This is a genomic window from Dryocola baronae, assembly GCF_051297175.1.
Lineage (GTDB): Bacteria > Pseudomonadota > Gammaproteobacteria > Enterobacterales > Enterobacteriaceae > Dryocola.
Window position 1 is genome coordinate 2,178,660 of sequence record NZ_JBINNY010000001.1, and the last position, 56,428, is coordinate 2,235,087.

Genomic DNA, 56,428 nt, shown 5'->3' on the forward strand with positions numbered 1-56,428 from the left:
CACAAACTTGCTACAGGAGTATTTTGATGAAGGTAGAACTTAAGAACGTTAATGGAGAAAACCAGCCTATGGAAGTGGCATCTCTAATTATCACGCTGAGTAATGGTGAAACAATAGAAATTAGTGAAGAGAAACAAGGCCGCCCCGCACACCTGTCTGAAGGCATTACCATATGGGGGGGCCGTATGCCCCTGGAGAACGCTAGCCTTGAGGAACTGAAGGAATCAACCCGAATGCTGGGGATATACCCGCTGGCTGCTAATACCCTGCATCTTTTTCCTTTGAAGAAATAATCTGGTGATGGCAAAAGAACCTGTGATGCTGTTTCCAAAAGGATAATTAGCACTGCAAGGTCTGCTTCTGGCACGAAGCAGGTCAGGACCTGGCGGATTATCCCTGCCCGGAAAAAGGTGCTGCCGATGCCCGGTTAATCCCTGCAGTGTTCTGAGCATTTTGACAGCCTGGAAGGGTAGGGGAATAACGTGTTCTCTGCGGGCTTTCATTCGCGCTGCCGGAATGGTCCACTGAGCGCTATCAAGATCGAATTCTGTCCATTTTGCTCCGTTAGCTTCAGAGGTGCGAGCAAGCGTCCAGCATATTGCCACATGCAATAGCTAACCTGGTATGAGCCGCGACTATTGTCGAAATGGCGACTAGCTCAAGGGTGTTGGATGCGTTATTGACCTTGCGGATCTTATTTAACTGACGAGAATGAAAAATCCACGCAACTGCGTGGATTTTATAGAGTTTTTCCATTGTTTTGAGATTCAGCGAAACCTCATGAGGCAACAAATTTTATTAGACGTTGAACAGGAAGTTCATCACGTCGCCATCTTTAACGATGTAGTCTTTGCCTTCTGCACGCATTTTGCCCGCTTCTTTCGCGCCTTGCTCACCTTTATAGGTGATGAAGTCTTCATAGGCGATGGTTTGCGCGCGGATGAAGCCTTTTTCGAAGTCGGTATGGATTTTACCCGCCGCCTGAGGTGCGGTTGCGCCAACAGGGATGGTCCATGCGCGCACTTCTTTCACACCGGCGGTGAAGTAGGTTTGCAGGTTAAGCAGCTCGTAACCTGCGCGGATCACGCGGTTAAGGCCTGGTTCTTCGAGGCCCAACTCGGCCATAAACTCTTCACGGTCAGCATCGTCCAGCTCGGCGATGTCGGATTCAACCGCTGCACAGACGGCAACAACCACTGAGCCTTCGGCTGCGGCGATTTCGCGAACTTTGTCCAGGTACGGGTTGTTTTCGAAACCGTCTTCATTGACGTTTGCAATGTACATGGTTGGCTTCAGCGTCAGGAAGCTCAGGTATTTGATCGCCGCTTTATCTTCTTCAGTCAGATCCAGCGCGCGCAGCATGCCCGCGTTTTCGAGCTGAGGCAGGCATTTTTCCAGCGCGGCCAGTTCGGCTTTCGCGTCTTTGTCGCCGCCTTTGGCTTTCTTCTGCACGCGGTGGATGGCGCGTTCACAGGTGTCGAGGTCGGAGAGCGCCAGTTCGGTGTTGATCACCTCGATGTCATCCGCCGGGTCAACCTTGTTGTTCACATGGATGATGTTGTCATTTTCAAAGCAGCGTACAACGTGGCCGATGGCTTCGGTTTCGCGGATGTTGGTCAGGAACTGGTTGCCCAGGCCTTCACCTTTGGACGCACCTTTCACCAGGCCTGCGATATCCACGAATTCCATAGTGGTTGGCAGAATGCGCTGAGGTTTTACGATTTCGGCAAGCTTATCCAGACGAGGGTCCGGCATTGGCACAACGCCGGTGTTCGGCTCGATGGTGCAGAACGGGAAGTTCGCTGCTTCGATTCCCGCTTTGGTGAGCGCGTTGAACAGGGTGGATTTACCAACGTTCGGCAAGCCGACGATACCGCATTTGAATCCCATGTTTTTTACCTTAACTATATAATAATCAAGCAATTATGAGTTTTTGCTTAATGTGATGTCAACAATGAGGGACATTATACATGTAACGCTCACTTTTCTCGAACGCTAAGTCTCGACATGCCTGCCGCTGAGTAAGTCCAAAAACAAAATAGATATCACCGGTAATATTTATTATTCTACCGAATTAAAGGAGTTATATATTCATATAACAAATGGATGAGGGGTAAAATATGCCAATTATTACTGTTGAGCTTATTAACCGAGAGTGCACCAAAGCTGCAAAAGAAAATAATGGAATTTATACATTTTTTAATCAGAGTGCATATATCGCCAGGAACGGCTGGAATCATGAAAATCAGTTCAAACGTAACGGAGCACTAACATCGAATATTCAAGTAAATGGTGCTACCTATTACGGTTTGCAGGGTGTCTGCTATGGGCTGGTGCTCAAATATATTACCCTCAATGCGAATATTAAACGGCTGCTGGCCTCGATTGAAAAACCTGAAACGAAGGCCGAGATACGAGGCGTGATGAATCTGCAGCTGCACCGTCTTAAGCTTGAGAGAACAACGGATCCCATAGGGCCTGCGTTTTTCAGCCGCTATGGCTTACGGGAAATAGGCTACCTTGAGGTCAATGGCCTACCGGCCGCTTTCCCGCAATTTTTGGGGAGAGTATTGAAGGGGGGATATCACGAAATAGGATTATATCCTTTGGGCCACTCCATTGCCGTAGGTGTAGTTAACGGACAGTATTCTATTTTTGATAGTGATTTAGGAGAGGCGACATTCAAAAGCGCGAAAGATTTAGGTGCTTATATCGTCTGGCTGTTTAATACATTTTATTTAAATGCTATCGATCGCGCGGCGATAACCACCTTTTATTATAATCCGAATGCTTTATTTATACCGCCTGAGCGTAGGGGGAGCCGCGCCAGTTGTTTAACTCAATAGCCAAGAAGAGTTAATCATGGCTATTGAAGAATTATAAAGCGGCCTTAAAGGCGTGAAGCCGATTGGTCGCTTTTGTTAAGCCTTCTTTCAGCCAGACCTCGGTGCAGCGCGCCGCTTCGTCTACCGCTTCATCAATCAATTTCTGCTCATTGACCGGCGGCTTGCCCAGCACAAAGCCAACAACTTTGTTTTTATCGCCCGGATGACCAATACCCACGCGTAAGCGGTGAAAGTTGGGGTTATTGCCAAGCTTATTGATAATGTCTTTCAGGCCGTTATGGCCGCCGTGCCCGCCGCCGAGTTTGAATTTCGCAACGCCCGGCGGTAAGTCCAGCTCGTCGTGGGCGACCAGGATCTCATCCGGTGCGATGCGGAAAAAGGTCGCCATCGCGCTGACGGCTTTGCCGCTCAGATTCATAAACGTGGTCGGCACCAGCAGGCGCACGTCTTCTCCCGCTAGATTAATGCGCGCGGTGTAGCCAAAGAATTTGGCTTCTTCTTTGAGCGACTGGTTGTGGCGTTCTGCCAGCAGGTCAACATACCACGCGCCCGCGTTATGGCGCGTTGCCGCGTATTCCGCACCTGGGTTCGCCAGGCCGACTATCAATTTAATGCTCACGTTTCATTTCCTGAGTCTGATTCAAGCCGCGTAGTTTACTGCGCCACCGTCGCGATGACAAAGTGCAAAGCATCGGTAGCCGAACTGTTGAATAGTTCAATCACTGAACCATTAGAATTTCATGCTATTCAGCAGTTTATTTGTAAATTTATGTAGCGCTTTCATTCGTAATTGTGATCGCCCGCTCATAAGATAAGCGGTAGTGGTGTCTATACTTTACACACAAGGAAAGGGGATATTCCCCGCCGACCCAGGAACCTTCCGGAGGTGACAGATGAAACGCAAAAACGCTTCGTTACTCGGTAATTTTCTCATGGGGTTGGGGTTAGTCGTCATGGTGGGTGGCGTTGGTTACTCCATTCTGAACCAGCTGCCTCAGTTTAACCTCCCACAGTATTTTGCCCACGGTGCCATTTTAAGTATTTTCGTTGGGGCCGTGCTTTGGCTTGCAGGTGCGCGCGTCGGTGGACATGAACAGGTCTGCGACCGCTACTGGTGGGTGCGTCATTATGATAAACGCTGCCGCCGCGATGAACGTCATCGCCACAGTTAAGCATCGAGTCGATTTGCAAAAGCTCCGCTAATTAGCGGAGCTTTTTTGTTTACGCTTTTAGCGCGGCATCCACGTCCGCGAAGAATGCTAGCCTGCCAGCAATCGGCTTCACGCCAGCGCGTGCAAGGGTTCGCAGCGGCTGGAATTCCAGATTGGTCACGCGCAGCTCGCAGCCTTCAGGCAGTTTTTCCACAAAACGTTGAAACGCATCCAGACCGCCCGCGTCCAGCACCGGCACGGCATCCCACTGTAGAATAATGATGCGGTTATCCTCAACGCGCTGGCTTAGCTGGGTAAACAGGCCGTCAGCGGCGGCAAAGAACAGCGGGCCGGTAACGCGCAGCGCCAGAACACCTTCAGGCGTGGCGACGTTCAGCGGGGCGAGGCGGGTCATGCGGGCAATGCGGCGCATAAACAACAGCGAGGCCAGCACGATGCCTACGCTGATGGCGATCACCATATCGAACAGCACGGTCAGCGACATGCAAATCAGCATGACGATGATGTCGTCTTTCGGCGCACGGCGCAGAAGGTTGACGACTTTATGCGCCTCGCTCATGTTCCACGCCACCATCAACAGCAGCGCTGCCATAGCCGACAGCGGCAGCCAGGATAGCAGCGGGGCCAGCACCAGCAGTGCCATAATCACCAGCAGCGAGTGAATAATTGCCGCCACGGGCGAGGTTGCGCCAGCGCGTACGTTTGCTGCCGACCGGGCAATTGCCGCCGTTGCGGTAATCCCGCCGAAGAACGGGGCGATGATATTGCCCAACCCCTGGCCAATAAGCTCGCCGTTGGCGTTGTGCTTGGTGCCTGTCATGCCGTCCAGCACCACGGCGCAAAGCAGGGATTCAATCGCGCCAAGCATCGCCATTGAGAATGCGGCGGGCAGCAGGGCGGTGAGTGAATCCCAGCTCAGCGCAAAGTTTGACTCAGGTATGTTCCACGGCAGCATTAGCTGGGGCAGCAGTTGAGGAATGCCGTTACCCTGCGAGCCGTCTGCCAGCACGTAGTGGAAGCGGGAGCCGATGGTGGCAACGTCGCCGCCCATCAGATGAACGATCGCCATTACGCCGCAGCCAGCGAGCAGTGCCGGGAGATGGCCCGGCAGACGGATCCCGAGGCGCGGCCAGAGAATCAAAACTGCAAGGGTGACCACGCCGATGGCGGCATCACCGAAATTCATGGTCGGCATCGCCATGGCCAGCGCGGCGACTTTATTCAGGTAGTGTTCCGGCACGTGCGCAAGCGTCAGGCCGAAGAAGTCTTTAACCTGCATGGTTGCGATGGTAATGCCGATCCCCGAAGTAAAGCCGAGCGTCACGGAAAGCGGGATGTATTCAATTAAACGGCCAAAGCGCGCGAGGCCAAACAGAATGAGAAATACGCCGGACATCAGCGTGGCGATGAGCAGCCCCGCCAGGCCGAACTGCTGCGCGACCGGATAAAGGATCACCACAAAGGCGGCGGTTGGCCCGGAAACGCTAAAACGCGAGCCTCCGCTGAGTGCGATCACAATCCCTGCGACGGCAGCGGTGTAAAGCCCATACTGCGGCGCAACGCCGCTGCCGATGGCCAGCGCCATAGCAAGCGGGATGGCGATGATCCCGACGGTCACCCCGGCTATGGCGTCGCGGGTGAAGCGGGTAAGGGTGTACTTCTCTCGCCAGCAGGCGTCGATAAGGGCGCGGAAAGGCATGACCGAAGAAGAGGATACGATTTTCACTATGATTCCATCCGTGAGCGCATCATCTGTCAAAATGGCAGGTGAAGGTAATATTGATACTATGAATAAATACTAAAAAAGAAAAAACCCGCCGCAGCGGGTTTTTTTAGCAAGTTCGATCAGTGTTCGAACATTGCAGAGATTGATTCTTCGTTACTGATACGGCGAATCGCTTCGGCCAGCATCCCGGACAGGGTCAGGGTGCGGACATTTGGCAACGCTTTAATTTCATCAGACAGCGGGATGGTATCGCAAACAATCACTTCATCAATCACGGAGTTACGCAGGTTGTGAACCGCGTTGCCGGAGAAGATTGGGTGAGTTGCATAAGCGAATACGCGTTTTGCACCGCGTTCTTTCAACGCTTCCGCTGCTTTGCACAGGGTGCCGCCGGTATCGATCATGTCATCAACCAGCACGCAGTCGCGGCCGCTTACGTCACCGATGATGTGCATAACCTGAGAAACGTTAGCGCGCGGGCGGCGTTTGTCGATGATAGCCATGTCGGTGTCGTTCAGCAGCTTGGCGATAGCACGGGCACGTACCACGCCGCCGATGTCCGGGGAAACCACGATTGGGTTTTCCAGGCCAATTTGCAGCATATCTTCCAGCAGGATTGGGCTACCGAAGACGTTGTCTACCGGCACATCGAAGAAGCCCTGAATCTGTTCTGCGTGCAGGTCCACGGTGAGAACACGGTCAACCCCTACGCTTGAGAGGAAGTCAGCAACAACTTTCGCGGTGATCGGCACACGAGCAGAACGCACACGACGGTCCTGACGAGCATATCCAAAGTAAGGGATAACAGCGGTGATACGACCTGCAGAAGCACGGCGCAGGGCGTCAACCATGACAACGAGTTCCATCAGGTTGTCATTGGTGGGAGCACAGGTGGACTGGATGATGAAAATATCACCACCGCGTACATTTTCGTTGATTTGTACGCTTACTTCACCGTCGCTAAAACGACCGACGGCGGCGTCACCAAGAGAGGTGTACAGGCGGTTGGCAATACGTTGTGCTAGTTCCGGGGTGGCGTTACCAGCAAAAAGCTTCATATCAGGCACGAGAAAAACCTCAGGCATGCGTCCATTGGCGGATGGCTGCTACCGCAACTGTGCGGAGGCGGGTGGGGCAACACCCATCCAGGCGGTGTATAAAGAGCTTGATGCAACGTCTGAAACGAGGTGACGTTGTCACCAATACTCAGCTTGCCCGGATATGGCCTGATGCAGCGGGGAGACATTAACGCCACGCGCAACAAACCCGTGCAGCCATTCCGGGGCTTGCTCAAGCACCTGGCGGGCTTCGGACTCGGTGTTGAACTCTGCAAACACGCAAGCGCCGGTGCCAGTCAGGCGCGACGGCGCGTATTCTAACAGCCAGGAAAGCAGCTCATCAACCTTACGAAATCGTTTTCTTGCGATAACCTCACAATCATTACCAAATTCACAATTTAGCAACGTGCTAATGGGTCTTATTGGCGTATTTCTCGGCAGGTCCGGATCCTTGAAGATTGTCGGGGTCGGGATACTCACGCCGGGATGCGCTACCAGATACCATTTTTCCCGAGGTTCGACCGGGGTGAGAATTTCCCCCATACCTTCGGCAAAGGCCGCATGGCCGCGCACAAACACGGGAACGTCCGCGCCAAGAGCTAAGCCTAGCTCAGCAAGGCGATCCTCGCTCAAACCGGTTTTCCACAGGTGGTTTAGCGCGACCAGAACGGTTGCCGCGTTCGACGAGCCGCCGCCAAGGCCGCCGCCCATAGGTAGACGCTTATCTACGCCCAAATCAGCGCCCGCACCCGCAGGCAGGGTACCTGCCTGCTGCGCTTCGGCCATCAGCAAACGAGCTGCTCGGACAATCAGATTTTCTTCGTCCGGCACGCCTTCAACCGGCGTAACGAGCTGAACCACGCCGTCCTGACGCAGTTCAATAGTGATGGTGTCGCCGTAGTTCAGAAACTGAAAAAGAGTCTGAAGATTGTGGTAGCCGTCTGCCCGACGGCCTGTGATATACAAAAAGAGGTTTAGTTTTGCCGGGGACGGCCAGCGGGTCATCATTATTTAACGGTCCAGTTATCCATTTTCAGTTTGATGCGCTGGCTGCCTTCGCGCAGTTCCATGTTGGACGGCAGAGCTGGCTGCACTTTATCGTTGTAATCGCTGTAAACTACTTTCCAGGTTTTACCATTCTGCGTGTAGTTCACTTCGCTCAGGCGATACTGGTTATCAAGTTTGTAGTCGGTCGCTTCACCCGGCAGGCCCAGCATCCACTGGCGCAGGCTGTTGAGCGGAATCGGCATCCCCGTCAAGCGGTTGACCATATCTTCCGCATCCTGGGCTTCATAGCGTTTGCCGTTGCGATCGACCAACTGAACTTTGCCCGGCTGCGCGTTTAGCTCGAGCTCCGTGCTGCCCAGCGGGTTGGTGAGCAGCAGGCGATATCTGTCCGGTGCGGTTTGCTGCCAGTTAAAACGGGCATAAACTTTTTGGCTATCGGAGAGATAAGCAAAAGCACCACGCGTTTGGTATTGGGTGATTTTTTGCACTTGTTGCTGGTGTTGTAACCACTGCGGCGAATCCGGACTTTTGCCAGGACCTTTAGATTGTGGGGTCACACAGCCGGCGAGAACCAGGCTTGCGAGGGGCAGAAGGCGCATCAGACGGGCTTTTGGCATAATCATAGCGACAGCGAATCCTTAGAAATCGTTATTGTGGTTAACCGTTCATGCTAGCGGTGCGCGGGCGGAGCGTCTACGTTCAAGTTGTCTTAATTCGCAAAACATTCAGATACCCACCTTGGGGTGGTTCTCTTTTATTGACCGCGCTCATCCTGTATGATGCCGCCTGAAATCCTTATCAACATCGGTATTACTCAGACCGCTCAATGACCCTGTTAGCGCTAGGCATCAACCACAAAACTGCTCCAGTATCGCTGCGAGAACGCGTGACGTTTTCGCCGGACACGCTCGACCAGGCTTTGGGTAGCCTGCTGCAACAGCCGATGGTGCAGGGCGGCGTGGTACTTTCCACCTGCAACCGCACCGAACTGTATCTGAGCGTTGAAGAGCAGGATAACCTGCACGAACAGCTGGTGCGCTGGCTTTGCGACTACCACAACCTCAACGAAGAGGAAGTGCGCAACAGTCTTTACTGGCACCATGACAACGACGCGGTGAGCCATTTAATGCGCGTTGCAAGCGGTCTGGACTCCTTAGTGCTGGGCGAGCCGCAAATTCTCGGACAGGTGAAAAAAGCGTTTGCCGACTCGCAGAAAGGCCATTCGCTTTCCAGCGAGCTGGAACGCATGTTCCAGAAATCCTTCTCCGTGGCCAAGCGCGTGCGTACCGAAACCGATATCGGCGCAAGCGCGGTGTCGGTCGCCTTCGCCGCCTGTACTCTGGCGCGTCAAATTTTCGAATCCCTCTCAACCGTAACCGTTCTGCTGGTTGGTGCGGGCGAAACCATTGAGCTTGTTGCCCGCCATCTGCGCGAACATAACGTGCAAAAGATGATCATCGCCAACCGTACCCGCGAACGTGCGCAGGTATTGGCGGACGAAGTGGGTGCCGAAGTTATCGGCCTGAGCGATATCGATGAACGTCTAAGAGATGCCGATATTATTATCAGCTCAACCGCAAGCCCGCTGCCGATCATCGGCAAAGGCATGGTCGAGCGGGCGCTTAAAGCCCGCCGTAACCAGCCGATGCTGCTGGTGGACATCGCCGTGCCGCGCGACGTAGAGCCGGAAGTGGGCAAGCTCGCCAACGCCTATCTCTACAGCGTGGACGATCTGCAGGCGATCATTCAGAACAACCTCGCGCAGCGTAAGGCCGCCGCTGTTGAAGCTGAAACCATCGTCGCGCAGGAATGCAGCGAGTTTATGGCCTGGCTGCGCGCTCAAAGCGCCACCGAAACCATCCGCGATTATCGCAGCCAGGCGGAGCAAATCCGCGACGATCTGGCTGGTAAAGCGCTGGCCGCTCTCTCACAGGGTGCCGACGCCGAAACCGTTCTTCAGGATCTGGCGTGGAAGTTAACCAACCGCCTGATTCACACACCAACTAAATCTCTTCAGCAGGCTGCCCGTGACGGGGATGATGAACGCCTGCAGATTCTGCGCAACAGCCTCGGGCTGGATTAGCACAACAACTCTTATTACAAGGTGAAACACCGCCCATGAAGCCTTCTATTGTTGCCAAACTGGAAGCCTTGCAGGAGCGCCATGAAGAAGTTCAGGCCCTGCTTGGCGACGCAGCCACCATCGCCGATCAGGACCGTTTCCGCGCGCTTTCTCGCGAATACGCTCAGCTGAGCGATGTCTCGCGCTGTTTTCTGCAATGGCGTCAGGTTCAGGAAGATATTGAAACCGCAGAGAGCATGCTCAGCGACCCGGAAATGCGCGAAATGGCGCAGGAAGAGCTGAACCAGGCAAAAAGCGACAGCGAACAGCTTGAACAGCAGCTGCAGGTTCTGCTGCTGCCAAAAGATCCGGACGACGAGCGTAATGCCTTTGTGGAAGTCCGCGCGGGTACCGGCGGTGACGAAGCGGCGCTGTTTGCAGGCGATCTGTTCCGCATGTACAGCCGCTACGCGGAATCCCGCCGCTGGAAAGTGGAAATCATGAGCGCCAACGAAGGCGAGCACGGCGGCTATAAAGAAGTCATTGCCAAGATCACCGGCGACGGCGTTTATGGCCGTCTGAAGTTCGAATCCGGCGGCCACCGCGTGCAGCGCGTGCCTGCGACCGAATCTCAGGGCCGTATTCACACCTCGGCCTGTACCGTTGCCGTCATGCCGGAAATCCCGGAGGCAGAACTGCCGGACATCAACCCGGCCGACCTGCGCATCGACACCTTCCGCTCCTCGGGCGCGGGCGGTCAGCACGTTAACACCACCGACTCGGCGATTCGTATTACCCACCTGCCAACCGGCATCGTGGTCGAATGTCAGGACGAGCGTTCGCAGCATAAAAACAAAGCGAAAGCCTTGTCCGTGCTGGGTTCACGTATACGTGCGGCGGAAATGGCCAAGCGTCAGCAGGAAGAAGCGTCGACCCGTCGCAACCTGCTGGGCAGCGGCGACCGTTCGGACCGTAACCGTACCTATAACTTCCCGCAGGGCCGCGTGACGGATCATCGTATCAACATCACGCTCTATCGCCTGGACGAAGTCATGGAAGGCAAAATCGATGGGCTTATCGAGCCAATCGTGCAGGAATACCAGGCCGACCAGCTGGCGGCGCTGTCCGAGCAGGATTAATGGATTTTCAGCACTGGCTAAAGCAGGGGGTTGCCCAACTGCAGGAGAGCGAAAGCCCGCGACGCGACGCGGAAATCCTGCTTGGATTTGTGACCGGTAAAGCGCGAACCTTTATCCTGGCGTTTGGCGAAACCGAACTCACCGCGCAGCAGCAGAGCCAGCTCGATGCGCTGCTTGCGCGGCGGGTTCGCGGCGAGCCCGTAGCCCACCTTGTTGGCGAGCGCGAGTTTTGGTCGCTGCCGCTGCGCGTTTCACCGGCGACGCTCATCCCGCGTCCCGACACTGAATGCCTGGTCGAACAGGCGTTAGCCAGGATGCCTGCATCGCCCTGTTCCGTACTCGATCTCGGTACCGGAACAGGGGCTATCGCGCTGGCTCTTGCCAGCGAGCGGCCCGACTGCCACATCACCGCGCTCGATCTCATCCCCGAAGCCGTCGAACTTGCCCGCAGCAATGCCGATCGGCTTGGCATTACCAATGTTAAGGTCTTGCAAAGTCACTGGTTTGATGTGCTCAATAGCCAGCGATTTACGATGATTGTCAGCAACCCGCCTTATATCGATCGCGACGACCCGCACCTTTTACAGGGCGACGTGCGTTTCGAACCGATGAGCGCGCTGGTGGCAGACGATCACGGCCTGGCCGATTTACACACGCTCATTGAAACGTCGCGGCAGTTTCTTGAACCGGGCGGCTGGCTGCTTTTAGAGCACGGCTGGCAGCAGGCAAACCAGGTGCGGCAGCTGTTTAGCGCCGCGGGTTTTGTCGAGGTTGAAACCTGTCAGGATTACGGCGGCAATGATCGTCTGACCTTAGGACGCTATTTCTAACGATAAGGAATGGAACCGTTGGCAACTTACTTTGCATTCAAACACTTGCATATTTTGACAGTCATCATTTCCGTGAGTCTGTTTATTCTGCGCTACTGGTGGCAGTACCGTGATTCCGCCATGTCACATAAACGCTGGGTGCGCATCGTACCCCACGTGAATGACACGCTGCTGTTGGGCAGCGGCGTTGCGCTGGTGCTGATTACGCATTTCTATCCGTTTACCCCGCAGGGGACATGGCTGACTGAAAAACTGTTTGGCGTTATCATCTACATCGTTTTGGGTTTTATCGTGCTGGGCCGACGCCCGCGCAGCCAGCAGATTCGCCTGTCAGCCTTTCTGTTGGCGCTGGTGGTGCTCTACATCATCGTTAAACTCGCCACCACAAAAATACCGTTATTGGGGTTTGTATGAGGTCGTTAGCCGATTTCGAATTTAATCAGGCACCGCTGTGCGAGGGCATGATTTTAGTCTCGCAACTGATTCGCGAAGATTTTCCGGAAGCGGAAGTGCGCGCGCAACTCGAACGGCTGGTTAGCCAAGCGCGTGAAGATATCTGCGAAGCCGATCATTCTGACCAGCAGTTGGAAAAGCTGCTGGAGCTATTTTACGGCGAATGGGGTTTCAAGGACGCAGGTGGCGTATATCGCCTGTCGGACGCCTTGTGGCTGGACAACGTGCTAAAAAACCGCCAGGGCAGCGCCGTCTCCCTTGGGGCAATTTTGCTGTGGATAGCCGAACGTCTTGATATTCCACTGATGCCGGTAATTTTCCCCACGCAGCTGATTTTGCGCGGCGACTGGCTGGACGGCGAAATGTGGTTAATCAACCCGTTCAACGGCGACACCCTCGACGAACATACGCTGGAAGTGTGGCTCAAGGGCAATATCAACCCTGCGGCCGAGCTTTTTGAAGAAGACCTCGATGAGTCCGATAATGCCGAGGTAATCCGCAAACTGCTCGATACGCTGAAATCCGCATTGATGGAAGAGCGGCAGATGGAGCTGGCCCTGCGCGCCAGCGAAGCTTTGCTACAGTTCAATCCGGAAGACCCGTATGAAATCCGCGATCGCGGTCTGATCTACGTGCAGCTCGACTGCGAACACGTGGCGCTTAACGACCTTAGCTATTTCGTTGAGCAGTGCCCTGAAGACCCGATCAGTGAGATGATCAAAGCGCAAATTAACTCGATTTCGCATAAGCAAGTTACCCTGCATTAATGCATAATTTTGATTTTTAACTGATAAGGCGACACTAAAGATGGAACAAAAAGTGGTTAGCATTGGCGACATCAACGTCGCAAACGACCTGCCATTTGTGCTGTTTGGCGGCATGAACGTGCTGGAATCGCGCGATCTGGCGATGCGTATCTGTGAACACTACGTTACCGTGACTCAGAAACTGGGCATCCCTTACGTGTTCAAAGCATCGTTTGATAAAGCCAACCGTTCCTCCATTCACTCTTACCGTGGCCCAGGTCTGGAAGAAGGGATGAAGATTTTCCAGGAGCTGAAGCAAACCTTCGGCGTGAAAATCATCACTGACGTTCACGAAGCAAGCCAGGCGCAGCCGGTTGCCGATGTGGTCGACGTTATCCAGCTGCCTGCCTTCCTGGCGCGTCAGACCGACCTGGTTGAAGCGATGGCGAAAACCGGCGCGGTCATCAACGTTAAAAAACCGCAGTTTGTTAGCCCTGGTCAGATGGGCAACATCGTGGATAAATTCCACGAAGGCGGAAACGACCAGATCATTCTGTGTGACCGTGGTGCGAACTTCGGCTACGACAACCTGGTCGTCGACATGCTGGGCTTTAGCGTGATGAAGCAGGTTTCCAACGGCGCGCCGGTCATCTTCGACGTTACCCACGCGCTGCAATGCCGCGACCCGTTTGGCGCTGCTTCCGGCGGCCGTCGCGCTCAGGTTGCTGAACTGGCCCGCGCCGGCATGGCAACGGGTCTTGCCGGTCTGTTCATTGAAGCACACCCGGACCCGGACAACGCGCGCTGCGACGGCCCGTCCGCGCTGCCGCTGGCTAAACTTGAGCCGTTCCTTAAGCAGATCAAAGCGATTGACGATCTGGTGAAGGGCTTTGAGCCGCTGGATACCAGCAGGTAATTTCGGTTTTTTCGAGTGATATGTCGGGTGGCGGCTACGCCTTACCCGACCTACAAAACACAAAGACCACCAAAACAAAAAGCCCTTATCTCGCGATAAGGGCTTTTGCTTTTCTCCCTCGCCTGGGGGAGAGGGCAACCGTCAGGCAAATATCGTCATCAAATAGGCCGCAAACAGCGCGAGGTGCGCGGTGCCGTTCAGCACGTTGGTTCGCCCGGTTGAGAATGATATCTGGCACAGCACCAGCGACGTCAGCATCACCACCATTTCAGGCTTGCCGAGGCCAAAGGTCAGATCGTTACCCGTCAGCATGGCAATCAGCGTCACCGCAGGCACGGTTAACGAGATGGTGGCCAGCACCGACCCGAAGAACAGGTTCATCGCGCGCTGTACCTGATTGCTAAGCACCGCTTTCAAAGCGCCCAAACCTTCCGGGGATAAGATAAGTAAAGCGACGAGGAAGCCGGTGAACTGAGCCGGAGCGTTCAGCGTACTCAGCAGGGACTCCAGCGGGTTGGCGTTCATTTTGGTGACGGCAATAACCGCAACCAGATGCACAACCAGCCAGATGGCGTGCCAGGTACTGCTGTGCGCAGACGGCTTGCCATGATGCGGGTCGTCGTCGTCGGCCTCGTCTTCATGTTCGTAAACAAACAGGCTCTGGTGCGTTTTGGTCTGAATCAGCAGGAACACGCCGTACATCGCGGCGGAAATGGCGGCCACCATCAGCGACTGGCCGACGCTAAAGTTGCCTTCCGGCAGCGCCATCGGGAACACCAGCACGATTACCGCCAGCGGGAACAGCGCTATCAGGTATTGTTTGATGCCAAACAGATTCATGTACTGGGTGGCAAACTTGCGGCCGCCGAGCAGCAGCGAGAAGCCGACCAGGCCGCCCGTCACAATCATAATGATGGAATAGAGCGTATCGCGCATCAACGTAGGCGCGGCGTCGCCGGTCGCCATGAGTGCGGAAATCAGGCTTACTTCAAGAATAACGACGGAAAGGCTGAGAATTAAAGAACCGTATGGCTCGCCCAAACGGTGTGCCAGCACGTCGGCATGGCGAACCACGCTAAAAGCGCTGCTTAAAATAGCCACCAGCGCCAGAATGTTAATTCCGACAACCACCGGCAAGGACTGGCTGGACCCCCACATAGCCAGCACCGCCAGTGCCAGAAACGGGAAAATGAGGGAACTCTCCTTATGGCGGGTTTTCACCGCCTCATGTTGTGTTTTTGGCATTGATTTACTCCATGTCTGCAGGCGATAACCTGTTTCTTTATTATAGTCAGGTTTGTGAAAGGCCATAAAATAGCAAAAAATGACCCTGCAATGGAAATATTTACTTACTTTTACTGCTTTAAGGGTAAAAACGTCATAATCAGCACTAATTGGTGTATGTACTCATTTTGGTCTAGCTAAAACAATGGGATAGTAATTTATCAAATCAAAATAACCCTGATTCATGGCGGGAACGAATATCTTGTCTCACACTTAAAGGTCACTCCCTGAATGAGGAACCATAATGCCTTATAAAAGTAAAAGTGACCTGCCTGACAGCGTACAAAACGTTCTGCCCGCCCACGCGCAGGATATCTACAAAGAAGCCTTTAACAGCGCCTGGGACGAATACAAAGATAAAGAGGATCGCAAAGGCGATGCGAGCCGCGAAGAGACCGCGCACAAGGTCGCCTGGGCCGCGGTGAAGCATCAGTATCAGAAAGGGGATGATGATAAATGGCACAAGAAAAAGTAAACACCACATAATCTAATGATATTGCGCGCAATACCTTATACCCTTCCACAGTCTGGCAGGTAAAGATGACATTTTTTATATTTTGTGATCGTCATCAAACTTGCCAGCGACACGCTAATTGCTTATCGTCACCCATATGCTGCTTTATAAGTGAGCAGTTAAAAATGCCGGGAAGGCGCAGTTGACGTAGTCACAGGGAAGTATGCGGTGGCGGAGGTGTATGGTGTTAACGCGTGATTTCTTAATGAAAGCGGATTGTAAGACGGCTTTTGGTTCCATTGAAGAATCTTTATTGTGGACCCCTGAGCAGCGCTCGGCATCGCTTGCGGCGACCCTTGCCTGCCGGCCCGATGAAAGCCCGGTATGGATTTTCGGCTATGGTTCCCTGATGTGGAACCCGGCCTTTGAGTTTGACGAATCGGCCCCCGGCACGTTGGTGGGCTGGCATCGCGCGTTTTGCCTGCGCTTAACCGCAGGGCGCGGCACCGCATGCCAGCCGGGCAGAATGCTCGCGCTTAAAGAGGGCGGGCGCACTACGGGCCTTGCCTATCGCCTGCCGGAGGCTGACCTCGAGGAGGAGCTGATACTGGTGTGGAAGCGCGAAATGATCACCGGCTGCTATCTGCCGACCTGGTGTAAATTGGCGCTAGACGATGGCCGCACGGTGAATGCGCTGGTATTTATCATGGACCCGCGCCATCCGCTGTACGAAGCCGATACGCGCGCGCAAACCATCGCGCCGCTTATTGCCTCCGCCAGCGGCCCGCTTGGCACCAACGCGCAGTATCTCTTTTCGCTCGAGCAGGAGCTGAAACAGCGCGGCATGCACGATGACTGTCTCGACGAACTGGTAAGCCAGGTTCGCGCCTGGCTGCAAAAGCCGGATGATGAAGGCGGGCAGTATCAAACTGGATTTGCCTGAATATAAAAAACCGCGTTTATCGCGGTTTTTTTTCCTCTATGAGCCCCAGCGTCAGAACGTTAATACCTTATCCGCCGCAAGCGTCCACTCCGCCAGCTCGACAAGCGTACCGATAGCCACGCCGTCTACCAGCGTCAAATCGGTAATGCCGCGCCCGTCGGTGCAGGTTTTGCAAAGTTTTACCGGCACATCCTGAGCGGTGAGAATTTCCAGCATCTGCTGAATGTTGTAACCCTCTGCGGGCTTCTGTCCGCGCAGCCCGGCGGTCACCGCGTCCGACATCAGAAAGAGTTTAAGTTCCGGCTGCTGCGGCTGGTCGCGCAGCGCAATCGCCAGGCGCAGGCTGTTAAACAGAGACTCGCTGCCGTAGGCGGCGCCGTTGGCAATAATAACGATCTTTTGCATGATTTCTTGCTCCTTGTCGTAGAGCGGACATGGTAAATCCTTAACGTCCGCCGGGGAAAGGCGTTACTGCCCGAAGCGGCCAATTAATCCCGCCGCCGCAAGCGCATGGCCTTTGAGTTTTTCAAAGAGCTGCTCGCGCGTCAGCCCCTGCGGCAGGGCATCGGCACGCAGATCGGTGGCGATAAGCGTCCAGGTGTAGTGGTGCGCGCCGCTGCCCGGCGGTGGGCATGGGCCATAGTAAGCGAGCGTCCCTGGGGTATTTTTACCGCCGGTAAAGCCCTTGCCGTCGCGCAGCTCGTTCGCGCCAAAGCCGGTCATGCTTGCCGGAATGTTGTAGGCCACAAGGTGCGTGACGCCCAGCCCTTTTGCGCCTTCCGGATCGTGAATCACCAGCGCGTAGCTTTGCGTGGCGGCGGGCGGGTTGCTCCACACCACGGCAGGCGAGAAGTTTTCCCCGGTGCAGTTCGGGTTGCTCTTCGCGTTACCGGCATACTTCTTATGCAGCATCGCATTATCGGCAAATTCCGGGGATTGCAGCATAAACAGCCCGTCCGCCTGGGCTGTAAAACAGGCGCACAGCAGAGCGGCAGATAAACAGCGTAGCGAGGTTTTCATAGTTGGATGCTCATTAGGCAGGTGAATAAAGCGTAGCGCTGAAATGAGAAATCAGTATGTTATAATTTCCCAATGTTTAAAAAAGCCGTCCCGCCGTTGGCCCTGTCTTACGCGCTCCTCTCCGCAGGAGGGATTGCCAGCACCCGCCAGACGTTTATCGAACAATCCCACACGCCTTTCGCCGACAGGCCCGCCGAGCTTCCCGATATGGGTATCGCTCCGGAAACCGATGCCGCCGCCAAGCGCATAGCCGAAATGGCGAAAAAATTCGGCGAGGCCAGCATGACCGACAACGGGCTGGATACCGGCGAGCAGGCGCGGCTGTTTGCCTTTACCAGCCTGCGCGACGTGCTGACCGACAAAGTGACCGACGAGGCGCAGTCGCTGCTTTCGCCCTGGGGGAAAGCCAGCTTTAACCTGAAGGTTGACGAACGCGGCAGCTGGAACGGCAGCAGCGGATCGATGTTTACGCCGTGGGCCGACAACAGTCGCTATCTCACCTGGAGCCAGCTGGGCTTCACCCAGCAGGACGACGGGCTGGTGGGCAACCTCGGCGCTGGGCAGCGCTGGGTGGCGGGCAAATGGCTGCTCGGCTACAACACCTTTTATGACAATCAGCTGGCCAGCAATCTCCAGCGCACCGGGCTGGGTGCCGAAGCGTGGGGCGATTACCTGCGCCTGTCGGCCAATTATTACCAGCCGCTGAGCGGCTGGCAGGGGGGCACGGAAACGCTGGAGCAGCGCTTGGCGCGCGGATACGACGTGACGGCCCAGGCCTGGCTGCCGTTCTATCGTCATATCAACACCAGCGTCAGCCTGGAGCAGTATTTTGGCGACCGCGTGGACCTGTTCGACAGCGGCACGGGCTATCGCAACCCGGTGGCGGTAACGATGGGGCTGAACTACACGCCGGTGCCGCTGGTAACGCTGACCGCCCAGCACAAGCAGGGCGAAAGCGGCGTGACGCAGGAAAATCTGGGCCTGAAGCTCAACTATCGCTTCGGCGTGCCGCTGGAAAAACAGCTTTCATCAGGGGAGGTGGCCGCAACCAGCTCGCTGCGGGGCAGCCGCTACGACAACGTCGAGCGCAGCAATCTGCCGGTGATGGAATATCGCCAGCGTAAGACGCTGTCCGTGTTCCTCGCCACGCCGCCGTGGGAGCTGCATCCAGGCGATACGGTTGAACTCAAGCTTCAGGTGCGGGCGAGCCATGCGATTCGCCACATTACCTGGCAGGGAGACAGCCAGGCGCTGAGCCTGACGCCGCCTGCTAACAACCGCAGCGCGGAGGGCTGGAGCCTGATTATGCCGTCCTGGCGCGACGGCGAGCCGAATGAATATCGCCTGTCGGTGACCGTTGAGGATGAGAAGGGTCAGAAGGTAACGTCGAACTGGATTACGCTAAAACAGGCGGAGCCGCTGCGGGTCAGCCCGACGGCCGATCCGCGTTACGATCTGCTGCCGGGTGAATAACACGGGCGAGCGCGGCCCGCCCCTTATCGCTTAAAAAATACGTTCCTGATGCACCCACACCGCCGCTTCGACGCGGGATTTGAGCTTCATCTTTTTCAGCAGGTGCTTCACGTGAACCTTCACCGTGCTTTCGGTGATGTCCAGACGACGGGCAATCATCTTGTTCGGCAGGCCCTGGGCAATCAGCTTGAGGATGTCGCGTTCGCGGGGCGTAAGCTGGTTGACGTCGCGGTCGGACGTCGCGCGGTTGGCGCGCAGGCTTGCCGCCAGCACCGGCGTTAACGCTTCGCTGAGCACCATTTCACCGGCTGCGGCCTGTTGTAGGGCCTTGAGCAGATCTTCCGGTTCCATATCTTTTAACAGATAGCCGTCGGCACCGCGCTTGAGCGCCGTCACCACGTCTTCTTCATGGTTGGAAACGCTGAACACCACGATACGGCCGGACAGCGGCTTTTCGCGCAGGCAGTCGAGCGTTTCCAGGCCGTTCATGCCGGGCATATTCAAATCCAGCAGGATCAAATCGGGGTCAAGCGATTCTGCGAGCTGAACGCCCTGAGCACCGTTCCCCGCCTCGCCAACGACCGCCAGCTCGGGCGCCATGCTAATTAGCTGTTTGACGCCGGTCCGTAGCATCGGGTGATCGTCTATCAGCAGAATGGTTGCTGCTTCCGGGTTCGGGTTACTCATCGTTTACTCCTGTGGCAGAAGACAAATGCGCTTCGGGCATAAAACTGACGACCACTTCCGTGCCGCCACCTGCACGAGCCCGTATCTGGCAGTCGCCCTTAAGGCTCTGCGCGCGGTCTCGCATAATAATAAGTCCGTAATGGTTGCGCCGCTCTCCGTTACCCGGAATGCCGCGGCCGTTGTCCCATACGGTGAGCTTCACCTGCTTGTCCTGGCGAACGACGCTTACGCCGCAGGCCGTGGCTTCGGCGTGTTTAAGGCTATTGTTCAGCGCTTCACGGGCAATTTGCACCAGGTGAATGGCCTGATGCGAAGGCACCAGGCGCGGCGGCAGCTGGTAGTCCAGCTCGACCGCAAAACCGAGCTTCTCGCCGAACTCAAGGCAGCTTGATTCAAGGGCAGGGCGCAGCCCCGGCTCAATGAGCTGCAGGCGGAACGTGGTCAGCAGTTCGCGCAGCTGACGCCATGAGGTGTTCAGCTCGTTGCGCATCTGGGCGAGCAGCTCGCGGCTTTGTTCCGGCAGCGACGCCCCCTGCATTTGCAGGCAGCTGACCTGCATTTTCAGGCACGAAAGCGACTGGGCAATGGAGTCATGCAGCTCGCGGGCGATGGCCGAGCGCTCCTCCATGACAACCATCTGCTGCTGGTGCTCGTACTGCCTTTCTACCGCAAGCGTCGCGGTGAGCTGTTCGATTAACGTGGCGATCAGCTGCTGTTGGTCGGTAGTCAGGCTGCTGCCGACCGGCAGCTGGGCAAGCACCAGGCCGTAGTGAATATGGTTGTCGGTCAGACGCCATTTCAGCGCGGTGGTTTCAACCGGCTCGGTCTGCTGGCCGCGCGGGCACAGATGACAGTTCTGCTCTTCGCAGCTGCTGTCCGGCTGGTAGGTGTATTCGTCGTAATTTTCTTCGTCTTCATATTCATAGACGCGCAGCTCGATGTGGCGCAGCGGCGTGAGCAATTGCAGTTCGCTCAGCACCGGCGACAGGCGCTGGCACAGAGGTGCCTGCGAATGAAGGCGGCGGTTGGCCTGATATAAAAACGACAGAATCTGGTTCTTTTGCTCAAGCCCGGCGGTTTTCTCCCGCACGCGCTGTTCGAGCACGGCGTAGCTCTCCGCCAGCTCGGCCGACATGCCGTTGAGCGCCATGCCGAGCGTCGCCATCTCGTTGCGCCCGGAAACGGCAACGCGATGGGTAAAGTCCTTCTGGCCGATAGCCGAGGCCATCGCCAGCAGCTGTCGCCACGGGCGCAGCAGGCGTTTGCGCAGCCAGACGACGGTAAAGACGAGCAGCAGGCCCATCAGCACCGCCATGCCCTGCTGCAAAAGAATGACGCGGTGCAGGCGCTGTTCGGTGGTTCTATCAAAAGAGCTGACGAGCTTGTCGATACGGCCGACAAACTGCGCGACGTGCGGGGTTACCTGACGTGCGCTGGTGGCGTTTTTCAGCGCCGGTTCCAGCGAGCCGCGCCAGTAATGCTGGAGTTCGGCAAGCTGGGCCTGCTGGCCGTCGCGCCGCGCCGCCTGTTGCAGGTCATCGCTCCATGTAGTTTGTTCCATCTCGGCGAGCAGCGGGGCGTCCTTCTCGCTAAGGGGAATGGCGGCCAGCAGCCGATAGCTTTGCATGCGCAGCGACCCGGCCTTGTTGATGGCGTGAGCGTTACCCTGAATACCCTGCGCGAGCCAGCTGGCAAGGCTCATCCCCGCAATGCCTAACGTCGCCAGTAGCAGCACGATAAGCGCGAGCTGATTGACGAGCGTGAGGGGAGAAAACAGGCGTTTCAACATAGACGAGGGCGCTCCGGGCAAAGGATTTGATAAAAGCAGTGTGACATTCTCAGCCATCCCCTGGAGTATACCCATACCCCCTAATGATTACCCCTTAATTGCCAAAGGTGGCATAACCCCTAACAACGCCAGGTATAACTCGCACCAGCCTTGTGAAAAACCACGGTTTTTTTACGGCCGGGCGTTACTCACAAAGAATCATGGTTGATTTTTGGGCATCATTCTCATCAGTTATCCATTGATTTGCATCAAATTAGATTCATGAATACTCCCTAATGTGGCGGCAATTACTCTCACAAACTTTGAGGTGTTTATGTCTCAGTCGTCCACAAATGGGCAGAAATCGGGTCCGCTAATTACGGACTGGCGTCCTGAAGAACCGGCCTTCTGGCAAACAACCGGTCATCGTATCGCCAGCCGCAATCTGTGGATCTCCGTACCCAGCCTGCTGCTTGCCTTCTGCGTCTGGATGCTTTTCAGCGCGGTGGCGGTCAATCTGAACAAAGTTGGCTTTAACTTCACCACCGACCAGCTGTTTATGCTGACGGCGCTGCCTTCCGTGTCCGGCGCGCTGCTGCGCGTGCCTTACTCCTTTATGGTGCCGATTTTCGGCGGCCGCCGCTGGACCGCGTTTAGCACCGGCATTCTGATCGTTCCCTGCGTCTGGCTGGGCTTTGCGGTACAGGATACCGCCACGCCGTTCAGCAGCTTTATCATCATTGCCCTGCTGTGCGGTTTTGCCGGGGCAAACTTTGCTTCCAGCATGGCGAACATCAGCTTCTTCTACCCGAAAGCAAAACAGGGCGGGGCGCTGGGCATTAACGGCGGGATGGGTAACCTGGGCGTGAGCGTCATGCAGCTGGTTGCGCCGCTGGCGATTTCCCTTTCCATGTTCGCCGTATTTGGCGGCACCGGCGTTGAGCAGGCGGACGGCACCATGCTGTTCCTGGAAAACGCGGCCTGGATTTGGGTTCCGTTCCTTGCGATCTTCACCATTGCCGCCTGGTTCGGCATGAACGATTTGTCCGCGTCTAAAGCCTCGCTGCGCGAGCAGCTGCCGGTTCTCAAGCGTGCGCACCTGTGGATTATGGGCCTGCTGTATCTGGCAACCTTCGGCTCGTTCATCGGTTTCTCCGCCGGTTTTGCGATGCTGTCAAAAACCCAGTTCCCGGACGTGAACATTCTGCATTTCGCCTTCTTCGGCCCGCTGTTCGGCGCGCTGGCGCGTTCTGCGGGTGGCGCAATCTCCGACCGCTGGGGCGGCACCCGGGTTTCGCTTATCAACTTCGTGTTTATGGCGATCTTCAGCGCGCTGCTGTTCACTACGCTGCCTCACAACGGCGTGGGCGGTAACTTCATTGCCTTCTTCGGCGTGTTCCTTATGCTGTTCCTGACGGCCGGGCTGGGGAGTGGTTCAACCTTCCAGATGATCTCTGTTATCTTCCGCAAGCTGACTATGGACCGCGTTAAGGCGGCGGGCGGCAGCGAAGAGCAGGCGATGCGCGAAGCGGCAACCGACACCGCGGCGGCGCTGGGCTTTATCTCCGCGATTGGCGCGATTGGCGGCTTCTTTATTCCTAAAGCGTTCGGGACTTCACTGGCATTAACCGGCTCACCGGCCGGCGCGATGAAGGTATTCCTGGTGTTTTACATTATTTGCGTGGTGATTACCTGGGCCGTCTATGGCCGTAAATCATCCCGGTAACCGTTTGACCTTTTGGTTATCCCTTGCGCGGCTTCGGCTGCGCTTTTTTTTACCTGTCTGTTAGTTACAACATACTAAAACATTCATGGCACACATGTTTTTGTGCACAAATCGAGAGGGAGAGGGCCTACCTACCCCTTAATACCTCTCGGGGTGATTATCCTACCCACAGCAAATTGAATTAGAAAAAAATACTTTAATTTACAGTTATTTGCTGTTTTTAGCGGGATTATACTTTGGTGGTATATTGCGCAATCCAGCCTCCATGCAACCCGTCTGCAGTTGATCGTTATCAATTATCCCTTCATATGAGCGGGTTACCGTGCCTGCAAATCAGCAATGTCGATTTCATAAGATAGAGCCTACGAGCTCCACATCAGGAGAACCCCGATGAGCAAGTTTCTTGACCGGTTTCGTTACTTCAAGCAGAAGGGCGAAACCTTTGCCGATGGGCATGGCCAACTCCTTAATACCAATCGCGATTGGGAAGAAGGCTACCGCCAGCGCTGGCAGCACGATAAGGTCGTGCGTTCAACTCACGGTGTAAACTGCACCGGTTCCTGCAGCTGGAAGATTTACGTTAAAAGCGGCCTGGTCACCTGGGAAACCCAGCAGACCGACTACCCGCGCACCCGTCCGGATATGCCAAACCATGAGCCACGCGGCTGCCCACGCGGCGCGAGCTACTCCTGGTATCTCTATAGCGCTAACCGCCTGAAATACCCGCTGATGCGCAAGCGCCTGATTAAGCTGTGGCGCGAAGCCAAGACCCAGCATAACGATCCGGTCGACGCCTGGGCATCCATCATTAACGACCCGGAAAAAGCAAAAAGCTATAAACAGGCCCGTGGTCGCGGTGGTTTTGTCCGCTCAAGCTGGGAAGAAGTGAACGAGCTGATTGCCGCCGCTAACGTCTTTACCGCTAAAACCTTTGGCCCGGACCGTATCGCCGGGTTCTCGCCGATCCCGGCGATGTCGATGGTTTCCTATGCTTCCGGCGCGCGCTACCTTTCTTTGATCGGCGGTGCCTGCCTGAGCTTCTACGACTGGTACTGCGACCTGCCGCCAGCCTCGCCGATGACGTGGGGCGAGCAGACCGACGTGCCGGAATCCGCAGACTGGTACAACTCCAGCTACATCATCGCCTGGGGTTCCAACGTTCCGCAGACGCGTACCCCGGACGCCCACTTCTTCACCGAAGTTCGCTATAAAGGCACCAAAACCGTTGCGGTTACGCCAGACTACGCGGAAATCGCCAAGCTTTGCGACCAGTGGCTGGCGCCAAAACAGGGTACCGATGCCGCGATGGCGCTGGCTATGGGCCACGTCATGCTGCGCGAGTTCCACCTCGATAACCCGAGCCAGTACTTCACCGACTACGTGCGCCGCTACACCGACATGCCGATGCTGGTGATGTTAGAAGAGCGCGACGGCTTCTATGCCGCAGGCCGTATGCTGCGCGCATCCGATCTGGTTGACGGTCTGGGCCAGGAAAACAACCCGCAGTGGAAAACCGTCGCGCTTGATGACAAAACCGGCGAACCGCTGGCACCAAACGGCTCCATCGGCTACCGCTGGGGCGAGAAGGGCAAGTGGAACCTCGAGCAGCGCGACGGTACCAGCGGTGAAGAGGCCGAGCTGCGCCTGAGCCTGCTGGGCAGCCACGACGAAGTAGCCGAGGTTGGCTTCCCGTACTTCGGCGGCGAAAGCACCGAGCACTTCAGCAACGTGAAGCTTGAAAACGTGCTGATGCACAAGCTGCCGGTAAAACGCATGCAGCTGGCCGACGGCACAACCGCGCTGGTCACCACCGTTTACGATCTCACGCTGGCGAACTACGGCCTCGAGCGCGGTCTGAACGATGAAAACTGCGCGACCAGCTACGACGACGTGAAGGCTTATACCCCGGCCTGGGCCGAGCAGATCACCGGCGTTTCTCGTCAGAACATCATCCGCATCGCGCGCGAGTTCGCCGACAACGCGGATAAAACGCACGGTCGCTCAATGATCATCGTTGGTGCCGGTATGAACCACTGGTTCCACATGGACATGAACTACCGCGGCCTTATCAACATGCTGATCTTCTGCGGCTGCGTCGGCCAGAGCGGCGGCGGCTGGGCGCACTACGTGGGCCAGGAAAAGCTGCGTCCGCAGACCGGCTGGACCCCGCTGGCGTTTGCCCTTGACTGGCAGCGTCCGCCGCGCCACATGAACAGCACCTCTTTCTTCTATAACCACTCAAGCCAGTGGCGCTACGAGTCGCTGACCGCGCAGGAGCTGCTTTCCCCGCTGGCGGACAAGTCGCGCTATTCCGGTCACCTGGTAGACTTCAACGTGCGCGCCGAGCGCATGGGCTGGCTGCCGTCCGCGCCGCAGCTGAACATCAACCCGCTGACCATTGCGGCACAGGCGAAAGCGGCGGGCATGAGCCCGGCGGATTACACCGTGCAGCAGCTGAAAAGCGGCGATATTCGCTTTGCGGCCGAACAGCCTGATGCGGGCAATAACCACCCGCGCAACCTGTTCGTCTGGCGCTCTAACCTGCTGGGCTCGTCCGGTAAAGGCCACGAGTACATGCTTAAGTATCTGCTCGGCACCGAAAACGGTATTCAGGGCAAGGATCTGGGAAAAGAAGGCGGCGTCATGCCGGAGGAAGTCGAGTGGGTTGATAACGGCCTCGACGGCAAGCTGGATCTGGTGGTGACGCTGGACTTCCGCCTGTCGAGCACCTGCCTGTACTCCGACATCGTGCTGCCGACCGCCACCTGGTATGAGAAAGACGATATGAATACGTCGGATATGCATCCGTTTATTCATCCGCTTTCTGCCGCCGTAGACCCCGCCTGGGAATCGAAAAGCGACTGGGAAATCTACAAGGCCATCGCGAAGAAATTCTCCGAAGTGTGCGTGGGCCACCTGGGTAAAGAAACCGACGTCGTCACGCTGCCAATCCAGCACGACTCGGCCGCAGAGCTGGCGCAGCCGCTCGGCGTGATGGACTGGAAAAAAGGCGAATGTGACCTGATCCCTGGCAAAACCGCGCCGCACCTGATGGTGGTTGAGCGCGACTACCCTGCGACCTACGAACGCTTCACCTCCGTCGGCCCGCTGATGGAAACCGTTGGCAACGGCGGCAAAGGCATCGCCTGGAATACCCAGAGCGAAATGGACCTGCTGCGCAAGCTGAACTACACCAAGGCGGAAGGCCCGGCGAAAGGCCAGCCGATGATTAACTCGGCGATCGATGCCGCAGAAGTGATCCTGACGCTTGCCCCGGAAACCAACGGCAACGTGGCGGTTAAAGCCTGGGCCGCGCTCAGCGAGTTTACCGGCCGCGACCACACCCATCTGGCGCGCCCTAAAGAAGAAGAGAAAATTCGCTTCCGCGATATTCAGGCCCAGCCGCGCAAAATCATCTCCAGCCCGACCTGGTCCGGCCTTGAAGATGAGCACGTGTCCTACAACGCCTGCTACACCAACGTGCATGAGCTGATCCCATGGCGCACCCTGTCCGGCCGCCAGCAGCTTTATCAGGATCACCAGTGGATGCGCGATTTCGGCGAAAGCCTGCTGGTGTACCGTCCGCCGATTGACACCCGTTCGGTGAAAGGCGTGATGAACAAGAAGTCCAACGGCAACCCTGAGAAGGCGCTGAACTTCCTGACCCCGCACCAGAAATGGGGCATTCACTCCACCTACAGCGACAACCTGCTGATGCTGACGCTGGGGCGCGGCGGGCCGATCGTGTGGATGAGCGAGAAGGACGCCAAAGATCTGGGCATTGAAGATAACGACTGGATTGAAGTGTTCAACAACAACGGCGCGCTTACGGCCCGTGCGGTTGTCAGCCAGCGCGTGCCGGAAGGTATGACGATGATGTACCACGCGCAGGAACGTATCGTGAACCTGCCGGGGTCAGAAATCACCGGCCAGCGCGGCGGTATTCATAACTCGGTCACGCGCATTAGCCCTAAACCGACGCACATGATCGGCGGCTACGCGCAGCTGGCCTACGGCTTTAACTACTACGGCACCGTGGGTTCTAACCGCGATGAGTTCGTGGTGGTTCGTAAGATGAAAGACATTAACTGGTTAGACGGCGAAGGCAATGACCAGAAACAGGAGAGCGTAAAATGAAAATTCGTTCACAAGTCGGCATGGTGCTGAACCTTGATAAATGCATCGGCTGTCACACCTGTTCTGTGACCTGCAAAAACGTCTGGACCAGCCGCGAAGGCATGGAGTACGCGTGGTTCAACAACGTGGAAACCAAGCCGGGCACCGGCTACCCGACCGACTGGGAAAACCAGGACAAGTGGAAGGGCGGCTGGATCCGCAAAATCAACGGCAAGCTGCAGCCGCGCATGGGCAACCGCGCGCTGCTGCTGGGCAAAATCTTCGCCAACCCGCATCTGCCGGGCATCGACGATTATTACGAGCCGTTCGATTTTGATTACCAGCGCCTGCACAACGCGCCGGAAGGCAAGCACCAGCCTATCGCGCGTCCTCGCTCGCTGATTACCGGGCAGCGTATGGACAAAATCAAGGCTGGCCCGAACTGGGAAGACGATCTGGGCGGCGAGTTCGAAAAGCTCTCCAAAGACCAGAACTTCGCCAATATGCAAAAGGCGATGTACGGCCAGTTTGAGAACACCTTTATGGCGTACCTGCCGCGCCTGTGCGAACACTGCCTGAACCCGGCGTGTGCGGCAACCTGCCCGAGCGGTGCCATCTACAAGCGTGAAGAAGACGGCATCGTGCTGATTGACCAGGACAAATGCCGCGGCTGGCGCATGTGCATCACCGGCTGCCCGTACAAGAAAATCTACTTCAACTGGAAGTCCGGCAAGTCCGAGAAGTGCATCTTCTGCTACCCGCGTATCGAAGCGGGCATGCCGACCGTGTGCTCCGAAACCTGCGTCGGGCGTATTCGCTACCTCGGCGTGCTGCTGTACGACGCGGACGCAATCGAACAGGCGGCGAGCACCGAAAGCGAGAAAGATCTCTACGAGCGCCAGCTGAGCATTTTCCTCGACCCGAACGATCCGGCGGTTATCGCCCAGGCGCTGAAAGATGGCGTTCCGCAGAGCGTGATTACCGCCGCGCAACAGTCGCCGGTTTACAAAATGGCGGTGGACTGGAAGCTGGCGCTGCCGCTGCATCCGGAATACCGCACCCTGCCGATGGTCTGGTACGTGCCGCCGCTATCGCCGATTCAGTCCGCGGCCGACGCGGGCGAGCTGCCGCATACCGGTATTCTGCCGGACGTGGAAAGCCTGCGTATTCCGGTTGAGTACCTGGCGAATCTGCTGACCGCAGGCGACACCGCGCCGGTGCTGCGCGCCCTGAAGCGCATGCTGGCGATGCGCCATTACAAGCGTGCGGAAACCGTCGACGGCGTAAACGATCTGCGCGCGCTGGAAGAGGTGGGCCTGAGCGAAGCGCAGGCGCAGGAAATGTACCGCTACCTGGCGATTGCTAACTACGAAGACCGTTTCGTGGTGCCAAGCAGCCACCGCGAGCTGGCGGCGGATGCCTTCCCTGAACGCAACGGCTGCGGCTTTAGCTTCGGCGACGGCTGCCACGGCAGCGACAGCAAGTTCAACCTGTTCAACAGCCGCCGCATCGACGCCATCGACGTGTCCAGTAAAACGGAGCCACACGCATGATTGAACTTCTGGTTATTTCACGCCTGCTCGAGTATCCGGATGCTGCCCTGTGGCATCACAAGCAGGAGCTTCGTGACGCGCTGGCGGAAGGCGGTGCGCTGAATTTGCAGCAGGCCGCGCAGCTTAACGACTTTATCACCACGCTTTGCGGCCAGGATTTGCTGGACGCGCAGGCGGCCTACGGCGAGCTGTTCGACCGTGGCCGTGCGACCTCGCTGCTGCTTTTTGAACACGTTCACGGTGAATCCCGCGACCGCGGTCAGGCGATGGTCAACCTGATGGCCCAGTACGAGCAGGCGGGCATGGAGATCGACAGCCGCGAGCTGCCGGATCACCTGCCGCTGTATCTTGAATATCTCTCCCAGAGAACGCAGGAAGATGCGCTGGGCGGGTTGCAGGATATCGCGCCGATTCTTGCGCTGCTGGGCGCTCGCCTGAAGCAGCGTGAAAGCCGCTACGCCGTGCTGTTTGACGTGCTGATTGGCCTGTCGCAAAGCGACGTGGCGGTCGATAGCGTGAGCAAACAGATTGCCGATGAAGCCCGCGACGATACGCCACAGGCGCTGGACGCCGTGTGGGAAGAAGAGCAGGTGAAATTTGTCGCCGACCAGGGCTGCGGGGAGTCTGAGATTTCCAGCCACCAGCGTCGCTTTGCCGGGGCTGTCGCTCCGCAGTATCTGAATATTGGAGGACAGTGATAATGCATTTTCTAAATGTGTTCTTCTTTGACATTTACCCGTACCTTTGCGGCACGGTTTTCCTGGCCGGTAGCTGGCTGCGTTACGACTATGGCCAGTACACCTGGAAAGCCGGTTCAAGCCAGATGCTGGACAGAAAAGGCATGAACATGGCGTCTAACCTGTTCCACTTCGGGATTCTGGGGATCTTCGCCGGTCACTTCCTGGGGATGCTGACGCCGCACTGGATGTATGAAGCCTTCCTGCCGATCGACGTGAAGCAGAAGATGGCGATGTTTGCAGGCGGGGCGTGCGGCGTGATGACGCTGGTTGGCGGCCTGATGCTGCTGAAGCGTCGTCTGTTTAATCCGCGCATTCGTGCTACCTCAACGCCTGCGGATATCATGATCCTCAGCCTGCTGGTTCTCCAGTGTGCGCTTGGCCTCGGCACCATTCCGTTTTCCGCGCAGCATATGGACGGCAGCGAGATGATGAAGCTGGTGGGCTGGGCGCAAAGCGTGGTGACCTTCCACGGCGGTGCGTCCGAGCATCTGGACGGCGTGGCGTTTATCTTCCGCGTTCACCTCGTGCTTGGCATGACGCTGTTCCTGTTGTTCCCGTTCACCCGCCTGGTGCACGTCTGGAGCGCGCCGGTTGAGTATCTGACGCGGAAATATCAGGTTGTTCGCGCTCGTCGCTGATTGTTGATGATGTTTGATAAATACCTGGCTTCGGCCGGGTATTTTTTTGCCCGTTTTCGGGGGACGGCGGGTGGCGCTGCGCTTACCCGCCCTACGGGGATAGTGGGCTTCGGGCCGAGCGCTTCTGTAGGATGGATAAGCGAATGCGCCATCCACCAAAAGTTGGACGGTTTAATCCTTCCCCAAAGGGAAATATGAAAAAAATGTGCGATTGGGAAGTTTTGGAATATCTGAAAGATGGTGGCGGGGGAAGGATTACTCGACGCTAAAGCGTCTTGCCCTGCGGGCCGTTGCTAAAGCAACGTTGTCTCACTGCGTTCGACTCGAACCTTAATCGAAGCTTCTCGTCCTTCCCCAAAGGGAAATATGAAAAATTGTGCGATTGGGAAGTTTTGGAATATCTGGAAGATGGTGGCGGGGGAAGGATTACTCGACGCTAAAGCGTCTTGCCCTGCGGGCCGTTGCTAAAGCAACGTTGTCTCACTGCGTTCGACTCGAACCTTAATCGAAGCTTCTCGTCCTTCCCCAAAGGGAAATATGAAAATTGTGCGATTGGGAAGTTTTGGAATAACTGGAAGATGGTGGCGGGGGAAGGATTCGAACCTTCGAAGTCGATGACGGCAGATTTACAGTCTGCTCCCTTTGGCCGCTCGGGAACCCCGCCAGGGGTATTTAAGCTTAAATCTTGAGATGGTGGTGGGGGAAGGATTCGAACCTTCGAAGTCGATGACGGCAGATTTACAGTCTGCTCCCTTTGGCCGCTCGGGAACCCCACCACGGGGTAATGCTTTTACTGGCCTGCTTCGTTGTGTGAAGCGGGGCGCATCATATCAAATGAAGCGCCGCTGTAAAGTATTCGCTGTAAGAAAATGAATCGTTTGCCGTTTTTTTACGCGTAACGTCGTAAAGCTAAACAATTCATCTGCATGGCGCTACAAAATGATGGTGCGGTTGCCATAAACGAACACGCGCTGGGCGAGCACCTGGTAGAGCGCACGGCTTAACACGTTTTTTTCGACGTCGCGGCCTGCGCGCATCATATCTTCTGCCGTGTAGGTGTGATCGACGTGAATCACGTCCTGCATGATGATTGGGCCTTCATCCAGATTGTCATTTACGTAGTGCGCCGTTGCGCCGATGATCTTCACGCCCCGTTCATAAGCCTGGTGATACGGGCGCGCGCCGATAAAGGCGGGCAGGAACGAATGGTGAATGTTGATGATCTGATTCGGGAAGCGTGACACGAACGTTGGCGTCAGGACGCGCATGTACTTCGCCAGGACGACATAGTCTGGCTCGTAGGCGGCGATGGCGTCGGCCATTTGCGTGTCGTGCTCTTCGCGGGTCATGCCTTCGTGGCTGACGAGCTGGAATGGGATATCAAAGCGTTCTACCAGCGTGCGCAGGGTATCGTGGTTGCCGATAACCGCGGCGATTTCAACGTCCAGCCCGCCGTAGGTGGCCTTCATCAGCAGATCGCCCAGGCAGTGGGCTTCTTTAGTTACCAGAATCACCACCCGGCGACGGCCCGCTGGCGTTAGCTCGCGTACTGAACCTTCCGGCAATGCGCCGTCAAGGTCGGCCAGCAGCGTGGAGTCGTTAAAGATGCCTTCAAGCTCGGTGCGCATGAAAAAGCGCCCGGTGCGATGATCGACGAACTCGTTGTTCTGCACGATATTCAGCTCGTGCTTGTAACAGATGTTGGTGATCTTGGCGATCAGACCCTTCGCGTCAGGGCAGATAGTGCGGAGTACTTTTCGTTGTAGTGCTGGCATCGCTTGGTAAATCCTGTTGAACGGTGTTTGCTAACAATAGTGTGGTTACGGCCTTGAGGCTTATCGCCCACAGCATTTTTTGAATTTTTTCCCGGAGCCGCAGGGGCAGGGATCGTTGCGTCCCAGCTGGGGGCGCGTACCGTCGACATAGTACCACCGACCCGATTCTTTTAAGAACCGGGAACGTTCGATGATGGCACTTTCTTGCCCCTGGTCCATAAAGCGGGCGACGAAGCTGACAAAGCCTTCTCTCTCATCGCGGCCCTGGGCTTCTTCAAAGACGGTTAAACCGAGCCATTGCGTGTTGGCAAAACCTGCCGAAATATCGGACTTAAGGGATTCCACGCGTACTGACGCATGCCAGGTTGCAACAAGATAATCTGCGTCCTGCATCACATATGCGCTATAGCGCGAACGCATGAGCTTTGCTGGTGTCATAGGCAGGGCCTCACCGCTTAGGTAAGGCTGGCAACATACGCTATACTCCAAACCGCTGCCACAAGGGCAAAGTTGCGCCACAGTAACTCCTTGGAAAATTAGACGGCGTTTTAACGCCCGGGCAGCGCTATGTTAACCGAGCAGTGGCGACGGCGCCACGGGATGCAAATCCTGCAAAGAGTTACCGAGGCGGAATGAGACAGGTAAAAATCGGCCTGGCGTTAGGGTCGGGAGCAGCAAAAGGGTGGGCGCATATTGGTGTTATCAATGCGTTAAAGCGAGCAGGCATAGAAATTGATATCGTTGCGGGCTGTTCGGTAGGGGCGCTAGTGGGAGCCGCCTATGCCAGCAACCGGCTACCGGTGATGGAACGCTGGGTGAGATCGTTTGGCTACTGGGACGTTTTACGTTTGATGGATCTATCCTGGCGTCGCGGCGGCCTGCTGCGCGGCGAAAGGGTCTTTAATAACGTTCGCAAAATTATCACTCAAGAATCTATCGAGGGCTGCGAGCTGCGCTTTGGCTCCGTTGCCTGCAATTTAAGCACCGGCCGCGAGCTGTGGTTTACCGACGGCGATCTCCACCAGGCCGTTCGCGCCTCGTGCAGCATGCCGGGGCTACTCTCCCCCGTGGGCTATAACGGCTACTGGCTTGTGGACGGCGCGGTGGTCAATCCCGTTCCCGTCTCGCTGACGCGCGCGCTTGGCGCAGATATTGTCATTGCCGTCGATTTGCAGCACGATGCCCATCTTATGCAGCAGGACCTGCTCTCCGTGAATATGACCGGGCCGCTCACCGACGAGGTGGGGCAGCGGTCGACATGGCGTGGTCGGCTGCGTGAACAGCTCGGCAAAATGAAAACGCGTAAGGCCAATACCACACCGACGGCCATGGAAATCATGTCCACCTCAATTCAGGTGCTGGAAAACCGCCTCAAACGTAACCGTATGGCGGGCGATCCGCCGGATATTTTGATTCAGCCATTCTGTCCGCAAATTTCCACGCTTGATTTTCATCGCGCCGCGGAAGCCATCTCCGCCGGCACGCAGGCGGTTGAAAAGAAAATGGATGAACTTTTACCGCTGGTCCGTTCTCATGTATGAAATGAAGATTTTTACACGACTTAAGGCAAATCTGACAGGCGCACAAAGCCATACCATGCCACTATTCAATTATCGCCAGTCAGAGGAGAGCGCATGACACAGCCACTTGTGGGGAAACAGATTCTCATCGTCGAGGACGAGCCCGTTTTCCGCTCTCTACTGGATAGCTATCTTTCGTCGCTTGGGGCGATGACGTCACTGGCCTGGGACGGCGTTGACGCGCTTGAGAAAATGTCGGGGGTCAATCCCGATCTGCTGATCTGCGATCTTGCCATGCCCCGCATGAACGGGCTGAAGCTTGTTGAGCATATGCGCAATGAAGGTAACCAGACGCCAATTTTAGTGATTTCGGCGACCGAGAATATGTCGGATATCGCTAAAGCCCTGCGCCTGGGCGTGCAGGACGTGCTGTTAAAACCCATCAAAGACCTCAATCGCCTTCGTGAAACCGTTTTTGCCTGCCTGTATCCGGCGATGTTTAACTCGCGCGTTGAAGAAGAAGAGCGCCTGTTCCAGGACTGGGACGCGCTGGTGAGCGATCCGCAGGCGGCGTCAAAACTCCTGCAGGAGCTACAGCCGCCGGTTCAGCAGGTCATGTCCCACTGCCGCGTTAACTACCGCCAGCTGATTGCTGCCGATCAGCCCGGTCTGGTGCTGGATATCGCGCCGCTTTCCGAAAACGATCTCGCTTTTTATTGCCTGGACGTCACCCGCGCCGGGGACAACGGCGTGCTGGCGGCTCTGCTGCTGCGCGCGCTGTTTAACGGCCTGCTGCAGGAGCAGCTTTCTCAACAGCGACAGCGCCTGCCGGAATTAGGCAATTTGCTCAAGCAGGTGAATCAGTTATTGCGCCAGGCAAATCTAACTGGGCAATTTCCGCTCATCGTTGGCTATTACCACAGCGCTTTAAAAAACCTCATTTTGGTCTCGGCTGGCCTTAACGCGACGTTAAATACCGGCGAGCATCAAATTCAGGTGAGTAACGGTGTGCCATTAGGAACTCTGGGTAATACTTACTTAAATCAAATCAGCCAGCGTTGCGAAGCCTGGCAGTGTCAGGTATGGGGTTCCGGCGGTCGTTTACGCCTGATGTTGTCTGCGGAATGAGCATCTAAATAACTCATTGCATTTAGGTTTACTCCCTTATCTGGCCTGGTGGTAATATCGCGCCAGACCGATTCGTATTAGTCTTAAATTACCCGCGCTACGGGTAAACAGCGGCAGATTTAGTTTTTAAGCTGATATACTCAAACGCGTTTTTAAATTGACGAGCAAGTTGTACTTGAACAGTCCAGGAGGTTTTTCAATGGCTGCCATTAATTCTAAAGTTAGAAAAGCAGTAATCCCTGTAGCAGGATTGGGAACGCGTATGTTGCCGGCGACCAAGGCAATTCCGAAAGAGATGCTGCCGCTGGTAGATAAACCCCTAATTCAGTACGTCGTGAACGAATGTATTGCGGCGGGAATTACCGAAATTGTTCTGGTAACGCACTCTTCCAAAAACTCCATCGAGAACCACTTCGATACCAGCTTCGAGCTGGAAGCCATGCTGGAAAAACGCGTTAAGCGCCAGCTGCTTGAAGAAGTGCAGGCTATTTGCCCACCGCACGTCACCATTATGCAGGTTCGCCAGGGTCTGGCGAAAGGCCTGGGCCACGCTGTGCTTTGTGCGCATCCAGTGGTCGGCGACGAGCCGGTTGCGGTTATCCTGCCGGACGTGATTCTGGACGAATTCGAATCCGATCTCTCCCAGGATAACCTGGCCGAGATGATTAAACGTTTTGATGCTACCGGTCATAGCCAGATCATGGTTGAGCCAGTAGAGGACGTGACCGCTTACGGCGTTGTTGACTGTAAAGGCGTCGAGCTGAACGAAGGCGACAGCGTGCCGATGGTCGGTATCGTTGAGAAACCAAAAGCGAACGTTGCGCCATCGAACCTCGCCGTAGTAGGGCGTTATGTCCTGAACGCCGATATCTGGCCGCTGCTGTCCAAAACGCCTCCGGGCGCGGGCGACGAAATCCAGCTTACCGACTCTATCGCCATGCTGATGGAAAAACAGACGGTTGAAGCCTACCACATGAAGGGCGTAAGCCATGACTGCGGTAACAAACTTGGCTATATGCAGGCCTTTGTGGAATACGGCATCCGTCACAAGACGCTTGGCGAAGATTTCAAAGCCTGGCTGGAAGAGACCGTTGGCGCGAAGAAGTAATTCAATTCAACGCAGGATAGAAAGATGAAAGTTACTGTATTTGGTATCGGCTACGTTGGGCTTGTGCAGGCCGCGGTGCTTGCGGAAGTCGGCCACGAAGTTATGTGTATCGACGTCGATGCGAAGAAAGTAGAAAACCTGAAGAACGGCGTAATCCCTATTTTTGAACCGGGCCTGACGCCGCTGGTGAAAAAAAATTACGAAGAAGGCCGTCTCCAGTTCAGCACCGACGCTGAGATGGGCGTGCATCACGGCGAAATGCAGTTTATCGCCGTCGGGACACCGCCTGATGAAGACGGTTCTGCGGACCTGAAATACGTGACCGCAGTTGCGCGCACTATCGCACAGCACATGACTTCCCATAAGGTGGTGCTGGACAAGTCTACCGTGCCCGTCGGCACAGCAGATAAAGTCCGCAGCGTGATGGAAGAAACGCTTAAAGAGCGCGGCGAAACGATTTCCTTCGACGTTGTCTCCAACCCCGAGTTCTTGAAAGAAGGGGCCGCCGTTTCCGACTGTATGCGCCCTGAACGTATCGTTATCGGTACCGACAACGACGACGTGGTTGATCTGCTGCGTGAACTCTACGAGCCGTTTAACCGCAATCACGATCGTATGATCCTGATGGACATCCGCAGCGCCGAGCTGACCAAGTACGCTGCTAACTGCATGCTGGCGACTAAAATCAGCTTTATGAACGAGATCTCAAACCTGGCGGAACGTTTAGGTGCAGATATCGAAAAAGTGCGTATGGGGATCGGTTCTGATTCGCGTATCGGTTACAGCTTTATCTATCCTGGCTGCGGTTACGGTGGCTCCTGCTTCCCGAAAGACGTTCAGGCACTGATTCGTACCGCACAGCAGATCGGCTATACGCCGCGCATTCTGCAGGCGGTTGAAGAGGTCAACCACGACCAGAAGTTAAAACTCCCTGAGTTTATTCGTCGTCATTTTGGTGAAGATCTGAAAGGCAAAACCTTCGCGCTGTGGGGGCTTTCTTTCAAACCCAATACCGATGATATGCGTGAGGCCTCCAGCCGCGTCCTGATGGAAGCACTGTGGGAACGCGGGGCTCAGGTGCAGGCTTACGATCCAGAAGCCATGGACGAAACCCAGCGCATCTACGGACACCGTGACGATCTTAAACTGATGGGAACCAAAGAGGCGGCGTTGCAGGGAGCAGATGCTTTAGTCATTTGTACCGAATGGCAGAGTTTCCGCGCACCGGATTTTGACACCATCAAGAAATCCCTGAAACAACCAGTTATCTTTGACGGCCGTAACCTGTATGATCCTGAGAGACTCAGCAAACGCGGCTTCGTTTATTATGCAATTGGCCGCGGAGCGTCCATTAATATTGCGTAATAAATGAGGGTTGTATGAAATTTCTGGTTACCGGCGCAGCAGGCTTTATTGGTTTTCATGTTAGCGAGCGTCTGCTTGCTGCCGGTCACCAGGTTATCGGAATCGATAACCTGAATGACTATTACGATGTCAATCTCAAGCTCGCCCGCCTTGATTTACTCAAACCTCACGCCCAGTTCCACTTCGAAAAAATTGACCTTGCCGATCGCAGCGCGATGGAGCAGTTATTTGCCACGCAAAAGTTCGACCGTGTAATTCATCTTGCCGCACAGGCTGGCGTGCGTTATTCCATCGAAAACCCGCACGCCTATGCAGATTCCAACCTTATCGGCCATCTGAATGTGCTGGAAGGTTGCCGTCATAATAAAGTTGGTCATTTGTTATACGCCTCATCAAGCTCGGTGTATGGCTTAAATCGCAAGCTGCCGTTTTCTACCGATGATTCGGTCGACCATCCGGTCTCTTTATATGCGGCGACCAAAAAAGCCAATGAATTGATGTCGCACACCTACTCCCATTTATATGGCTTACCGACAACCGGGTTACGCTTTTTCACGGTTTACGGACCGTGGGGCCGTCCTGATATGGCGTTATTTAAATTCACCCGCGCAATTGTTGAGGGTAATAGCATCGATGTTTATAACCACGGACAAATGCGCCGTGATTTTACTTATATCGATGATATTGCAGAAGCGATAGTGCGTTTGCAGGATGTCATTCCACAGGCCGATGCGTCATGGACAGTGGAACAAGGATCGCCAGCAACCAGTTCCGCGCCTTACCGCGTGTATAACATCGGTAATAGCGACCCGGTAACCTTGATGGATTACATTACGGCGCTGGAAACGGCCCTCGGTAAGGTGGCGGAGAAGAATATGATGCCAATGCAGCCTGGTGACGTTCTGGAGACCAGCGCCGATACCAGCGCCTTGTTCAAAGTGATTGGCTTCAAGCCGCAGACCTCGGTTTCTGAAGGCGTTACGCGCTTTGTGGAATGGTATAAGACCTTCTACAAATTAAGTTAATCAGCACGACGCAGTAAAAAAGGGAAGCAGAGGCTTCCCTTTTTATTATGCCTATAAAAAAATCCCGCCGAGGCGGGATTTAATAAGCAGCACACTTAAAGCGTCAGATTAGGCAATCAGGAAATCTTCCAGTTTTTTACCCTGGTCTTCCATAGCTTTTTTGATTACTGCTGGAGTACGGCCCTGACCAGTCCAGGTCTTAGTTTCGCCGTTCTCATCAATGTATTCGTATTTAGCCGGACGCGCTGCACGCTTAGCTTTACCAGCGGATTTAACAGCAGCCATGCTGTTCAGCAATTCGTTCGGGTCAATACCGTCAGCAATCAGCATTTCGCGGTATTGTTGCAGCTTGCGGGTACGTTCTTCAATTTCTGCAGCAGCGGCGTTTTCTTCTTCACGGCGCTCATTAACAACAACTTCTAATTTTTCCAGCATTTCTTCGAGGGTTTCGAGGGTGCATTCTCTTGCCTGTGCACGAAGAGTACGGATGTTGTTCAGAATTTTAAGTGCTTCGCTCATTTTAGTAATCTCAAACTTATATTGGGTGGCTTGTTGGGTTAATAATAGAGCCTTAAATTAAGTTCTGCAATAGGGTGGAATGTAAGGAATTCAAAAATTCGGCTTATTTAACGCTTTTATTTAAGGTCGCTAACTTAAATTCGGCTTGAACTCACTCACAAAAAAAGGTGGATAAGTCACTTTTTGGACAACAACCCTGGGAGTAACAGGGGTTGTTGTACTTAGTAAAGCCGGGGGTATACGGCATCAAAGGGTAAATATCCACCTTAGGTATTATTGCGCGAATGGACGAATATTCTTAACAAGTTAATATTAATTATTACTGTATTAATTTATGTCCTGGCAATGAAAGCGCTGAAAACTCCGGAAGTTACATGCTTTTTATGCCAGTCTGCAGGGCATTATATGGTACGGCAACTATTAGAAATAGCTTATATATCACGGCCTCATCCTGCCTGTTTCCGTGAGGATGCGCTGCGGCGCATGCCGAGGCGGCGGCTTATGGTATAATCCACTGGTTAACAATATTTACACTTTGACTTAGGTTATCAGCGAATGGCGCAACTCTATTTCTACTACTCGGCGATGAATGCCGGAAAATCTACGGCATTACTTCAGTCTTCCTACAATTACCAGGAAAGAGGTATGCGCACGCTGGTGTATACCGCGGAAATTGATAATCGATATGGCTCGGGCAAGGTCAGCTCCCGTATCGGTTTATCCTCTCCGGCGAAATTGTATAACCCCACAACATCTTTGTTTAATGAGATCCGTGATGAGCATGAGCGTCAGCCCGTGCACTGCGTGCTGGTCGATGAAAGCCAATTCCTGACGCGTGAACAGGTGCTTGCTTTATCCGACGTGGTGGATGATTTAGATATTCCCGTTCTGTGCTATGGCCTGAGAACGGATTTTCGCGGAGAGCTATTCGGCGGCAGCCAATATTTGTTGGCGTGGTCAGATAAGCTGGTGGAGTTAAAAACCATTTGTTTCTGCGGCCGTAAAGCCAGCATGGTGCTGCGGTTGGATAGCGAAGGGCGTCCTTACAATCAGGGCGAGCAGGTGGTAATAGGCGGCAACGAGCGTTACGTGTCCGTCTGCCGTAAGCATTACAAGGAAGCGTTACTGAAAGGCTCTCTACAAGGCCTACAGGTCAATTAAATCGATTCTGTTAGGGGTGAGCTGCTTTAAAGCTCTTTATGCCCGTGAGCGTCGTATGAAAAGCTTTATTGCTAGATACAAAAAAACCCGCCGAGGCGGGTTTTTTATTAAAGCCTAACAATTAAGCGGTTTTTTTCGCTTTTTTTTCAGCTTTCACAGCGACTGCTGGAGCAGCTTCTTTGGCAACATCGCCTTCAACGTATTCACGACCGTAGAAGGTATCCATCAGAATCTGTTTCAGTTCAGAGATCAGTGGGTAACGTGGGTTAGCACCGGTACACTGGTCATCGAACGCATCTTCAGACAGTTTATCAACGTGTGCCAGGAAGTCAGCTTCCTGAACGCCTGCTTCACGGATAGACTTAGGAATACCCAGTTCAGCCTTGATGCTGTCAAGCCATGCCAGCAGTTTCTCGATCTTAGCGGCAGTACGGTCGCCCGGTGCGCTCAGACCCAGATGGTCTGCGATTTCAGCATAACGACGACGCGCCTGTGGGCGGTCATACTGGCTGAAAGCAGTCTGCTTGGTTGGGTTGTCATTCGCGTTATAACGGATAACGTTGGAAATCAGCAGGGCGTTCGCCAGACCGTGAGGAATGTGGAACTGAGAGCCCAGTTTGTGCGCCATTGAGTGACACACGCCCAAGAAGGCGTTCGCAAATGCGATACCCGCGATGGTCGCTGCGTTATGAACACGCTCGCGAGCCACTGGGTTTTTAGAGCCTTCGTTGTAAGACGCTGGCAGGTTTTCTTTCAGCAGTTTCAGCGCTTGCAGAGCCTGACCGTCAGAGAATTCGCTCGCCAGCACGGAAACGTAAGCTTCCAGCGCGTGGGTCACGGCATCCAGACCACCGAAGGCACACAGTGACTTAGGCATATCCATTACCAGGTTGGCATCAACAATCGCCATATCTGGAGTCAGAGCGTAGTCCGCCAGCGGGTATTTCTGACCAGTAGCGTCGTCGGTAACAACCGCAAATGGCGTTACTTCTGAACCGGTACCGGAAGTGGTGGTGACCGCGATCATTTTCGCTTTCACGCCCATTTTCGGGAACTTGTAGATACGTTTACGGATATCCATAAAGCGCAGCGCCAGTTCTTCGAAGTGGGTTTCTGGGTGTTCGTACATTACCCACATGATCTTCGCAGCATCCATTGGGGAGCCGCCGCCCAGCGCGATAATCACGTCTGGTTTGAAGGAGTTTGCCAGCTCTGCGCCTTTACGTACGACGGACAGAGTAGGGTCAGCTTCAACTTCGAAGAACACTTCGGTTTCAACGCCAGCCGCTTTCAGAACAGAAGTGATCTGGTCTGCATAGCCATTGTTGAACAGGAAACGGTCGGTAACGATCATCGCACGTTTGTGACCATCAGTAATCACTTCGTCCAGCGCGATTGGCAGAGAGCCACGGCGGAAGTAGATAGATTTCGGAAGTTTATGCCACAACATGTTCTCAGCTCGCTTAGCAACGGTTTTCTTGTTGATCAGGTGCTTAGGACCAACGTTCTCAGAGATGGAGTTACCACCCCATGAACCACAACCCAGAGTCAGGGAAGGTGCGAGTTTGAAGTTGTACAGGTCGCCGATACCACCCTGAGAAGCAGGGGTGTTGATCAGGATACGAGCAGTCTTCATTTTGTCGCCGAAGTGCTTAACGCGTTCTGGCTGGTTGTCCTGGTCGGTGTACAGACAAGAGGTATGACCGATACCGCCCATCTCAACCAGCTTCTCAGCTTTAACGACCGCATCTTCGAAGCTCTTAGCGCGATACATAGCCAGAGTTGGAGACAGTTTTTCGTGAGCAAACGGCTCAGATTCGTCAACGACGCTAACTTCGCCGATCAGGATTTTGGTATCTGCTGGTACGGTGAAGCCCGCCAGCTCAGCAATTTTAGTCGCTGGCTGTCCTACAATGGCTGCGTTTAGCGCGCCATTTTTCAGAATAATGTTCTGAACCGCTTTCAGCTCTTCGCCCTGCAGCATGTAGCCGCCATGGGAAGCGAAACGAGCGCGGACTGCGTCGTATGCGGAATCAACAACGATAACGGACTGCTCGGAAGCACAGATAACGCCGTTGTCGAAGGTTTTGGACATCAGGATAGAAGCAACAACGCGTTTGATGTCGGCAGTTTCGTCAACAACAACAGGGGTGTTACCTGCGCCAACGCCGATAGCAGGTTTACCGGAGCTATAGGCTGCTTTAACCATGCCTGGGCCACCGGTTGCCAGAATCATGTTGATGTCTGGGTGATGCATCAGAGCGTTAGACAGCTCAACGGATGGCTGGTCAATCCAACCGATCAGATCTTTTGGTGCGCCAGCAGCGATGGCTGCCTGCAGTACGATATCTGCTGCTTTGTTGGTCGCATCTTTTGCACGTGGGTGCGGGGAGAAGATGATGGCGTTACGGGTCTTCAGGCTGATAAGAGACTTGAAGATCGCGGTAGAAGTTGGGTTAGTGGTTGGAACGATACCGCAAATAATGCCGATTGGCTCAGCAATAGTGATAGTCCCGAAGGTGTCATCCTGAGACAGCACACCACAGGTTTTCTCATCTTTATAGGCGTTATAGATATATTCAGAAGCAAAGTGGTTTTTGATCACTTTATCTTCAACAATACCCATGCCAGATTCGGCAACGGCCAGTTTTGCGAGGGGGATTCGAGCATCAGCGGCAGCCAGAGCGGCGGCGCGGAAGATTTTATCAACTTGCTCTTGAGTAAAGTTGGCATATTCACGCTGGGCTTTCTTGACACGCTCTACGAGTGCGTTAAGTTCAGCGACATTAGTTACAGCCATAATGCTCTCCTGATAATGTTAAACTCTTTTAGTAAATCAGCTGCTCGATTCGACATTATAGTCAGCGGGCAACAGCTTGCGTAAAAGACGGGACATGACTATGCAAAAACTTCCAAAAGTGTCTCGCTGATTTACTAAAAGAGCCTTACCTGGCTAATTATTCAGGTGGTGAATAATCTGCTCTTCAGGTGTAGCCAAGAGTACCCACTTCTGAGTATGTTTTTTGTGATCCAAATCACATATTCTCAAGGCTGACTCCTTTCAGCACGCCATGTTCATGTGCTTGAAATATCATTAAAACTTTAGTCACAGCGAGGACAAAACAAACTACCATATTTTCAACATATGAGTAACAAGATCGTATTATCCGGTATTATTTGAATAAAGCAGTGTTCTGTGCTGTGAAATGCCGTGGCGCCAGCAATGCTTTTCCATTACATTACGCCTGCGTTTGCTATGTTTACTTGCGGAGTTTGGCGTGGCTCAATCCTTGTTTGATTTGCCGACCTATTTTAAGTTCTTTATCGGTTTGTTCGCACTGGTCAACCCCGTGGGCATCATTCCCGTCTTTATCAGCATGACCAGCTACCAAACGGCGGCTGCGCGAAACAAAACTAACCTCACGGCGAACCTTTCCGTTGCAATCATTTTGTGGACTTCGCTTTTTCTTGGCGACGGCATCCTGCAGGTATTCGGTATATCTATTGATTCGTTCCGCATTGCCGGCGGCATCCTTGTGGTGACCATCGCCATGTCGATGATCAGCGGCAAGCTGGGCGAAGATAAGCAGAACAAGCAAGAGAAGTCAGAAAGCGCAATACGTGAAAGCGTGGGCGTTGTGCCGCTGGCATTGCCACTGATGGCCGGGCCGGGGGCGATAAGCTCCACTATCGTTTGGGGAACTCGCTATCATAGCTGGGGTCACCTCATTGGCTTCTCCATTGCTATCGCGCTTTTTGCCCTGAGCTGCTGGATGCTCTTTCGCATTGCGCCATGGCTGGTTCGTCTGCTGGGCCAAACGGGCATCAACGTTATCACCCGTATCATGGGCCTTTTGCTCATGGCCCTGGGCATTGAATTTATCGTCACCGGGCTGAAATCTATATTTCCCGGCCTACTATCCTAATCGTCTAAAACTTTCATATGAAAAAGCAGAATAAAAATTCTGCTTTTTTTTGTTTTAAAAATCGCAAAGCTAAATGCTTAGGCAATTTATTGCTTAGCTCATCACAAATTCATCCATAAGAAATTACTTTGAAAGCCGCGAATTAAGCCGGTTCTCCCGCCTGCTCTGTACATAAAAGTTACAGACACACTGTTATTTAAGTCACACTACACAATGACACTTGCTGACGCTTTATTGAGATGATATTAGTAATTCAAGCGCTCCCACAGAGGAATGTGCTAAAAAGTAATCAATTGTTAATTTTTTGTTGGTAGCGGTGTGGGTGTCGAACGTTTCACGCAAATAAACGCTCTTCTTCCATTTACGATGTTGATTTTCATGAAGATAAATCAATATAGAACCCCGTTTTACCCCCTCAAAAAATCCACGCATCAGTTGATAAAAGAGAAATGGTTAACAAATTTGCAAATTGTATTGGCGGGACCTGGGTGCTTTTGATACTTTCCGGGCAAAACAATTCGCTGAAAAATGTTTCATTTCCAGATGAGAATGATTTCTGAGTGAAATCATGTTCCTCTGCAACATGAACTCTCTTAGATCCAGCCTGGAAACAGGGCAGGTTGGAAAGTATCGACGCAACAGGGTGCCAATAAGAGCGCCCCATAAATAAAGTCGGTGATAGCAAGAAGTGGAAGTAAAGCAAGACTCCATACAGACGCTTAACGCTCCGCGCTGTATTGGAACCCCAAGGGGAAGAGGCTGGCTTTCGGGTCGGTAATTATAATGAGTGGAGTATCAACACAATGTCCATCATCACAAAAAAAAGTCTGGTAGCAGCAAGCATTTTAACCGCGCTGATCGCGGGCAACGTCGCCAAGGCAGCAGACGTCCCGGCAGGTGTTCAACTGGCAGAGAAGCAAACGCTGATTCGTAACAACGGTGCAGAGCCTCAGTCTCTGGATCCGAACAAAATCGAAGGCGTTCCTGAAGCAAATATCAGCCGCGACCTTTTTGAAGGCCTGCTGATCACGTCCACCAAAGACGGCCACCCGATTCCGGGCGTTGCAGAGTCCTGGGATAATAAAGATTTTAAAGTCTGGACCTTCCACCTGCGTAAAGACGCAAAATGGTCCAACGGTGACCCGGTTACCGCACAAGATTTCGTATATAGCTGGCAGCGCCTGGTTGATCCCAATACCGCTTCCCCTTATGCAAGCTATCCGCAGTACGGCCATATTCTCAACGTCGATGAAATCATCGAAGGTAAAAAGAAACCAAGCGAACTGGGCGTGAAAGCGGTTGATGACCACACCCTGGAAGTCACGCTGAGCGAGCCGGTGCCTTACTTCTACAAGCTGCTGGTTAACCCGGCGATGTCCCCGGTGAATAAAACCGCCATCGAGAAATTCGGTGAGAAGTGGACCCAGCCTGCGAATATCGTCACCAACGGCGCGTTCAAATTAAAAGATTGGGTTGTTAACGAACGTATCGTTATGGAACGCAACGCCAACTATTGGGATAACAAGAAAACCGTTATCGACCAGGTGACCTATCTGCCAATCTCATCTGAAGTGACTGACGTGAACCGCTACCGCAGCGGCGAGATTGACATGACCTATAACAACCTGCCAATCGAGCTGTTCCAGAAGCTGAAAAAAGAGATTCCCACTGAAGTACACGTTGACCCGTACCTGTGTACTTATTACTACGAAATCAACAACCAGAAAGCGCCGTTTACCGACGCGCGCGTACGTACCGCTCTGAAACTGGGCCTGGATCGCGACATCATCGTGAACAAAGTGAAGGCGCAGGGCGATCTGCCTGCCTATGGCTACACGCCTCCTTACACCGACGGTGCCAAGCTGACCAAACCTGAGTGGTTCACCTGGACTCAGGAAAAACGTAACGAAGAAGCGAAGAAACTGCTGGCTGAAGCGGGCTATACCAAAGATAAACCGCTGACCTTTAACCTGCTGTACAACACGTCCGACCTGCATAAAAAGCTGGCCATCGCTGCGGCTTCCATCTGGCAGAAAAACCTCGGCGTGAACGTTAAGCTGGTGAATCAGGAGTGGAAAACCTTCCTGGATACCCGTCACCAGGGTAACTACGACGTTGCGCGCGCCGGCTGGTGTGCGGACTACAACGAACCTACTTCCTTCCTGAACACCATGCTGTCAACCAGCTCCATGAACACCGCGCACTATAAGAGCCCGGCGTTTGACAGCATTATGGCTGAATCCCTGAAGGCAACGGATGAAGCTCAGCGCAGCGCGGCGTACGACAAAGCCGAGCAGCAGCTGGGTAAAGACTCGGCTATCGTCCCGGTTTATTACTACGTTAACGCCCGCCTGGTGAAACCATGGGTTGGTGGATATACCGGTAAAGACCCGATGGATAATATCTACGTTAAAGACTTGTATATTATCAAACATTAATGGCAATTCGTGGGGCAGGTTTACCCTTCATAGTTCACGTTGCAGATGCGTAACTGCGTTCATTCACCCCAGCCACATAGTTTATCTATGTGCCTGAGGATTCATGAGCTTGTTGCCTTCCTGCAACGCGAATTATTTTGGTTAAAAACTTGCCCCATCGTGTCTTATTTCATCGCACTCTAAAGGCACAGGCCAGAAGGTACGGGCAATGTTTAAATTCATTCTACGTCGTTGTCTGGAAGCAATTCCGACGCTGTTTATTCTTATAACTATTTCCTTCTTCATGATGCGTCTTGCTCCGGGGAGCCCGTTCACCAGCGAACGCGCGCTGCCGCCGGAAGTCATGGCGAACATTGAAGCCAAATATCATTTAAACGATCCTATCACTACCCAGTATTTCAACTATTTGAAACAGCTGGCGCATGGTGATTTCGGGCCATCATTCAAATATAAAGACTATTCGGTGAACGACTTGGTTGCCGCAAGCTTCCCGGTGTCGGCCAAATTAGGGGCCGCCGCGTTTATTTTCGCCGTGGTCTTTGGCGTGCTGGCCGGGGTCATCGCCGCGCTGAATCAAAATACCAAATGGGATTACACGGTAATGGGGATTGCCATGACCGGGGTCGTCATACCCAGTTTCGTGGTGGCACCGTTACTGGTTTTGATATTCGCTATCACGCTTAAATGGCTGCCTGGCGGGGGCTGGAACGGCGGTGCGCCGAAGTACATGATCCTGCCGATGGTCGCCTTATCCCTGGCCTACATCGCAAGCATCGCGCGTATTACCCGTGGTTCGATGATTGAGGTGCTGCACTCAAACTTCATCCGTACCGCCCGCGCCAAAGGCCTGCCGATGCGCCGGATTATTATGCGCCACGCCTTGAAGCCTGCGCTACTGCCCGTTCTGTCCTATCTTGGCCCGGCGTTTGTTGGGATCATTACGGGTTCAATGGTTATTGAAACCATCTACGGACTGCCGGGTATCGGCCAGCTGTTTGTCAACGGAGCGCTGAACCGCGACTATTCCCTGGTTCTCAGCCTCACCATTCTTGTGGGCGCGCTGACGATTCTTTTTAACGCGATTGTTGACGTGCTGTACGCCGTTATCGATCCGAAAATCCGTTACTGACACTGGAGTTCGCCATGATGTTGAGTAGTAAGAAAAACAGCGAGGCGCTGGAAGGCTTCAGTGAAAAGCTCGAGGTTGAAGGCCGCAGCCTGTGGCAGGACGCGCGTCGTCGCTTTATGCACAACCGCGCCGCCGTTGCCAGTCTGATTGTCCTGGTGCTGATTGCGCTGTTCGTTACCTTTGCGCCGATGCTGTCGCAGTTCACCTATTTTGATACCGACTGGGGGATGATGTCGGCCGCGCCCGATATGGAATCCGGCCACTATTTCGGGACGGACTCCTCGGGCCGTGACCTGCTGGTGCGCGTGGCAATCGGCGGGCGTATCTCGCTGATGGTTGGCGTTGCGGCAGCGCTGGTGGCGGTTATTGTCGGCACCTTGTACGGCTCGCTGGCAGGCTATCTTGGCGGTAAAACCGACTCGGTGATGATGCGCCTGTTGGAAATCCTTAACTCCTTCCCGTTCATGTTCTTCGTTATCCTGCTGGTTACCTTCTTCGGGCAAAACATCCTGCTGATTTTTGTGGCGATTGGGATGGTGTCCTGGCTGGATATGGCGCGTATCGTGCGCGGCCAGACGCTGAGCCTGAAACGTAAAGAGTTCATCGAAGCAGCGCAGGTTGGCGGAGTTTCCACCGCGAGCATCGTCGTGCGCCACATCGTGCCGAACGTGCTTGGCGTGGTGGTGGTTTACGCATCTTTGCTGGTGCCGAGCATGATCCTGTTCGAATCTTTCCTGAGCTTCCTCGGTCTGGGCACCCAGGAGCCGCTGAGCAGCTGGGGCGCGTTGCTGAGCGACGGCGCAAACTCCATGGAGGTTTCTCCGTGGTTGCTGCTGTTCCCTGCGGGCTTCCTGGTTATTACCCTGTTCTGTTTCAACTTTATCGGCGATGGCCTGCGTGATGCCCTCGACCCGAAAGATCGTTAAGGAGTGCCGCGATGAGCACAATTGAAAATCCTGCGGTGGTCACTCCACTGAGCCAGACTTCTGCGTTACTTGACGTAAAAGATCTGCGCGTCACCTTCGGTACGCCGGACGGTGATGTTACGGCGGTCAACGATCTGAACTTCAGCCTGCGCGCCGGTGAAACCCTCGGCATCGTGGGCGAATCAGGCTCGGGCAAATCCCAGACGGCGTTCGCGCTGATGGGCCTGCTGGCGGCCAACGGCCGCATCGGCGGCTCGGCAAAATTCAACGGACGTGAGATCCTCAACCTGCCGGAAAACGAACTGAACCGCCTGCGCGCGGAACAGATTTCGATGATTTTCCAGGATCCGATGACCTCCCTTAACCCGTATATGCGGGTGGGCGAGCAGCTGATGGAAGTGTTGATGCTGCACAAGAAGTTGGGCAAGGCCGAAGCGTTCGAAGAGTCCGTTCGCATGCTCGACGCGGTGAAAATGCCGGAAGCGCGCAAGCGCATGCGCATGTTCCCGCACGAGTTCTCCGGCGGTATGCGCCAGCGCGTAATGATTGCCATGGCACTGCTGTGCAGGCCAAAACTGCTGATTGCCGATGAGCCAACGACCGCGCTCGACGTCACCGTACAGGCGCAAATCATGACGCTGCTGAACGAACTAAAGCGTGAATTCAACACCGCCATCATCATGATCACCCACGATCTGGGCGTTGTGGCCGGGATCTGCGATAAGGTGCTGGTGATGTACGCCGGACGTACCATGGAATACGGTCGGGCGCGCGACGTGTTTTATAATCCCGTTCACCCATATTCCATCGGCCTGCTGAACGCCGTTCCGCGTCTGGATGCCGAAGGCGAAGCGCTGCTGACTATTCCGGGCAATCCGCCGAACCTGCTGCGCCTGCCGAAAGGCTGCCCGTTCCAGCCGCGCTGCCCGCACGCGATGGAAATCTGCAACACTCAGCCACCACTGGAACACTTTGGTGAAGGTCGCCTGCGCGCCTGCTTTAAGCCGGTGGAGGAGTTGGTATGAACGCCGTAACAGATGAAAGAAAAGTCCTGCTGGAAATTGCCGACCTTAAGGTCCATTTCGACATTAAAGACGGCAAGCAGTGGTTCTGGCAGCCGTCGAAAACGCTCAAAGCGGTAGATGGCGTCACACTGCGCCTGTACGAAGGGGAAACCCTGGGCGTGGTGGGCGAGTCCGGCTGCGGTAAATCGACCTTTGCCCGCGCCATTATTGGCCTGGTCAAAGCAACCGACGGTCGCGTGGCATGGCTTGGCAAAGACCTGCTGGGCATGAATCAGGACGAATGGCGCGACGTGCGCAGCGACATCCAGATGATTTTCCAGGATCCGCTGGCCTCGTTGAACCCGCGCATGAACATCGGCGATATTATTGCCGAGCCGCTGCGCACCTACCATCCGAAGATGCCCCGTCAGGAAGTGCGCGACCGCGTGAAGGCAATGATGATGAAGGTTGGCCTGTTGCCGAACCTCATCAACCGCTATCCGCACGAGTTCTCCGGCGGCCAGTGCCAGCGTATCGGCATTGCGCGCGCGCTGATCCTTGAGCCGAAACTGATTATCTGTGACGAACCGGTTTCCGCGCTGGACGTATCTATTCAGGCGCAGGTCGTAAACCTGCTGCAAAAGCTGCAGCGTGAAATGGGCCTGTCGCTCATCTTCATCGCCCACGACCTGGCGGTTGTAAAGCATATTTCCGACCGCGTACTGGTGATGTACTTAGGCCATGCCGTCGAGCTGGGCACCTATGACGAGGTGTACCACAACCCGCTGCACCCCTATACCAAAGCGCTAATGTCGGCGGTGCCGATTCCCGATCCGGATCTGGAGAAAAACAAAGTTATCCAGCTACTGGAAGGGGAGCTGCCGTCGCCGATCAACCCGCCGTCGGGCTGTGTGTTCCGCACGCGTTGCCCGATAGCCGGGCCGGAATGCGCGAAAACGCGTCCCGTGCTCGAAGGCAGTTTCCGTCATGCGGTTTCCTGTCTGAAGGTTGACCCGCTATAATCTCGCAGGGCTGGCATGAGGCCAGCCCTTTTTACTGGCGAGGTCCCCCGTGTCCGGGAAATTATCCGCATTTCGACGTTCGCTTTACCGCTTGCTCTTCGACCAAAACACACGCTCGGGCCGCCACTTTGAGGCATTTTGCGGTCTGCTTGCGCTGTTCAGCGTCGCTGTCGTGTTTGTTGAATCCAGCGTCGGGAAAGATGCTTCGCTCACGCTGGGCGAATGGCATCTGTTCATCTGGATTGAAATCCTCTTCACGCTCATTTTTACCGCAGAATATTTTCTGCGCGTGCTGACCTGGCCGCAGCCCATACGCTACGTTTTCAGCATCTGGGGCATTATCGACCTCGCGACCATGCTGCCGCTCTACGTTCTATGGCTCTGGCCCGAGCTTGCGATTCACTATTTCTTCGCCTGGCGAGCAATGCGGGCGATTCGCGTGCTGCGAATACTCAAGCTGCTGCGTTATATGCCCGCGCTCAACAGCCTGTGGCGTAGCCTGGTCAACGCGCGGCATCAGCTGATCCTGTTTTATGCGTTTATCGCGATAGTGATGGTTTCGGCGGGCGCGCTGATGTACGGCATAGAAGGGAAGGCCAACGGCTTTACGACCCTCGGCGTTTCGGTTTACTGGGCGGTGGTCACGGTGACGACGGTGGGCTATGGCGATATCGTGCCGCATACGGCGCTTGGGCGCGTGGTGGCTTCGCTGCTTATTCTGATTGGCTATTCGGTTATCGCGATCCCGACCGGGATTTTAACGTCGCAGATGTCGCAGGATTTTCAGCGAAGGAAATTTACGAGGGAATGCACGCGCTGCCATCAGCGGGAACACGCGGCCAATGCGCATTACTGCAAAACCTGCGGCGAACCGTTACCCCAGGCGGATAAAAAATAGCGCGGCAGGGGCCGCGCCGTAAAACTATTCGCGCCAGAGGATGTGGCAGAGCTTATGGTCTTTTTCGCGGCAAAGCAGCACGCGCGCAAAAATATCGTTTAGCTCTCCACCGTCGGTATCGGCAAGGCCAATCACCACTTCGGCAAAGAAGTCAGGATTCAGGTCGAAATCGACGTGCTCCTGCCAGTCTTCGGCAGGGTCAAACAGTTCAGCACCGCCGCGCTCTTCAAACTGCAGGTTAAACAGAATGACGTCGGCCGGATCGAGATTATCCACCGCCAGTTCAAGAAATATGTCGTAGGCCTGTTCCAGCGTTTCGTCTTCTGTCAGGCGGTTATTCAGATCCATTTCCATTTTCACATCCACTTATCGAGTGCTGATGCGCCACGTTTTACAGCAACGGGCTAAAGAAGTAAAACAGTCGCTCAACCACGCGCTGCCACATCGGCCGTTTCAGCCACAGGCGGGCGTCCACAAGCCTTGAGCGCGAAATATAGTCGTCCTGTACCGCCGCCAAATCGCTGGCAAAACCGGCATCGTCAATCACCAGGGTAATCTCAAAGTTCAGCCACAGGCTGCGCATGTCCAGATTCACGGTGCCGACCAGGCTAAGCTGCCCGTCAACCAGCACGCTCTTGGTATGCAGCAGACCCCCTTCGAACTGGTAAATTTTCACGCCCGCAGCCAGCAGCTCGGTGAAGAAGGCGCGGCTTGCCCAGCCGACCAGCAGCGAGTCGTTCCTGCGCGGCACGATAATACTGACATCTACGCCGCGCTGCGCGGCGGTACAAATTGCGTGCAGAAGATCGTCGCTGGGCACGAAATAGGGCGTGGTCATGATCAGGTATTCACGCGCGGCGTAAACGGAGGTGAGCAGCGCCTGGTGAATCAAATCTTCCGGGAAGCCGGGGCCGGAGGCGATGGTATGGATAGTGTGCCCGCTGGCCTCTTCAAACGGCATGATATTGGCGTCAGGCGGCGGAGGCAGAATGCGCTTGCCGGTTTCGATTTCCCAGTCGCAGGAATAAACGATGCCCATGGCCGTTGCCACCGGGCCTTCCATGCGCGCCATCAAATCGACCCATTGCCCCACGCCCGCGTCCTGTTTGAAGAAGCGCGGGTCGACAAGGTTCATGCTGCCGGTATACGCGATGTAGTTGTCGATCATCACCATTTTGCGGTGCTGGCGCAGGTCCATACGGCGCAGGAACACGCGCATCAGATTGACCTTTAGCGCCTCGACGACCTCAACGCCTGCGTTACGCATCATGTTGGCCCACGGGCTGCGGAAGAACGCAACGCTGCCCGCCGAGTCGAGCATCAGGCGGCAGTGGATGCCGCGTCTTGCCGCAGCCATTAAGGATTCGGCAACCTGATCGGCCATGCCGCCCGGCTGCCAGATATAAAACACCATCTCGATGTTGTGCCGCGCCAGCTGAATGTCGCGGATCAGCGCCTGCATAGTTTCATCGGTGCTGGTCAGCAGCTGAAGCTGGTTACCCTTCACGCCGCCAATCCCCTGTCGGCGCTCGCACAGCTGGAACAGTGACGTCGCAACCGCGCTATTTTCCTCGGCGAAAATATGCTTGCAGCTTTTAAGATCGGTGAGCCATTTCGCGGTAGATGGCCACATCGCGCGGGCGCGTTCGGCGCGGCGTTTGCCAAGGTGCAGCTCGCCAAACGAGAGATAGGCGATAATCCCCACCAGCGGCAGAATATAGATGATCAACAGCCAGGCCATCGCGGAAGGTACCGCACGGCGCTTCATTAAAATGCGTAACGTAACCCCGGCTATCAATAACCAATAGCCTAAAATGACCAGCCAACTAACCACCGTATAGAAGGTTGTCATACCTTAAAAATCCTTTTGAAATCGTATGTTTTCGAGTTTACGCACAACGGTACCTTGTTAACACTAAAACTAGTCGTAAAACGGCTGGTCTGCCGGGAATAAGGATCTATAATGACGCGTCTGTTTTAAAGTAGAGTCGTAAAAATGAGGCGTAGTAGAACTGAGGTCGGTCGCTGGCGAATGCAGCGGCAGGCGCAACGGCGTAAAGCACGTTGGCTGGAAGGTCAATCACGCCGCAACATGCGCATTCACGTCATCAGAAAGTGCCATGTCAACAAGCAGCGCAACTCCCTGCTGTTTGCCATCCACGATCGCTGGGCGTAAAAGAAAAGGGCACCGCAAGCCGGTGCCCCGAATATTTCTGGCCCGTCACTCCTGTTTAGAACACCTTTTTGTACGGTTTGACCGCAACCTGCTTGTAAACCCCGGCCGCGATATACGGGTCGGCTTCTGCCCAGGCCTGAGCCTCTTCCAGAGAGTTAAATTCCGCAATCACCGTTGAGCCGGTAAAACCCGCAGCTCCCGGATCGTTGCTGTCTACGGCTGGCATTGGCCCTGCGGTCAATAAACGGCCTTCGTCACGAAGCAATTGCAGGCGAGCCAGGTGGGCAGGGCGCACTGCCTGACGTTTTTCAAGCGAATCGGCGTTATCTTCTGCGTAAATGACATACAGCACGGGCGGAACTCCTTTTGAAATGGGCATGTAAAATACCGTAAGTGAATGACGCTCAGACTGCAATTGAAACATAAACAGGATGTTAAATCCCTGACGCAGATGCCGGAAAAAGAAACCATTGCGGAGAAAAAGTGGAGCCATGGGCAATGCGTTATTGAATATGATTGCTATTTGCATTTAAAATTACCGCCTGTTTCTGATACCGAAGCCATTATGACGTCAATGACCCTTGATATACCTCGCCGCTTCCCGTGGCCTGCCGCACTTTCCGTTGTGATGCACGGTGCCGTAATCGCGGGGTTACTGTACACCTCGGTACATCAGGTTATTGAGATGCCTGCACCCGCTCAGCCGATCAGCGTGACCATGGTTGCTCCCGTAGACCTTGAGCCGCCGCAGCCAGAAGTCGTGCAGCCGCCGCCGGAGCCGGTTGTTGAACCGGAGCCAGAACCTGAACCAATTCCCGAGCCGCCTAAAGAGGCGCCGGTTGTTATTCATAAGCCGGAACCAAAGCCAAAACCTAAGCCGAAGCCAAAACCGGTCAAAAAGGTTGAGCAGCCTAAACGCGATGTCAAACCCGTCGAACCGCGTCCGACTGCGCCGGTAGAGAGCACGGCTCCCGTGCGTGCAGCGCCTACGGCAAAACCGGCCCCGGCTGCCAACGTCGCGCCTGTAGCAACCGGCCCACGCGCGCTGAGCCGCAACCAGCCGCAGTATCCATCGCGTGCATTTGCCTTGCGTATGGAAGGTAAGGTTCGCGTGAAGTTCGACGTCGCCGCCGACGGCAGCGTCAACAACGTCACCATCCTTGAGGCCAAACCTGCAAACATGTTTGAACGTGAGGTGAAGCAGGCGATGAAGAAGTGGCGCTATGAAAGCGGCAAGCCCGGACAGGGAATGGTCGTGAATATTGTCTTCCGCATCAACGGCGGCGCGACGATGGAATAATAAAAAGGCCTCCCAATCGGGAGGCCTTTTTTTTAGGATTGCTGCGGCAGCGGGCGGGGTTTGCCGTCGTTATCAACGGCGACATAAATAAAGACGGCCTCGGTCGCTTTGTAGCGCTGACCGAGAGGCTCCGAAGACACCTTCTTCACCCACACTTCCACGTTAATCGTTACCGACGAATTACCGCGCTTTATACAGCTGGCGTAGCAGCAAACCACATCGCCAACCGCAACGGGTTTCAGAAACGTCATACCGTCGACGCGCACCGTGACGACGCGGCCATGGGCGATTTCTTTCGCCATGATGGCACCGCCCATGTCCATCTGTGACATCAACCAGCCGCCAAAAATATCGCCGTTAGCGTTGGTATCCGCCGGCATCGCAAGCGTGCGTAACACTAATTCACCGACAGGCGTACTCTTACTCATTTCTCTTCCTGCGGCATATGGCGATAGATATAAACGCCGCTCAGCAGCGTAAAGACCAGCGTTGCCGCGGTCAGGCCGAAGACCTTAAAGTTCACCCACACGTCCTGCGGCAGCCAGAAGGCGATATAGATATTCGCCACGCCGCAGACGATGAAGAACAGCGCCCACGCTACGTTAAGCTTCGCCCATACGTGCTCCGGGAGCGTAATTTCCTTGCCGAGCATGCGCTGGATAAGCGGCTTTTTCATCACCAGCTGGCTGACCAGCAGGGCAATGGCAAACAGCGCGTAAATCACCGTAACCTTCCATTTGATAAATTCATCGTTATGGAAGAACAGCGTCAGCCCGCCGAAGACCGCGACCATCAGGAAGGTAATGAGGGTCATTTTTTCCAGCTTGCGGTATTTATACCAGCTATAAACCAGCGCCAGAGCGGTAGCGACGATCAGCGCGCCGCTGGCGGCATAGATGTCGTACATCTTATAGAAGGCAAAGAAGACAATCAGGGGAAGGAAGTCGAGAAACTGCTTCATAATCTGTTCCGTAAAAAGGGAGAACTCCTGACTGACTATAACGTGCGGTCAGGAGCGGGTGAAGGTTATTGGCGAATAAGCATATATAAACGGAATAAATAGATGAGCAACACCGCAGAAATCAGGTTGCTGATCGTATTGGCAATCACTGCACCAACCTGAGGGGACAGGGCGGCAAATGATGAAGCGAGAAGCAGGAGCGCGGTTTTAGCCACCAGCCAGCTTATCACCGCCGGTGCCACCAGACGCATGTTGCTCCAGGCCAGACGAATACTGCTGCGCATGGCGTGGAAAATACCGGCTTTATCCTGCACGACCATGACCGGCGCGAGGGAGAGCACAATCGCCAGCAGCACCCCCGGCACCACGATCAGCATGATGCCGATCTGCACCATAAAGGTGGTCAGGAACATCAGAATAAACATTTTTGGCAGAACGGGCGCGGCGGTACCGATAGCGCGCAGCGCGCTCACGCGGTGTCCGGCCGAAACCATCTGCATCAGCACCAGCATGCTGCCCGCCAGAATCGCATTGCCGATAAGACCGGCGAATGTCGATGCCGCAGAAGCTTTGAGTAACACTTCCTGTTGTTCAGGCGTCATGTTTTGCACAAGGTCAAACAGGCCAACGCTTCCGGCCAGGTTGTCGCCTTCGCTCAGAATGGCTAATTGCTCATCGCTTGGCGAAAA

General features: G+C 54.8%; 53 protein-coding genes, 2 tRNA genes, 2 other RNA genes and 1 pseudogene (1 of these 58 running past the window's edge). 32 read left to right on the plus strand and 26 right to left on the minus strand.

Translation table 11 applies throughout. The features are described from left to right. The first annotated feature begins 26 nt into the window (after positions 1-26). On the plus strand, positions 27-293 hold the full coding sequence (locus ACSPHG_RS10245; protein WP_435953361.1) for a hypothetical protein: 267 nt from the start codon (positions 27-29) through the stop codon (positions 291-293). Positions 294-377: 84 nt separating this feature from the next. On the opposite strand, the pseudogene ACSPHG_RS10250 reads toward ACSPHG_RS10245, so the two are convergent. Beyond that, a pseudogene (locus ACSPHG_RS10250) lies at positions 378-646 on the minus strand (tyrosine-type recombinase/integrase); the annotation flags it as partial. Positions 647-798: 152 nt separating this feature from the next. Next, complete coding sequence (ychF, locus tag ACSPHG_RS10255; protein ID WP_435953362.1) at positions 799-1,890, minus strand: redox-regulated ATPase YchF; 1,092 nt, start codon at positions 1,888-1,890, stop codon at positions 799-801. Between the two features lie 230 nt (positions 1,891-2,120). Here ychF and ACSPHG_RS10260 point away from each other — a divergent pair, with 230 nt between their 5' ends. Further along, positions 2,121-2,846, plus strand: coding sequence for a hypothetical protein (locus ACSPHG_RS10260; RefSeq protein ID WP_435953363.1), 726 nt, complete (start codon positions 2,121-2,123; stop codon positions 2,844-2,846). A 31-nt stretch (positions 2,847-2,877) separates the two neighbouring features. Here ACSPHG_RS10260 and pth read toward each other — a convergent pair whose 3' ends face one another. Then, on the minus strand, positions 2,878-3,465 hold the full coding sequence (gene pth, locus ACSPHG_RS10265; protein WP_435953364.1) for an aminoacyl-tRNA hydrolase: 588 nt from the start codon (positions 3,463-3,465) through the stop codon (positions 2,878-2,880). Positions 3,466-3,739: 274 nt separating this feature from the next. Between pth and ychH the strand changes: the two genes are divergently transcribed. After that, positions 3,740-4,018, plus strand: a complete 279-nt coding sequence (gene ychH / locus ACSPHG_RS10270) for a stress-induced protein YchH (protein WP_435953365.1) — start codon at positions 3,740-3,742, stop codon at positions 4,016-4,018. A gap of 49 nt (positions 4,019-4,067) precedes the next feature. Here the strand turns inward: ychH and dauA are convergent, their stop codons facing one another. The 4 genes from dauA to lolB form a co-directional block, all read right to left on the minus strand. Further along, positions 4,068-5,744, minus strand: a complete 1,677-nt coding sequence (gene dauA / locus ACSPHG_RS10275) for a C4-dicarboxylic acid transporter DauA (protein ID WP_435953366.1) — start codon at positions 5,742-5,744, stop codon at positions 4,068-4,070. 119 nt (positions 5,745-5,863) lie between these two features. Further along, a complete protein-coding gene (gene prs / locus ACSPHG_RS10280) occupies positions 5,864-6,811 on the minus strand; it encodes a ribose-phosphate diphosphokinase (RefSeq protein ID WP_008454180.1) in 948 nt (315 codons plus the stop codon). A gap of 129 nt (positions 6,812-6,940) precedes the next feature. Further along, positions 6,941-7,810: a 4-(cytidine 5'-diphospho)-2-C-methyl-D-erythritol kinase gene (gene ispE, locus ACSPHG_RS10285; protein WP_435953367.1), complete on the minus strand. Its 870-nt coding sequence runs from the start codon at positions 7,808-7,810 to the stop codon at positions 6,941-6,943. Continuing rightward, positions 7,810-8,433 (minus strand): lipoprotein insertase outer membrane protein LolB, encoded by a 624-nt coding sequence (lolB, locus tag ACSPHG_RS10290; protein WP_435953368.1) that lies wholly within the window; start codon positions 8,431-8,433, stop codon positions 7,810-7,812. The genes ispE and lolB overlap by 1 nt, the downstream gene beginning before the upstream one ends. Positions 8,434-8,636: 203 nt before the next feature. Here lolB and hemA point away from each other — a divergent pair, with 203 nt between their 5' ends. From hemA to kdsA, 6 genes are read left to right on the plus strand one after another with little or no spacing between them, the layout of a single operon-like run. Further along, positions 8,637-9,893 carry a glutamyl-tRNA reductase gene (hemA, locus tag ACSPHG_RS10295; protein WP_435953370.1) on the plus strand — a complete coding sequence of 419 codons (1,257 nt, stop codon included), beginning with the start codon at positions 8,637-8,639 and terminating at the stop codon, positions 9,891-9,893. Between the two features lie 35 nt (positions 9,894-9,928). Continuing rightward, on the plus strand, positions 9,929-11,011 hold the full coding sequence (gene prfA / locus ACSPHG_RS10300) for a peptide chain release factor 1 (RefSeq protein WP_435953371.1): 1,083 nt from the start codon (positions 9,929-9,931) through the stop codon (positions 11,009-11,011). Continuing rightward, a complete protein-coding gene (gene prmC / locus ACSPHG_RS10305; RefSeq protein WP_435953372.1) occupies positions 11,011-11,841 on the plus strand; it encodes a peptide chain release factor N(5)-glutamine methyltransferase in 831 nt (276 codons plus the stop codon). Before prfA ends, prmC begins: the two co-directional genes overlap by 1 nt. A 9-nt stretch (positions 11,842-11,850) precedes the next feature. After that, complete coding sequence (locus ACSPHG_RS10310) at positions 11,851-12,255, plus strand: SirB2 family protein (RefSeq protein WP_435953373.1); 405 nt, start codon at positions 11,851-11,853, stop codon at positions 12,253-12,255. Next, positions 12,252-13,061 carry an invasion regulator SirB1 gene (sirB1, locus tag ACSPHG_RS10315; RefSeq protein ID WP_435953374.1) on the plus strand — a complete coding sequence of 270 codons (810 nt, stop codon included), beginning with the start codon at positions 12,252-12,254 and terminating at the stop codon, positions 13,059-13,061. The genes ACSPHG_RS10310 and sirB1 overlap by 4 nt, the downstream gene beginning before the upstream one ends. Before the next feature lie 40 nt (positions 13,062-13,101). Then, entirely contained in the window at positions 13,102-13,956 is an 855-nt protein-coding gene (gene kdsA, locus ACSPHG_RS10320; protein WP_435953375.1) for a 3-deoxy-8-phosphooctulonate synthase, read from the plus strand. Between the two features lie 141 nt (positions 13,957-14,097). On the opposite strand, the gene chaA is transcribed toward kdsA, so the two are convergent. Continuing rightward, positions 14,098-15,201 (minus strand): sodium-potassium/proton antiporter ChaA, encoded by a 1,104-nt coding sequence (gene chaA / locus ACSPHG_RS10325; protein WP_435953376.1) that lies wholly within the window; start codon positions 15,199-15,201, stop codon positions 14,098-14,100. Positions 15,202-15,484: 283 nt separating this feature from the next. Here chaA and chaB point away from each other — a divergent pair, with 283 nt between their 5' ends. Both chaB and ACSPHG_RS10335 read left to right on the plus strand, forming a co-directional pair. After that, positions 15,485-15,715: a putative cation transport regulator ChaB gene (gene chaB, locus ACSPHG_RS10330; RefSeq protein WP_435953377.1), complete on the plus strand. Its 231-nt coding sequence runs from the start codon at positions 15,485-15,487 to the stop codon at positions 15,713-15,715. Positions 15,716-15,938: 223 nt separating this feature from the next. After that, positions 15,939-16,637: a gamma-glutamylcyclotransferase gene (locus tag ACSPHG_RS10335; protein WP_435955992.1), complete on the plus strand. Its 699-nt coding sequence runs from the start codon at positions 15,939-15,941 to the stop codon at positions 16,635-16,637. Positions 16,638-16,688: 51 nt separating this feature from the next. Here ACSPHG_RS10335 and ACSPHG_RS10340 read toward each other — a convergent pair whose 3' ends face one another. Together ACSPHG_RS10340 and ACSPHG_RS10345 are read right to left on the minus strand one after the other, a co-directional pair. Continuing rightward, positions 16,689-17,042, minus strand: a complete 354-nt coding sequence (locus ACSPHG_RS10340; RefSeq protein WP_435953378.1) for a DsrE/DsrF/TusD sulfur relay family protein — start codon at positions 17,040-17,042, stop codon at positions 16,689-16,691. A gap of 63 nt (positions 17,043-17,105) precedes the next feature. Further along, positions 17,106-17,657 (minus strand): YbhB/YbcL family Raf kinase inhibitor-like protein, encoded by a 552-nt coding sequence (locus tag ACSPHG_RS10345; protein WP_435953379.1) that lies wholly within the window; start codon positions 17,655-17,657, stop codon positions 17,106-17,108. A gap of 72 nt (positions 17,658-17,729) precedes the next feature. On the opposite strand from ACSPHG_RS10345, the gene ACSPHG_RS10350 reads away from it, so the two are divergent. Next, on the plus strand, positions 17,730-19,130 hold the full coding sequence (locus ACSPHG_RS10350; protein ID WP_435953380.1) for a YchO/YchP family invasin: 1,401 nt from the start codon (positions 17,730-17,732) through the stop codon (positions 19,128-19,130). Between the two features lie 30 nt (positions 19,131-19,160). Here the strand turns inward: ACSPHG_RS10350 and narL are convergent, their stop codons facing one another. Both narL and narX read right to left on the minus strand, forming a co-directional pair. Further along, on the minus strand, positions 19,161-19,817 hold the full coding sequence (narL, locus tag ACSPHG_RS10355; protein ID WP_435953381.1) for a two-component system response regulator NarL: 657 nt from the start codon (positions 19,815-19,817) through the stop codon (positions 19,161-19,163). Continuing rightward, the gene (gene narX, locus ACSPHG_RS10360; RefSeq protein ID WP_435953382.1) at positions 19,810-21,606 is read right to left on the minus strand and encodes a nitrate/nitrite two-component system sensor histidine kinase NarX; all 1,797 of its coding nucleotides are present in this window, start codon (positions 21,604-21,606) and stop codon (positions 19,810-19,812) included. The genes narL and narX overlap by 8 nt, the downstream gene beginning before the upstream one ends. 313 nt (positions 21,607-21,919) lie before the next feature. On the opposite strand from narX, the gene ACSPHG_RS10365 reads away from it, so the two are divergent. The 5 genes from ACSPHG_RS10365 (at position 21,920) to narI (ending at position 30,358) form a co-directional block, all read left to right on the plus strand. Beyond that, complete coding sequence (locus ACSPHG_RS10365) at positions 21,920-23,311, plus strand: NarK family nitrate/nitrite MFS transporter (RefSeq protein WP_435953383.1); 1,392 nt, start codon at positions 21,920-21,922, stop codon at positions 23,309-23,311. Between the two features lie 390 nt (positions 23,312-23,701). Further along, the gene (locus tag ACSPHG_RS10370; RefSeq protein ID WP_435953384.1) at positions 23,702-27,448 is read left to right on the plus strand and encodes a nitrate reductase subunit alpha; all 3,747 of its coding nucleotides are present in this window, start codon (positions 23,702-23,704) and stop codon (positions 27,446-27,448) included. Next, positions 27,445-28,980: a nitrate reductase subunit beta gene (narH, locus tag ACSPHG_RS10375; protein ID WP_435953385.1), complete on the plus strand. Its 1,536-nt coding sequence runs from the start codon at positions 27,445-27,447 to the stop codon at positions 28,978-28,980. Before ACSPHG_RS10370 ends, narH begins: the two co-directional genes overlap by 4 nt. After that, the gene (gene narJ / locus ACSPHG_RS10380) at positions 28,977-29,678 is read left to right on the plus strand and encodes a nitrate reductase molybdenum cofactor assembly chaperone (RefSeq protein WP_435953386.1); all 702 of its coding nucleotides are present in this window, start codon (positions 28,977-28,979) and stop codon (positions 29,676-29,678) included. The genes narH and narJ overlap by 4 nt, the downstream gene beginning before the upstream one ends. 2 nt (positions 29,679-29,680) lie before the next feature. Then, a complete protein-coding gene (gene narI, locus ACSPHG_RS10385; RefSeq protein ID WP_435953387.1) occupies positions 29,681-30,358 on the plus strand; it encodes a respiratory nitrate reductase subunit gamma in 678 nt (225 codons plus the stop codon). Between the two features lie 238 nt (positions 30,359-30,596). On the opposite strand, the gene ACSPHG_RS10390 is transcribed toward narI, so the two are convergent. The 6 genes from ACSPHG_RS10390 to ACSPHG_RS10415 all read right to left on the minus strand — a co-directional run bounded on the left by ACSPHG_RS10390 (position 30,597) and on the right by ACSPHG_RS10415 (position 32,652). Continuing rightward, a non-coding RNA gene (locus ACSPHG_RS10390) (RtT sRNA) lies at positions 30,597-30,727 on the minus strand. 40 nt (positions 30,728-30,767) lie between these two features. Further along, a non-coding RNA gene (locus ACSPHG_RS10395) (RtT sRNA) lies at positions 30,768-30,898 on the minus strand. Positions 30,899-30,937: 39 nt separating this feature from the next. After that, positions 30,938-31,022, minus strand: a tRNA-Tyr gene (locus tag ACSPHG_RS10400). Positions 31,023-31,049: 27 nt separating this feature from the next. Further along, positions 31,050-31,134 (minus strand) — tRNA-Tyr (locus ACSPHG_RS10405). 156 nt (positions 31,135-31,290) lie between these two features. After that, complete coding sequence (gene purU, locus ACSPHG_RS10410; protein WP_435953388.1) at positions 31,291-32,133, minus strand: formyltetrahydrofolate deformylase; 843 nt, start codon at positions 32,131-32,133, stop codon at positions 31,291-31,293. Positions 32,134-32,193: 60 nt separating this feature from the next. Continuing rightward, positions 32,194-32,652, minus strand: a complete 459-nt coding sequence (locus ACSPHG_RS10415) for a YchJ family protein (protein WP_435953389.1) — start codon at positions 32,650-32,652, stop codon at positions 32,194-32,196. Between the two features lie 113 nt (positions 32,653-32,765). Here ACSPHG_RS10415 and rssA point away from each other — a divergent pair, with 113 nt between their 5' ends. From rssA to ACSPHG_RS10440, 5 genes are all read left to right on the plus strand, one after another. Next, positions 32,766-33,674 (plus strand): patatin-like phospholipase RssA, encoded by a 909-nt coding sequence (rssA, locus tag ACSPHG_RS10420; protein WP_435953390.1) that lies wholly within the window; start codon positions 32,766-32,768, stop codon positions 33,672-33,674. Positions 33,675-33,767: 93 nt separating this feature from the next. Beyond that, positions 33,768-34,781 (plus strand): two-component system response regulator RssB, encoded by a 1,014-nt coding sequence (gene rssB / locus ACSPHG_RS10425; RefSeq protein WP_435953391.1) that lies wholly within the window; start codon positions 33,768-33,770, stop codon positions 34,779-34,781. Positions 34,782-34,980: 199 nt separating this feature from the next. Beyond that, the gene (gene galU, locus ACSPHG_RS10430) at positions 34,981-35,889 is read left to right on the plus strand and encodes a UTP--glucose-1-phosphate uridylyltransferase GalU (protein ID WP_435953392.1); all 909 of its coding nucleotides are present in this window, start codon (positions 34,981-34,983) and stop codon (positions 35,887-35,889) included. Between the two features lie 24 nt (positions 35,890-35,913). Further along, the gene (locus tag ACSPHG_RS10435) at positions 35,914-37,254 is read left to right on the plus strand and encodes a UDP-glucose dehydrogenase family protein (RefSeq protein WP_435953393.1); all 1,341 of its coding nucleotides are present in this window, start codon (positions 35,914-35,916) and stop codon (positions 37,252-37,254) included. Between the two features lie 14 nt (positions 37,255-37,268). Further along, positions 37,269-38,279, plus strand: coding sequence for an NAD-dependent epimerase (locus ACSPHG_RS10440; protein ID WP_435953394.1), 1,011 nt, complete (start codon positions 37,269-37,271; stop codon positions 38,277-38,279). Positions 38,280-38,387: 108 nt separating this feature from the next. Here the strand turns inward: ACSPHG_RS10440 and hns are convergent, their stop codons facing one another. After that, positions 38,388-38,798, minus strand: a complete 411-nt coding sequence (gene hns / locus ACSPHG_RS10445; RefSeq protein WP_435953395.1) for a histone-like nucleoid-structuring protein H-NS — start codon at positions 38,796-38,798, stop codon at positions 38,388-38,390. A 555-nt stretch (positions 38,799-39,353) separates the two neighbouring features. On the opposite strand from hns, the gene tdk reads away from it, so the two are divergent. Beyond that, positions 39,354-39,959, plus strand: a complete 606-nt coding sequence (gene tdk, locus ACSPHG_RS10450) for a thymidine kinase (RefSeq protein ID WP_435953396.1) — start codon at positions 39,354-39,356, stop codon at positions 39,957-39,959. Between the two features lie 121 nt (positions 39,960-40,080). Here tdk and adhE read toward each other — a convergent pair whose 3' ends face one another. Continuing rightward, positions 40,081-42,759: a bifunctional acetaldehyde-CoA/alcohol dehydrogenase gene (adhE, locus tag ACSPHG_RS10455; protein ID WP_435953397.1), complete on the minus strand. Its 2,679-nt coding sequence runs from the start codon at positions 42,757-42,759 to the stop codon at positions 40,081-40,083. A gap of 478 nt (positions 42,760-43,237) precedes the next feature. Between adhE and ACSPHG_RS10460 the strand changes: the two genes are divergently transcribed. The 7 genes from ACSPHG_RS10460 (at position 43,238) to ACSPHG_RS10490 (ending at position 51,302) form a co-directional block, all read left to right on the plus strand. Beyond that, complete coding sequence (locus tag ACSPHG_RS10460) at positions 43,238-43,885, plus strand: YchE family NAAT transporter (RefSeq protein ID WP_435953398.1); 648 nt, start codon at positions 43,238-43,240, stop codon at positions 43,883-43,885. A gap of 803 nt (positions 43,886-44,688) precedes the next feature. Continuing rightward, the gene (gene oppA / locus ACSPHG_RS10465) at positions 44,689-46,323 is read left to right on the plus strand and encodes an oligopeptide ABC transporter substrate-binding protein OppA (RefSeq protein WP_435953399.1); all 1,635 of its coding nucleotides are present in this window, start codon (positions 44,689-44,691) and stop codon (positions 46,321-46,323) included. Between the two features lie 208 nt (positions 46,324-46,531). Continuing rightward, positions 46,532-47,452: an oligopeptide ABC transporter permease OppB gene (gene oppB, locus ACSPHG_RS10470; RefSeq protein ID WP_435953400.1), complete on the plus strand. Its 921-nt coding sequence runs from the start codon at positions 46,532-46,534 to the stop codon at positions 47,450-47,452. A 17-nt stretch (positions 47,453-47,469) separates the two neighbouring features. Then, positions 47,470-48,378: an oligopeptide ABC transporter permease OppC gene (gene oppC, locus ACSPHG_RS10475; protein ID WP_435955993.1), complete on the plus strand. Its 909-nt coding sequence runs from the start codon at positions 47,470-47,472 to the stop codon at positions 48,376-48,378. Positions 48,379-48,389: 11 nt separating this feature from the next. Continuing rightward, positions 48,390-49,403, plus strand: coding sequence for an ABC transporter ATP-binding protein (locus tag ACSPHG_RS10480; protein ID WP_435953401.1), 1,014 nt, complete (start codon positions 48,390-48,392; stop codon positions 49,401-49,403). Then, positions 49,400-50,404: a murein tripeptide/oligopeptide ABC transporter ATP-binding protein OppF gene (gene oppF / locus ACSPHG_RS10485; RefSeq protein ID WP_435953402.1), complete on the plus strand. Its 1,005-nt coding sequence runs from the start codon at positions 49,400-49,402 to the stop codon at positions 50,402-50,404. Before ACSPHG_RS10480 ends, oppF begins: the two co-directional genes overlap by 4 nt. A gap of 49 nt (positions 50,405-50,453) precedes the next feature. Further along, the gene (locus tag ACSPHG_RS10490) at positions 50,454-51,302 is read left to right on the plus strand and encodes an ion transporter (RefSeq protein ID WP_435953403.1); all 849 of its coding nucleotides are present in this window, start codon (positions 50,454-50,456) and stop codon (positions 51,300-51,302) included. Positions 51,303-51,326: 24 nt separating this feature from the next. On the opposite strand, the gene ACSPHG_RS10495 is transcribed toward ACSPHG_RS10490, so the two are convergent. Continuing rightward, on the minus strand, positions 51,327-51,656 hold the full coding sequence (locus ACSPHG_RS10495) for an HI1450 family dsDNA-mimic protein (protein ID WP_034494996.1): 330 nt from the start codon (positions 51,654-51,656) through the stop codon (positions 51,327-51,329). Positions 51,657-51,693: 37 nt separating this feature from the next. Further along, positions 51,694-53,154 carry a cardiolipin synthase gene (gene cls / locus ACSPHG_RS10500; protein ID WP_435953404.1) on the minus strand — a complete coding sequence of 487 codons (1,461 nt, stop codon included), beginning with the start codon at positions 53,152-53,154 and terminating at the stop codon, positions 51,694-51,696. Between the two features lie 144 nt (positions 53,155-53,298). Between cls and ACSPHG_RS10505 the strand changes: the two genes are divergently transcribed. Further along, positions 53,299-53,478, plus strand: coding sequence for a YciY family protein (locus tag ACSPHG_RS10505; RefSeq protein WP_435953405.1), 180 nt, complete (start codon positions 53,299-53,301; stop codon positions 53,476-53,478). Between the two features lie 55 nt (positions 53,479-53,533). On the opposite strand, the gene ACSPHG_RS10510 is transcribed toward ACSPHG_RS10505, so the two are convergent. After that, entirely contained in the window at positions 53,534-53,830 is a 297-nt protein-coding gene (locus tag ACSPHG_RS10510; RefSeq protein WP_435955994.1) for a YciI family protein, read from the minus strand. A gap of 222 nt (positions 53,831-54,052) precedes the next feature. Here ACSPHG_RS10510 and tonB point away from each other — a divergent pair, with 222 nt between their 5' ends. Then, positions 54,053-54,778 (plus strand): TonB system transport protein TonB, encoded by a 726-nt coding sequence (gene tonB / locus ACSPHG_RS10515; protein WP_435955995.1) that lies wholly within the window; start codon positions 54,053-54,055, stop codon positions 54,776-54,778. A 32-nt stretch (positions 54,779-54,810) separates the two neighbouring features. Here tonB and yciA read toward each other — a convergent pair whose 3' ends face one another. The 3 genes from yciA to ACSPHG_RS10530 all read right to left on the minus strand — a co-directional run. Next, positions 54,811-55,206 (minus strand): acyl-CoA thioester hydrolase YciA, encoded by a 396-nt coding sequence (gene yciA, locus ACSPHG_RS10520; RefSeq protein WP_435953406.1) that lies wholly within the window; start codon positions 55,204-55,206, stop codon positions 54,811-54,813. Beyond that, on the minus strand, positions 55,203-55,739 hold the full coding sequence (locus tag ACSPHG_RS10525) for a septation protein A (protein ID WP_435953407.1): 537 nt from the start codon (positions 55,737-55,739) through the stop codon (positions 55,203-55,205). Before ACSPHG_RS10525 ends, yciA begins: the two co-directional genes overlap by 4 nt. A 65-nt stretch (positions 55,740-55,804) precedes the next feature. After that, a protein-coding gene (locus ACSPHG_RS10530; protein WP_435953408.1) for a YciC family protein crosses the window boundary here: on the minus strand, positions 55,805-56,428 show its 3' portion. The gene runs 120 nt beyond the window's last position; 624 of the gene's 744 nt are visible here — the last part of the coding sequence; the start codon falls outside the window, past its right edge; its stop codon occupies positions 55,805-55,807.

What these genes read in the sequence shown, in the direction of transcription:
- ACSPHG_RS10245 (WP_435953361.1), top strand. Translation starts at nt 27, where the DNA reads ATGAAGGTAGAACTTAAGAACGTTAATGGAGAAAACCAGCCTATGGAA.
- ychF (WP_435953362.1), bottom strand. Translation starts at nt 1,890, where the DNA reads ATGGGATTCAAATGCGGTATCGTCGGCTTGCCGAACGTTGGTAAATCC.
- ACSPHG_RS10260 (WP_435953363.1), top strand. Translation starts at nt 2,121, where the DNA reads ATGCCAATTATTACTGTTGAGCTTATTAACCGAGAGTGCACCAAAGCT.
- ychH (WP_435953365.1), top strand. Translation starts at nt 3,740, where the DNA reads ATGAAACGCAAAAACGCTTCGTTACTCGGTAATTTTCTCATGGGGTTG.
- ispE (WP_435953367.1), bottom strand. Translation starts at nt 7,810, where the DNA reads ATGATGACCCGCTGGCCGTCCCCGGCAAAACTAAACCTCTTTTTGTAT.
- lolB (WP_435953368.1), bottom strand. Translation starts at nt 8,433, where the DNA reads ATGATTATGCCAAAAGCCCGTCTGATGCGCCTTCTGCCCCTCGCAAGC.
- hemA (WP_435953370.1), top strand. Translation starts at nt 8,637, where the DNA reads ATGACCCTGTTAGCGCTAGGCATCAACCACAAAACTGCTCCAGTATCG.
- prfA (WP_435953371.1), top strand. Translation starts at nt 9,929, where the DNA reads ATGAAGCCTTCTATTGTTGCCAAACTGGAAGCCTTGCAGGAGCGCCAT.
- prmC (WP_435953372.1), top strand. Translation starts at nt 11,011, where the DNA reads ATGGATTTTCAGCACTGGCTAAAGCAGGGGGTTGCCCAACTGCAGGAG.
- ACSPHG_RS10310 (WP_435953373.1), top strand. Translation starts at nt 11,851, where the DNA reads ATGGAACCGTTGGCAACTTACTTTGCATTCAAACACTTGCATATTTTG.
- sirB1 (WP_435953374.1), top strand. Translation starts at nt 12,252, where the DNA reads ATGAGGTCGTTAGCCGATTTCGAATTTAATCAGGCACCGCTGTGCGAG.
- kdsA (WP_435953375.1), top strand. Translation starts at nt 13,102, where the DNA reads ATGGAACAAAAAGTGGTTAGCATTGGCGACATCAACGTCGCAAACGAC.
- chaA (WP_435953376.1), bottom strand. Translation starts at nt 15,201, where the DNA reads ATGCCAAAAACACAACATGAGGCGGTGAAAACCCGCCATAAGGAGAGT.
- chaB (WP_435953377.1), top strand. Translation starts at nt 15,485, where the DNA reads ATGCCTTATAAAAGTAAAAGTGACCTGCCTGACAGCGTACAAAACGTT.
- ACSPHG_RS10340 (WP_435953378.1), bottom strand. Translation starts at nt 17,042, where the DNA reads ATGCAAAAGATCGTTATTATTGCCAACGGCGCCGCCTACGGCAGCGAG.
- ACSPHG_RS10345 (WP_435953379.1), bottom strand. Translation starts at nt 17,657, where the DNA reads ATGAAAACCTCGCTACGCTGTTTATCTGCCGCTCTGCTGTGCGCCTGT.
- ACSPHG_RS10350 (WP_435953380.1), top strand. Translation starts at nt 17,730, where the DNA reads ATGTTTAAAAAAGCCGTCCCGCCGTTGGCCCTGTCTTACGCGCTCCTC.
- narL (WP_435953381.1), bottom strand. Translation starts at nt 19,817, where the DNA reads ATGAGTAACCCGAACCCGGAAGCAGCAACCATTCTGCTGATAGACGAT.
- narX (WP_435953382.1), bottom strand. Translation starts at nt 21,606, where the DNA reads ATGTTGAAACGCCTGTTTTCTCCCCTCACGCTCGTCAATCAGCTCGCG.
- ACSPHG_RS10365 (WP_435953383.1), top strand. Translation starts at nt 21,920, where the DNA reads ATGTCTCAGTCGTCCACAAATGGGCAGAAATCGGGTCCGCTAATTACG.
- ACSPHG_RS10370 (WP_435953384.1), top strand. Translation starts at nt 23,702, where the DNA reads ATGAGCAAGTTTCTTGACCGGTTTCGTTACTTCAAGCAGAAGGGCGAA.
- narH (WP_435953385.1), top strand. Translation starts at nt 27,445, where the DNA reads ATGAAAATTCGTTCACAAGTCGGCATGGTGCTGAACCTTGATAAATGC.
- narJ (WP_435953386.1), top strand. Translation starts at nt 28,977, where the DNA reads ATGATTGAACTTCTGGTTATTTCACGCCTGCTCGAGTATCCGGATGCT.
- narI (WP_435953387.1), top strand. Translation starts at nt 29,681, where the DNA reads ATGCATTTTCTAAATGTGTTCTTCTTTGACATTTACCCGTACCTTTGC.
- purU (WP_435953388.1), bottom strand. Translation starts at nt 32,133, where the DNA reads ATGCCAGCACTACAACGAAAAGTACTCCGCACTATCTGCCCTGACGCG.
- rssA (WP_435953390.1), top strand. Translation starts at nt 32,766, where the DNA reads ATGAGACAGGTAAAAATCGGCCTGGCGTTAGGGTCGGGAGCAGCAAAA.
- rssB (WP_435953391.1), top strand. Translation starts at nt 33,768, where the DNA reads ATGACACAGCCACTTGTGGGGAAACAGATTCTCATCGTCGAGGACGAG.
- galU (WP_435953392.1), top strand. Translation starts at nt 34,981, where the DNA reads ATGGCTGCCATTAATTCTAAAGTTAGAAAAGCAGTAATCCCTGTAGCA.
- ACSPHG_RS10435 (WP_435953393.1), top strand. Translation starts at nt 35,914, where the DNA reads ATGAAAGTTACTGTATTTGGTATCGGCTACGTTGGGCTTGTGCAGGCC.
- ACSPHG_RS10440 (WP_435953394.1), top strand. Translation starts at nt 37,269, where the DNA reads ATGAAATTTCTGGTTACCGGCGCAGCAGGCTTTATTGGTTTTCATGTT.
- hns (WP_435953395.1), bottom strand. Translation starts at nt 38,798, where the DNA reads ATGAGCGAAGCACTTAAAATTCTGAACAACATCCGTACTCTTCGTGCA.
- tdk (WP_435953396.1), top strand. Translation starts at nt 39,354, where the DNA reads ATGGCGCAACTCTATTTCTACTACTCGGCGATGAATGCCGGAAAATCT.
- adhE (WP_435953397.1), bottom strand. Translation starts at nt 42,759, where the DNA reads ATGGCTGTAACTAATGTCGCTGAACTTAACGCACTCGTAGAGCGTGTC.
- oppA (WP_435953399.1), top strand. Translation starts at nt 44,689, where the DNA reads ATGTCCATCATCACAAAAAAAAGTCTGGTAGCAGCAAGCATTTTAACC.
- oppB (WP_435953400.1), top strand. Translation starts at nt 46,532, where the DNA reads ATGTTTAAATTCATTCTACGTCGTTGTCTGGAAGCAATTCCGACGCTG.
- oppC (WP_435955993.1), top strand. Translation starts at nt 47,470, where the DNA reads ATGTTGAGTAGTAAGAAAAACAGCGAGGCGCTGGAAGGCTTCAGTGAA.
- ACSPHG_RS10480 (WP_435953401.1), top strand. Translation starts at nt 48,390, where the DNA reads ATGAGCACAATTGAAAATCCTGCGGTGGTCACTCCACTGAGCCAGACT.
- oppF (WP_435953402.1), top strand. Translation starts at nt 49,400, where the DNA reads ATGAACGCCGTAACAGATGAAAGAAAAGTCCTGCTGGAAATTGCCGAC.
- ACSPHG_RS10495 (WP_034494996.1), bottom strand. Translation starts at nt 51,656, where the DNA reads ATGGAAATGGATCTGAATAACCGCCTGACAGAAGACGAAACGCTGGAA.
- cls (WP_435953404.1), bottom strand. Translation starts at nt 53,154, where the DNA reads ATGACAACCTTCTATACGGTGGTTAGTTGGCTGGTCATTTTAGGCTAT.
- ACSPHG_RS10505 (WP_435953405.1), top strand. Translation starts at nt 53,299, where the DNA reads ATGAGGCGTAGTAGAACTGAGGTCGGTCGCTGGCGAATGCAGCGGCAG.
- tonB (WP_435955995.1), top strand. Translation starts at nt 54,053, where the DNA reads ATGACCCTTGATATACCTCGCCGCTTCCCGTGGCCTGCCGCACTTTCC.
- yciA (WP_435953406.1), bottom strand. Translation starts at nt 55,206, where the DNA reads ATGAGTAAGAGTACGCCTGTCGGTGAATTAGTGTTACGCACGCTTGCG.
- ACSPHG_RS10525 (WP_435953407.1), bottom strand. Translation starts at nt 55,739, where the DNA reads ATGAAGCAGTTTCTCGACTTCCTTCCCCTGATTGTCTTCTTTGCCTTC.